Annotated in this window: 48 protein-coding genes, 1 tRNA gene and 1 riboswitch (2 of these 50 running past the window's edge); of the genes, 14 read left to right on the forward strand and 35 right to left on the reverse strand. The window is 70.5% G+C overall.

Annotation, left to right across the window (positions count from 1 at the left end; translation table 11 throughout):
- The 11 genes from ACT3T5_RS08010 to ACT3T5_RS08060 form a co-directional block, all read right to left on the reverse strand.
- On the reverse strand, positions 1–1238 hold the 5' portion of the coding sequence (locus ACT3T5_RS08010) for a resuscitation-promoting factor (protein ID WP_444578049.1). Its footprint begins 25 nt before the window's first position; 1238 of the gene's 1263 nt are visible here — the first part of the coding sequence; it begins with the start codon at positions 1236–1238; the stop codon falls past the left edge of the window.
- Between the two features lie 523 nt (positions 1239–1761).
- Positions 1762–5646, reverse strand: coding sequence for a DNA-directed RNA polymerase subunit beta' (locus tag ACT3T5_RS08015; RefSeq protein WP_444594101.1), 3885 nt, complete (start codon positions 5644–5646; stop codon positions 1762–1764).
- Between the two features lie 114 nt (positions 5647–5760).
- Positions 5761–9249: a DNA-directed RNA polymerase subunit beta gene (rpoB, locus tag ACT3T5_RS08020; protein ID WP_444578047.1), complete on the reverse strand. Its 3489-nt coding sequence runs from the start codon at positions 9247–9249 to the stop codon at positions 5761–5763.
- Positions 9250–9995: 746 nt separating this feature from the next.
- On the reverse strand, positions 9996–10382 hold the full coding sequence (gene rplL / locus ACT3T5_RS08025; RefSeq protein WP_444578046.1) for a 50S ribosomal protein L7/L12: 387 nt from the start codon (positions 10380–10382) through the stop codon (positions 9996–9998).
- A gap of 143 nt (positions 10383–10525) precedes the next feature.
- Positions 10526–11041 (reverse strand): 50S ribosomal protein L10, encoded by a 516-nt coding sequence (gene rplJ / locus ACT3T5_RS08030; protein WP_444578045.1) that lies wholly within the window; start codon positions 11039–11041, stop codon positions 10526–10528.
- Positions 11042–11365: 324 nt separating this feature from the next.
- On the reverse strand, positions 11366–12226 hold the full coding sequence (locus ACT3T5_RS08035) for a hypothetical protein (RefSeq protein WP_444594102.1): 861 nt from the start codon (positions 12224–12226) through the stop codon (positions 11366–11368).
- A gap of 111 nt (positions 12227–12337) precedes the next feature.
- Complete coding sequence (rplA, locus tag ACT3T5_RS08040; RefSeq protein WP_444578043.1) at positions 12338–13057, reverse strand: 50S ribosomal protein L1; 720 nt, start codon at positions 13055–13057, stop codon at positions 12338–12340.
- Positions 13058–13061: 4 nt separating this feature from the next.
- Positions 13062–13493, reverse strand: coding sequence for a 50S ribosomal protein L11 (rplK, locus tag ACT3T5_RS08045; RefSeq protein WP_444578042.1), 432 nt, complete (start codon positions 13491–13493; stop codon positions 13062–13064).
- A gap of 197 nt (positions 13494–13690) precedes the next feature.
- A complete protein-coding gene (gene nusG, locus ACT3T5_RS08050) occupies positions 13691–14638 on the reverse strand; it encodes a transcription termination/antitermination protein NusG (RefSeq protein ID WP_444578041.1) in 948 nt (315 codons plus the stop codon).
- 73 nt (positions 14639–14711) lie between these two features.
- Positions 14712–14984, reverse strand: coding sequence for a preprotein translocase subunit SecE (gene secE, locus ACT3T5_RS08055; RefSeq protein WP_444578040.1), 273 nt, complete (start codon positions 14982–14984; stop codon positions 14712–14714).
- A gap of 63 nt (positions 14985–15047) precedes the next feature.
- Positions 15048–15120, reverse strand: a tRNA-Trp gene (locus tag ACT3T5_RS08060).
- Positions 15121–15501: 381 nt separating this feature from the next.
- On the opposite strand from ACT3T5_RS08060, the gene ACT3T5_RS08065 reads away from it, so the two are divergent.
- Positions 15502–16746, forward strand: coding sequence for a pyridoxal phosphate-dependent aminotransferase (locus ACT3T5_RS08065; RefSeq protein ID WP_444578039.1), 1245 nt, complete (start codon positions 15502–15504; stop codon positions 16744–16746).
- 39 nt (positions 16747–16785) lie between these two features.
- On the forward strand, positions 16786–17910 hold the full coding sequence (locus ACT3T5_RS08070) for an adenosine deaminase (protein WP_444594103.1): 1125 nt from the start codon (positions 16786–16788) through the stop codon (positions 17908–17910).
- Here the strand turns inward: ACT3T5_RS08070 and galK are convergent.
- The 4 genes from galK to ACT3T5_RS08090 all read right to left on the reverse strand — a co-directional run bounded on the left by galK (position 17852) and on the right by ACT3T5_RS08090 (position 22381).
- Entirely contained in the window at positions 17852–19123 is a 1272-nt protein-coding gene (galK, locus tag ACT3T5_RS08075; RefSeq protein ID WP_444594104.1) for a galactokinase, read from the reverse strand. The genes ACT3T5_RS08070 and galK overlap by 59 nt on opposite strands.
- A gap of 253 nt (positions 19124–19376) precedes the next feature.
- Positions 19377–20459 (reverse strand): lactonase family protein, encoded by a 1083-nt coding sequence (locus tag ACT3T5_RS08080; RefSeq protein WP_444594105.1) that lies wholly within the window; start codon positions 20457–20459, stop codon positions 19377–19379.
- 30 nt (positions 20460–20489) lie between these two features.
- Positions 20490–21935 (reverse strand): threonine/serine ThrE exporter family protein, encoded by a 1446-nt coding sequence (locus ACT3T5_RS08085; protein WP_444578035.1) that lies wholly within the window; start codon positions 21933–21935, stop codon positions 20490–20492.
- 155 nt (positions 21936–22090) lie between these two features.
- On the reverse strand, positions 22091–22381 hold the full coding sequence (locus ACT3T5_RS08090; RefSeq protein ID WP_444594106.1) for a DUF3017 domain-containing protein: 291 nt from the start codon (positions 22379–22381) through the stop codon (positions 22091–22093).
- Positions 22382–22469: 88 nt separating this feature from the next.
- Here ACT3T5_RS08090 and ACT3T5_RS08095 point away from each other — a divergent pair, with 88 nt between their 5' ends.
- Complete coding sequence (locus ACT3T5_RS08095; RefSeq protein ID WP_444578033.1) at positions 22470–23984, forward strand: aspartate ammonia-lyase; 1515 nt, start codon at positions 22470–22472, stop codon at positions 23982–23984.
- Positions 23985–24309: 325 nt separating this feature from the next.
- Here the strand turns inward: ACT3T5_RS08095 and ppk2 are convergent, their stop codons facing one another.
- The 3 genes from ppk2 to purN form a co-directional block, all read right to left on the reverse strand.
- A complete protein-coding gene (gene ppk2, locus ACT3T5_RS08100) occupies positions 24310–25215 on the reverse strand; it encodes a polyphosphate kinase 2 (RefSeq protein WP_444594107.1) in 906 nt (301 codons plus the stop codon).
- Positions 25216–25653: 438 nt separating this feature from the next.
- Entirely contained in the window at positions 25654–27327 is a 1674-nt protein-coding gene (gene purH / locus ACT3T5_RS08105; protein ID WP_444578031.1) for a bifunctional phosphoribosylaminoimidazolecarboxamide formyltransferase/IMP cyclohydrolase, read from the reverse strand.
- A 32-nt stretch (positions 27328–27359) separates the two neighbouring features.
- Positions 27360–27436, reverse strand: a riboswitch (ZMP/ZTP riboswitch).
- A 122-nt stretch (positions 27437–27558) separates the two neighbouring features.
- Complete coding sequence (gene purN, locus ACT3T5_RS08110; protein ID WP_444594108.1) at positions 27559–28155, reverse strand: phosphoribosylglycinamide formyltransferase; 597 nt, start codon at positions 28153–28155, stop codon at positions 27559–27561.
- Between the two features lie 73 nt (positions 28156–28228).
- Here purN and ACT3T5_RS08115 point away from each other — a divergent pair, with 73 nt between their 5' ends.
- A complete protein-coding gene (locus ACT3T5_RS08115; RefSeq protein ID WP_444594109.1) occupies positions 28229–28660 on the forward strand; it encodes a hypothetical protein in 432 nt (143 codons plus the stop codon).
- Between the two features lie 90 nt (positions 28661–28750).
- Here ACT3T5_RS08115 and ACT3T5_RS08120 read toward each other — a convergent pair whose 3' ends face one another.
- Positions 28751–30217 carry a cell division protein PerM gene (locus tag ACT3T5_RS08120; protein ID WP_444594110.1) on the reverse strand — a complete coding sequence of 489 codons (1467 nt, stop codon included), beginning with the start codon at positions 30215–30217 and terminating at the stop codon, positions 28751–28753.
- Between the two features lie 171 nt (positions 30218–30388).
- On the opposite strand from ACT3T5_RS08120, the gene ACT3T5_RS08125 reads away from it, so the two are divergent.
- Positions 30389–31816, forward strand: coding sequence for an isochorismate synthase (locus tag ACT3T5_RS08125; protein WP_444594111.1), 1428 nt, complete (start codon positions 30389–30391; stop codon positions 31814–31816).
- A gap of 51 nt (positions 31817–31867) precedes the next feature.
- Here the strand turns inward: ACT3T5_RS08125 and ACT3T5_RS08130 are convergent, their stop codons facing one another.
- The 3 genes from ACT3T5_RS08130 to ACT3T5_RS08140 all read right to left on the reverse strand — a co-directional run bounded on the left by ACT3T5_RS08130 (position 31868) and on the right by ACT3T5_RS08140 (position 36256).
- On the reverse strand, positions 31868–33331 hold the full coding sequence (locus ACT3T5_RS08130) for a S1C family serine protease (protein ID WP_444594112.1): 1464 nt from the start codon (positions 33329–33331) through the stop codon (positions 31868–31870).
- Positions 33319–35205 carry a 2-succinyl-5-enolpyruvyl-6-hydroxy-3-cyclohexene-1-carboxylic-acid synthase gene (gene menD / locus ACT3T5_RS08135; protein WP_444594113.1) on the reverse strand — a complete coding sequence of 629 codons (1887 nt, stop codon included), beginning with the start codon at positions 35203–35205 and terminating at the stop codon, positions 33319–33321. The genes ACT3T5_RS08130 and menD overlap by 13 nt, the downstream gene beginning before the upstream one ends.
- A 73-nt stretch (positions 35206–35278) precedes the next feature.
- Complete coding sequence (locus ACT3T5_RS08140) at positions 35279–36256, reverse strand: o-succinylbenzoate synthase (RefSeq protein ID WP_444578024.1); 978 nt, start codon at positions 36254–36256, stop codon at positions 35279–35281.
- Positions 36257–36333: 77 nt separating this feature from the next.
- Between ACT3T5_RS08140 and ACT3T5_RS08145 the strand changes: the two genes are divergently transcribed.
- From ACT3T5_RS08145 to ACT3T5_RS08160, 4 genes are all read left to right on the forward strand, one after another.
- Positions 36334–36912 (forward strand): GNAT family N-acetyltransferase, encoded by a 579-nt coding sequence (locus ACT3T5_RS08145; RefSeq protein WP_444594114.1) that lies wholly within the window; start codon positions 36334–36336, stop codon positions 36910–36912.
- A 52-nt stretch (positions 36913–36964) separates the two neighbouring features.
- Positions 36965–37960: a 1,4-dihydroxy-2-naphthoyl-CoA synthase gene (locus ACT3T5_RS08150; protein ID WP_444578022.1), complete on the forward strand. Its 996-nt coding sequence runs from the start codon at positions 36965–36967 to the stop codon at positions 37958–37960.
- Positions 37961–37963: 3 nt separating this feature from the next.
- Positions 37964–39253 carry an AMP-binding protein gene (locus ACT3T5_RS08155; protein WP_444594115.1) on the forward strand — a complete coding sequence of 430 codons (1290 nt, stop codon included), beginning with the start codon at positions 37964–37966 and terminating at the stop codon, positions 39251–39253.
- A gap of 129 nt (positions 39254–39382) precedes the next feature.
- The gene (locus ACT3T5_RS08160; RefSeq protein WP_444594116.1) at positions 39383–40279 is read left to right on the forward strand and encodes a 1,4-dihydroxy-2-naphthoate polyprenyltransferase; all 897 of its coding nucleotides are present in this window, start codon (positions 39383–39385) and stop codon (positions 40277–40279) included.
- Between the two features lie 128 nt (positions 40280–40407).
- On the opposite strand, the gene ACT3T5_RS08165 is transcribed toward ACT3T5_RS08160, so the two are convergent.
- A complete protein-coding gene (locus ACT3T5_RS08165) occupies positions 40408–40809 on the reverse strand; it encodes a DUF4229 domain-containing protein (RefSeq protein WP_444594117.1) in 402 nt (133 codons plus the stop codon).
- A 151-nt stretch (positions 40810–40960) separates the two neighbouring features.
- Between ACT3T5_RS08165 and ACT3T5_RS08170 the strand changes: the two genes are divergently transcribed.
- Positions 40961–41305, forward strand: a complete 345-nt coding sequence (locus ACT3T5_RS08170; protein ID WP_444578018.1) for a PLD nuclease N-terminal domain-containing protein — start codon at positions 40961–40963, stop codon at positions 41303–41305.
- 133 nt (positions 41306–41438) lie between these two features.
- Here the strand turns inward: ACT3T5_RS08170 and ccsB are convergent, their stop codons facing one another.
- From ccsB to ACT3T5_RS08200, 6 genes are all read right to left on the reverse strand, one after another.
- Positions 41439–42527, reverse strand: a complete 1089-nt coding sequence (gene ccsB, locus ACT3T5_RS08175) for a c-type cytochrome biogenesis protein CcsB (RefSeq protein WP_444578017.1) — start codon at positions 42525–42527, stop codon at positions 41439–41441.
- Positions 42524–44407 (reverse strand): cytochrome c biogenesis protein ResB, encoded by a 1884-nt coding sequence (gene resB, locus ACT3T5_RS08180; protein ID WP_444594118.1) that lies wholly within the window; start codon positions 44405–44407, stop codon positions 42524–42526. The genes ccsB and resB overlap by 4 nt, the downstream gene beginning before the upstream one ends.
- Complete coding sequence (locus ACT3T5_RS08185) at positions 44407–45225, reverse strand: cytochrome c biogenesis CcdA family protein (RefSeq protein WP_444578015.1); 819 nt, start codon at positions 45223–45225, stop codon at positions 44407–44409. The genes resB and ACT3T5_RS08185 overlap by 1 nt, the downstream gene beginning before the upstream one ends.
- Positions 45226–45236: 11 nt before the next feature.
- Complete coding sequence (locus tag ACT3T5_RS08190; protein ID WP_444594119.1) at positions 45237–45833, reverse strand: TlpA family protein disulfide reductase; 597 nt, start codon at positions 45831–45833, stop codon at positions 45237–45239.
- Positions 45830–46477, reverse strand: a complete 648-nt coding sequence (locus tag ACT3T5_RS08195; protein WP_444578013.1) for a histidine phosphatase family protein — start codon at positions 46475–46477, stop codon at positions 45830–45832. Before ACT3T5_RS08195 ends, ACT3T5_RS08190 begins: the two co-directional genes overlap by 4 nt.
- A gap of 102 nt (positions 46478–46579) precedes the next feature.
- Positions 46580–47053: a MarR family winged helix-turn-helix transcriptional regulator gene (locus tag ACT3T5_RS08200; RefSeq protein ID WP_444578175.1), complete on the reverse strand. Its 474-nt coding sequence runs from the start codon at positions 47051–47053 to the stop codon at positions 46580–46582.
- Between the two features lie 309 nt (positions 47054–47362).
- Here ACT3T5_RS08200 and ACT3T5_RS08205 point away from each other — a divergent pair, with 309 nt between their 5' ends.
- Together ACT3T5_RS08205 and ACT3T5_RS08210 are read left to right on the forward strand one after the other, a co-directional pair.
- Entirely contained in the window at positions 47363–47893 is a 531-nt protein-coding gene (locus ACT3T5_RS08205) for a YceI family protein (protein ID WP_444578012.1), read from the forward strand.
- Between the two features lie 177 nt (positions 47894–48070).
- Entirely contained in the window at positions 48071–48376 is a 306-nt protein-coding gene (locus ACT3T5_RS08210; protein WP_444578011.1) for a glutaredoxin family protein, read from the forward strand.
- A 67-nt stretch (positions 48377–48443) separates the two neighbouring features.
- Here ACT3T5_RS08210 and ACT3T5_RS08215 read toward each other — a convergent pair whose 3' ends face one another.
- The 4 genes from ACT3T5_RS08215 to ACT3T5_RS08230 all read right to left on the reverse strand — a co-directional run bounded on the left by ACT3T5_RS08215 (position 48444) and on the right by ACT3T5_RS08230 (position 53523).
- Positions 48444–48542 (reverse strand): 30S ribosomal protein bS22, encoded by a 99-nt coding sequence (locus tag ACT3T5_RS08215; RefSeq protein ID WP_074712200.1) that lies wholly within the window; start codon positions 48540–48542, stop codon positions 48444–48446.
- A gap of 153 nt (positions 48543–48695) precedes the next feature.
- Positions 48696–50396, reverse strand: coding sequence for a dynamin family protein (locus tag ACT3T5_RS08220; protein ID WP_444594120.1), 1701 nt, complete (start codon positions 50394–50396; stop codon positions 48696–48698).
- Positions 50393–52147, reverse strand: a complete 1755-nt coding sequence (locus tag ACT3T5_RS08225; RefSeq protein WP_444594121.1) for a dynamin family protein — start codon at positions 52145–52147, stop codon at positions 50393–50395. The genes ACT3T5_RS08220 and ACT3T5_RS08225 overlap by 4 nt, the downstream gene beginning before the upstream one ends.
- A gap of 107 nt (positions 52148–52254) precedes the next feature.
- Positions 52255–53523, reverse strand: coding sequence for an acetoin utilization protein AcuC (locus ACT3T5_RS08230; RefSeq protein ID WP_444578008.1), 1269 nt, complete (start codon positions 53521–53523; stop codon positions 52255–52257).
- A gap of 198 nt (positions 53524–53721) precedes the next feature.
- Between ACT3T5_RS08230 and ACT3T5_RS08235 the strand changes: the two genes are divergently transcribed.
- Together ACT3T5_RS08235 and ACT3T5_RS08240 are read left to right on the forward strand one after the other, a co-directional pair.
- Positions 53722–55089: a TrkH family potassium uptake protein gene (locus ACT3T5_RS08235; protein ID WP_444594227.1), complete on the forward strand. Its 1368-nt coding sequence runs from the start codon at positions 53722–53724 to the stop codon at positions 55087–55089.
- Between the two features lie 90 nt (positions 55090–55179).
- Complete coding sequence (locus tag ACT3T5_RS08240; RefSeq protein ID WP_444578007.1) at positions 55180–55845, forward strand: potassium channel family protein; 666 nt, start codon at positions 55180–55182, stop codon at positions 55843–55845.
- A gap of 98 nt (positions 55846–55943) precedes the next feature.
- Here ACT3T5_RS08240 and proC read toward each other — a convergent pair whose 3' ends face one another.
- Together proC and ACT3T5_RS08250 are read right to left on the reverse strand one after the other, a co-directional pair.
- Positions 55944–56846 (reverse strand): pyrroline-5-carboxylate reductase, encoded by a 903-nt coding sequence (proC, locus tag ACT3T5_RS08245; RefSeq protein ID WP_444594122.1) that lies wholly within the window; start codon positions 56844–56846, stop codon positions 55944–55946.
- A gap of 55 nt (positions 56847–56901) precedes the next feature.
- A protein-coding gene (locus ACT3T5_RS08250; RefSeq protein WP_343925829.1) for a DUF368 domain-containing protein crosses the window boundary here: on the reverse strand, positions 56902–57671 show its 3' portion. 259 nt of this gene lie beyond the right edge of the window; the window shows 770 of its 1029 coding nt (coding positions 260–1029); the start codon falls outside the window, past its right edge; its stop codon occupies positions 56902–56904.

Below are 57671 nucleotides of genomic sequence, written 5' to 3' on the forward strand. Positions count from 1 at the left end.
CAGGACGGCCAGGCGCCCCAGCCCTGCCCGGCCTGGACCTTCTTGCCGATCGAGATCTGCTGCTCGCGGGTGGCCTGATGCGCCACCGGAGCATACTGGCCGCCGCCGAAGGCGAGCCAGGTCGACTTCGTGAACTGCAGACCGCCGGAGAATCCGTTGCCGGTGTTGATGGACCAGTTGCCACCGGCCTCGCACTGGGCGAGACGATCCCAGACGGAGCCGTCGGAGACCGACGGGGCACTGGCTGCGGGCTTCTTCTCCGGGGTGGAGTCACGCTCGGAGCTGCGCGAGCTGCTCTCCTTCTGCGTGCTCTTCTTCTCGGTCTTCTTCTCGGTCCGCTGCGAGGGAGCCTGCTCGGAGGACGAGGACTCGGACGTGGGCTCCGGTGCGGGCTCGGGCTTCGGGGCCGGCTTGGTGCCCTTGGTGATGACCTCGGTGACCGGCTTCTCGGCGACCTTCTCCGAGACCAGCTCGGACTCGGTGACCTTGCCGTCGACGGTCTTGTCCGTGAAGACCTTCTCCGTCGTGCCCTTCTTGCCCTCGGTGGTGGTCTTCGTGGTGCCCTCGAGCAGCTCGTCGTCCTTGACGGTCTTCGTCTCGAACGGCACGTCGACGGTCTCCGTGCGCTCGGCCTCGCGGATGCGCTGGACGGTGATGGTCGCGCCGTCCTCGAGGATCGAGTCGCGGTCGACGGAGGCCTTGTCGGTGTCCTCGATATCGCCGAGCACCTTCGTCATCGCGTCGTCGACGGTCAGCGCGGCGACCTCGAAGGTGTCCTGACCGTTCTGCCCGATGAAGGTGACGGTCTTGCGGGTGACCACGTCGATCTGCGCATCCTTCGCGCTGAGCTCGGTATCGGGGGCCGGAGACACGCTGGCGCCCTCGGCCTTGTAGTCGACGTCCTCCAGTGCGTCGGCGACCGTGTCACCGGTGGTGAGGACGCTCTGGTCCTCGCCGTCGACGGTGACCGTCACCGGGGTGCGGTGGATGATCTGGATGTCGAGACCGTCGGTGACCTGCGCCGCGAGGTCGGGGACGACGAGGTCCGTGTCCTTGAGCTCGACGCCCTGGGCCTCGAGCAGCTCGGCGACGGTGGGCTGCGAGAAGGTGCGGACCATCGTCTGCTGGCCGTACACGGTCAGGGCCGCCTCATTGGACATGGCGAAGGCGGTGCCACCGCCTCCTACACCGACGACGCACACTGCAGCTGCCGCGATGATCCACGGGGTCTTCTTCACTGTTCCACCTGTTCTTCTGCCGGCTTCCGGCAGGGCCATCCATCTCTGAGCACGAGTGCCCCGGAGACGGGGCCCGGCGTCCCGGTGCGAGCGCGCCTCCGGAACGGAGCGCAGCAGGGAAGGCCGCACAGGAATGCCAGATGCCATCGTTTCGCAGGGAGCGCCCGAGGTGAAGGGCAACGACGAGACCTTTGGGGCATACCCGAGAGGTCTTTACCCTCCCGTGAACATCCGGGTCGGTCAGGTCACTCCGGAGAGCGCGTAGAGCCCCGATCGTGGCGGTCGCCACGGGCGTGCATCACGGAGACAGGTCACAGGTCCGGGAGCGGGGCGGGGTCCTGCTCGCGCAGCCGGTTCGCCGTCGGCCGTCCTCCGCTGATCCGTCCAGCAGGCGCTCCGACGGTGGCCGTCCGCACTCCCCCACCCCATGCGATGAGGGGCGGCCCCACCGAAGTGGGACCGCCCCTCATGGCGTTCACGTCGCGCCGACGCTCAGTGCGCGGGCGACGGGACGCTCAGCGACTCAGCGGAAATCCGTGCGGAACGGATCGGCGTAGTCGATGTCGTCCAGGTTGACCGCACCGGTCTGACCGAAGCCGGAGAAGTCCAGCTCGTCGTACCCGGGCACCTGGTACATCTGCGCCTTGGCCTCGTCGGTGGGCTCGACCGCGATGCGACGGAAACGGGACAGGCCCGTACCGGCCGGGATGAGCTTGCCGATGATGACGTTCTCCTTGAGCCCCATGAGCTGATCGCTCTTGCGGTTCAGGGCGGCTTCGGTGAGCACGCGGGTGGTCTCCTGGAAGGAGGCCGCCGACAGCCACGACTCGGTCGCGAGGGACGCCTTCGTGATGCCCATCAGCTCGGGACGACCCGAGGCCGGCTGGCCACCCTCGGAGAGGACCCGACGGTTCTCCCGCTCGAAGGACACGCGCTCGGCGAAGTCGCCGGGCAGCAGGTCGGTGTCACCGGACTCGATGATCGTCACGCGACGCAGCATCTGCCGCACGATGACCTCGATGTGCTTGGCGTGGATGTCCACACCCTGGCTGATGTACACCTTCTGCACCTCGTCCACCAGGTGCTGCTGCACCTTGCGGGGACCGAGGATCCGCAGGACCTGCTTCGGATCCACCGAGCCCTGGGTCAGCTGCTGGCCGACCTCGATGTGCTCGCCGGCCGAGACCAGCAGGGTCACGCGCTTGGACACCGTGTAGACGACCGGCTCGGAGCCGTCGTCGGGGGTGACCGTGAGGCGACGCTGCTTGTCGTTCTCCTCGATCTCCACGCGACCGGCGAACTCCGAGATCGGCGCGAAGCCGGCCGGGGTACGAGCCTCGAAGAGCTCCTGGATACGGGGCAGACCGTGGGTGATGTCGCCGTCCGCGCTCGCCACACCACCGGAGTGGAAGGTACGCATGGTCAGCTGGGTACCGGGCTCACCGATCGACTGGGCCGCGACGATGCCGACGGCCTCGCCGATGTCCACCAGCTGGCCGGTCGCGAGCGAACGGCCGTAGCAGTGGACACAGGTGCCGACTGCGGAGTCGCAGGTCAGCACGGAGCGGATCTTCACCTCGCGCACGCCGGCCTCGACGAGCTGCTCGAGGAGCACATCGCCCAGCTCCGAACCGGCCGGGGCCGCCTCGGTGCCGTCGGCGCCGACCGCCGCGGTGGCCAGGACACGCCCGTACACCGTGGACTCCGCGTGCTCGTGGGGACGCAGCACGCCGCCCTCCTCGACCGCGATCGGAAGGACCAGGCCCTTCGTCGTGCCGCAGTTCTCCTCGCGGACGATGACGTCCTGCGAGACGTCGACCAGACGACGGGTCAGGTAGCCCGACTGAGCGGTCTTCAGCGCGGTGTCCGCCAGCCCCTTGCGGGAGCCGTGCGACGCGATGAAGTACTCCAGGACCGAGAGCCCCTCCTTGTAGTTGGAGAGGATCGGGCGCGGGATGATCTCGCCCTTCGGGTTGGTCACCAGACCACGCATACCGGCGATCTGACGGACCTGCATCCAGTTGCCTCGCGCACCGGAGTCGACCATCCGGAAGATGGTGTTGGTCGAGTCGAAGTTCGCCCGCATGGCCTGATCGACCTCGTTGGTCGCCTCGGTCCAGATGTCGATGAGCTCGACATTTCGCTCGGTCTCGGAGATGAGACCGAGGTCGCGGTTCTCCTGAACCTGGGCGGCCCGGTTCTCGAAGCGCGCGATGATCTCCGGCTTGTTCGGAGGGGTCACGACGTCGGACAGCGCGAAGGACGCACCCGACCGGGTGGACCACGAGAAGCCGTACGCCTTCAGAGCGTCCAGCGACGCGGCCACCTGGCCCTTGTCGTAACGCTCTGCGAGCGTGTTGACGATGCCGCCCAGGCGCTTCTTGCCGACCTGGCCCTTCACGTAGGGGAAGTCCGGCGGCAGCGTCTCGTTGAAGTAGACGGTGCCCAGGGTGGTGGTGAGGTTGATCGGGTCACCCTCGGTCCAGCCCTCCGGGGCCTCCCAGTCGCTCGGCGGAACGATGTCCGTGAAGCGGATGCTCACCTCGGCGTTCAGATGCAGCTCACCACGGTCGTGGGCCATGATCGCCTCTGCCTCGGAGGCGAAGGTGCGACCCTTGCCGGCGACGTCCTCGCGGACCGTCGTGAGGTGGTACAGACCGATGATCATGTCCTGTGCGGGCATGGTCACGGGGCGACCGTCGGACGGCTTGAGGATGTTGTTGCTGGACAGCATCAGGATGCGCGCCTCGGCCTGGGCCTCTGCCGAGAGCGGCAGGTGCACAGCCATCTGGTCGCCGTCGAAGTCCGCGTTGAACGCGGCGCAGACGAGCGGGTGCAGGTGGATGGCCTTGCCCTCGACGAGCTGCGGCTCGAACGCCTGGATGCCCAGACGGTGCAGGGTGGGCGCACGGTTCAGCAGCACGGGGTGCTCGGTGATGACCTCTTCGAGGACGTCCCACACCTCGGGACGTGCACGCTCGACCATCCGCTTGGCGGCCTTGACGTTCTGGGCGTGGCTGAGCTCGACGAGACGCTTCATGACGAAGGGCTTGAACAGCTCCAGCGCCATGCCCTTGGGCAGGCCGCACTGGTGCAGACGCAGCTGCGGGCCGTTGACGATCACGGAACGCGCGGAGTAGTCCACGCGCTTGCCGAGCAGGTTCTGACGGAAACGCCCCTGCTTGCCCTTGAGCATGTCGGACAGCGACTTCAGCGGGCGGTTGCCCGGTCCGGTGACCGGACGACCCCGTCGGCCGTTGTCGAACAGCGAGTCGACCGACTCCTGCAGCATGCGCTTCTCGTTGTTCACGATGATCTCGGGCGCGCCGAGATCGAGCAGCCGCTTGAGACGGTTGTTGCGGTTGATCACACGGCGGTACAGGTCGTTGAGATCGGAGGTCGCGAAGCGGCCACCGTCCAGCTGCACCATCGGGCGCAGATCCGGCGGGATGACCGGGACGCAGTCCAGGACCATGCCGGCCGGCGAGTTCGTGGTGGACCGGAAGGCCGAGACGACCTTGAGGCGCTTGAGGGCTCGGGCCTTCTTCTGGCCCTTGCCGGTCGCGATGATCTCGCGCAGCGTGACGGCCTCGGCGTCGAGATCGAAGTCCAGCAGACGACGCTGGAGCGCCTCGGCGCCCATGCCGCCCTCGAAGTACGTGCCGTAGCGGAGCTTCATCGCGCGGTAGAGCTGCTCATCGCCCTCGAGGTCCGCGACCTTGAGCGACTTGAAGCGATCCCACACACGGGTGACGCGCTCGATCTCGGCGTCGTACTTCTTGCGGATCTGGGCCTGCTCGCGCTCGGAGGAGTCGCGGACCTTGCGCTTCGCGTCGGCCTTGGCACCCTCCTCCTCGAGCTGGGCGAGGTCCTTCTCGGCGGAGATCGCCCGCTGGTTCAGCGCGGCGTCCCGCTCGCTGGCGAGCTCCTTGGTCTCCAGGTCGAAACGCGCCTGGAGATCAGGCATGTCCTCGTGACGAGCCTGCTCGTCCACCGAGGTGATCATGTACGCGGCGAAGTAGATGATCTTCTCGAGATCCTTCGGCGCGAGGTCCAACAGGTAGCCGCGGCGGCTCGGCACGCCCTTGAAGTACCAGATGTGCGTGACGGGAGCGGCGAGCTCCACGTGGCCCATGCGCTCACGACGCACGGAGGACTTGGTGACCTCCACGCCGCAGCGCTCGCAGATGATGCCCTTGAAGCGCACGCGCTTGTACTTGCCGCAGTAGCACTCCCAGTCCCGGGTGGGGCCGAAGATGCGCTCGCAGAAGAGGCCGTCCATCTCGGGCTTCAGGGTGCGGTAGTTGATGGTCTCCGGCTTCTTGACCTCGCCGTGGGACCAGCCGCGGATGTCGTCGGCGGTGGCGAGGCCGATGCGCAGCTCGTCGAAGGTGTTGACGTCGATCACAGGTGTCCTTCTCTCGCTCGGAAGAGTGGTGTCTGAGGGAACGGGGGTCGAGGGCGGGGCTCAGTGCGAGGGGAACAGGGTCTGGCTGCTCCCCTCGCCCCGAGCCCGCGTCCCTCAGACCTCTTCGATGGAGCCGACGCCCTCGTGGGGTCGGCGGGACAGGTCGATGCCGAGCTCCTCCGCAGCGCGGAAGACCTCCTCATCGCCTTCCTGAACTTCCTGGGCCGTGCCGTCGGAGGAGAGGACCTCGACGTTCAGGCACAGGGACTGCATCTCCTTGAGGAGCACACGGAAGGATTCCGGGATGCCGGGCTCGGGGATGTTCTCGCCCTTGACGATGGCCTCGTAGACCTTCACGCGTCCGGCGATGTCGTCGGACTTGATCGTCAGGAGCTCCTGCAGGGCGTACGCGGCGCCGTAGGCCTCGAGGGCCCACACCTCCATCTCGCCGAAACGCTGGCCGCCGAACTGGGCCTTACCGCCCAGGGGCTGCTGCGTGATCATCGAGTAGGGGCCGGTCGAGCGCGCGTGCAGCTTGTCGTCCACCAGGTGGTGGAGCTTCAGGATGTACATGTAGCCCACGGAGATCGGCTCGGGCAGCGGCTCGCCGGAGCGGCCGTCGAACAGCTGCGCCTTGCCGTCCTCCTTGACCATCCGCACACCGTCCCGGTTGGGGCGGTGGTTGGCGATCAGACCGGTGACCTCCTCGGCCGAGAGGCCGTCGAAGACCGGGACGCCCACCGGGGTGCCGGGCTCGCCGTGCAGAGCGCCCTCAGGGAGCTCGGCGGCGTTCGGGTCGGTCGGATCGAGATCCCAGCCGGCCTTGGCGACCCACCCGAGGTGGGTCTCCATGACCTGGCCGATGTTCATACGACCGGGCACACCCATGGGGTTGAGGATGATGTCGACCGGGGTGCCGTCCTCGAGGAACGGCATGTCCTCGACCGGCAGGATCTTCGCGATGACGCCCTTGTTGCCGTGACGGCCGGCGAGCTTGTCACCATCGGTGATCTTGCGCTTCTGGGCCACGTAGACGCGGACCATGTCGTTGACACCGGTGGGGAGGATGTCGCCATCCTCCTCGTCGTTGAAGACCTGGACACCGATGACGGTGCCGGTCTCGCCGTGGGGGACTCGCAGCGAGGTGTCGCGCACCTCGCGGGCCTTCTCGCCGAAGATCGCGCGCAGCAGGCGCTCCTCCGGGGTCAGCTCGGTCTCGCCCTTGGGGGTGACCTTGCCGACCAGAATGTCGCCGGGGTTGACCTCGGCGCCGATGCGGATGATGCCGCGCTCGTCGAGATCGGCCAGCACGTCGTCGCCGACGTTCGGGATGTCCCGGGTGATCTCCTCGCGGCCCAGCTTGGTGTCGCGGGCGTCGACCTCGTGCTCCTCGATGTGGATCGAGGTGAGGACATCGTCCTGGACCAGGCGCGAGGACAGGATGATGCCGTCCTCGTAGTTGTGGCCTTCCCACGACATGAACGCGACCAGCAGGTTCTTGCCCATGGAGAGCTCGCCCTGGTCGGTCGACGGACCGTCGGCCAGGATGGACCCGACCTCGACGCGGTCGCCCTCGTCGAACAGCACGCGCTGGTTGTAGGAGTTGCCGGCGTTGGAGCGCTGGAACTTCCCGATCGGGTACGTCTGACGGGTGCCGTCGTCGGCCATCACCACGATGAGGTCGGCGGACAGCTCCTCGATGACGCCGGCCTTCGCCGAGACGACCACGTCGCCGGCGTCGACTGCTGCGCGGCGCTCCATGCCGGTGCCGACGAGCGGCATCTCGGCCTTGAGCAGCGGCACGGCCTGGCGCTGCATGTTCGAGCCCATCAGCGCACGGTTGGCGTCGTCGTGCTCGAGGAAGGGGATCATCGCGGTGGCGACGGAGACCATCTGACGTGCGGAGACGTCCATGTAGTCGACGTCGGCCGCATCGACCAGGTCCGGCTCGCCGCCGGTGAGGCGCACGAGCACCTGCTCCTCGACGAACCGGCCGTCCTCACCGATCTTGGCGTTGGCCTGAGCGATGACGTGGCGATCCTCGTCGTCCGCGGTGAGGTAGACGATCTCGTCGGTGACGAGGCCCTTGTCGACCTTGCGGTACGGCGTCTCGATGAAGCCGAAGGGGTTGATGCGGGCGAAAGTCGCCAGCGAACCGATCAGGCCGATGTTCGGACCCTCAGGGGTCTCGATCGGGCACATGCGGCCGTAGTGCGACGGGTGGACGTCACGGACCTCCATGCCGGCACGGTCGCGGGAGAGGCCGCCCGGGCCCAGCGCCGAGAGGCGACGCTTGTGCGTCAGGCCCGACAGCGGGTTGTTCTGGTCCATGAACTGCGACAGCTGGGAGGTTCCGAAGAACTCCTTGATCGCGGCGGTGACCGGTCGGATGTTGATCAGCGTCAGCGGGGTGATCGCCTCGACGTCCTGCGTGGTCATGCGCTCGCGGACGACGCGCTCCATGCGGGACAGGCCGGTGCGGACCTGGTTCTGGATCAGCTCGCCCACCGCGCGGATGCGACGGTTGCCGAAGTGGTCGATGTCGTCCGTCTCGACGCGGACGACCTTGCCGTCCTTGCTCGTGTACTCCGAGACGCCGTCATGCAGCGCGACGATGTACTTGATCGAGGCGACGATGTCCTCGAGGCGGAGGGTCGACTCGGACAGGCTACCCTCGAGACCGAGCTTCTTGCCGATCTTGTAGCGGCCGACCTTCGCGAGGTCGTAGCGCTTGGCGTTGAAGTAGAGGTTGTTCAGCATGGCCTCGCCCGCATCGCGCGTGGGCGGCTCGCCCGGACGCTGCTTGCGGTAGATGTCCATGAGGGCCTCGTCCTGCGAGGAGACGCGGTCCTTCTCGAGCGTGGAACGCATCGATTCGAACTCGCCGAACTCCTCGAGGATGTCCGAGTGGGACAGGCCCAGGGCCTGCAGCAGGGTCGTGACCGACTGCTTGCGCTTGCGATCGATGCGCACACCGACCTGATCGCGCTTGTCGACCTCGAACTCGAGCCACGCACCGCGCGAAGGGATCACCTTCGTGCTGAAGATGCGCTTGTCGCTGGTCTTGTCGATGCTCTCCTCGAAGTACACGCCCGGGGAGCGGACCAGCTGGGAGACCACGACACGCTCGGTGCCGTTGATGATGAACGTGCCCTTGTCGGTCATGAGCGGGAATTCGCCCATGAAGACCGTCTGGGTCTTGATCTCACCGGTCTCGTTGTTCATGAACTCGGCGATGACGTACATCGGAGCCGAGTAGGTGAGGTCCTTCTCCTTGCACTCCTCGACCGTGTACTTCGGGTCGTCGAAGGTGTGATCCCGGAAGGACAGCGACATGTTGCCGGCGAAGTCCTCGATCGGGGAGATCTCCTCGAGGATGTCTGCGAGACCGGAGGTCTGCGGGACATCCTCGCGCCCGTCGGAAGCGGCCTCCTCGGCACGCTCCTTCCAGCGCGAGTTGCCCAGCAACCAGTCGAACGAAGTGGTCTGCAGACTCAGCAGATCCGGTACGTCGATAGGGTCGCCGAGCTTCGCGAAGGTGACGCGAGGAGAGGCGGTACGAAGTGCGATGTCGGTGGTGCGATCGGTGCTCGAGGCAGCCAAGGGGGGTCCTTCCACAGGCCGATGACGGAATCCCAGGCGCGGCGAACACCCGTCAAGGGTTGTGGAGCAGGCAAAAATACTGTCAGGACAGCAGAACCCACGGGCGACGCACAGCGCAAGGACCGAGCATACACAAATACGCGGATGGACACAACAGTCGCGATGCGACGAGTCCATCCACGTCGGCCGATATATGCCTGGCGTAGAAGTCTTGCCGGTGCTTCCTGCCCGTCTGGCTCGACCGGTCCTCGCGAGCTCGGCTCAGCGGGACACATGCGGCAGGAACAGCTCCGTACGCCGAACAGGATGGCCGGTAATTCTTCCGGAGTCAAGCACTGGGGGGTCGCCCCGGGGTGTCACGGCACGTCGCAGCGCTGCTGACGCCCCTTCTCTCCACTGCTCGTGGAGTTTCCGCGGGCCACTCGACCTCGTCCTCGAGATCCTCGATCGGCGGCGCCGTCGGCCTCGGCGCCGCCGAACCGCTCCCCCGGATTCGGCGGAGCAGCCGACCTCGCGGATCGGAGCATCCGCTCCTGTCTTGCCCGGAACGTCGACGTGCACAGCTTGCGGCATAGGACACACCCTTCTGCAGCGCGCCGGGCCGTGCCGCGCGTCACGGCGGGGACTGCCCGGCCGCGGATGGGCGCCGGGGACAGCAGAAGGGCCGTCCCGCAGATGCGGGACGGCCCTTCAGGAGCAGTGCGACTGCCATCAGGTGAGGCGCTCACCGGGGCGAGCGCCGGAGATCACTTGACGGTGACGGTCGCGCCGGCCTCCTCGAGCTTCGCCTTGGCAGCCTCGGCGTCGTCCTTCTTGACAGCCTCGAGGACAGCCTTGGGGGCCTCGTCGACGAGCGCCTTGGCCTCCTTCAGACCGAGGGAGGTGAGGCCGCGCACCTCCTTGATGACAGCGATCTTCGCGGAGCCGGCGGACTCGAGAATGACGTCGAACTCGTCCTTCTCCTCCTCCTCGGCAGCCTCGCCACCGGCAGCGCCACCGGCAGCGGCGACGGCCACGGGGGCAGCAGCGGTGACGTCGAAGACGTCCTCGAACTGCTTCACGAACTCGGAGAGCTCGATGAGGGACATTTCCTTGAAAGCTTCGATGAGCTCGTCGTTGCTGAGCTTAGCCATGGTGGCGTTCCTTCCTATGGTCGGGACCTGAGTCCCTGCGGTATCGGCGGCGCACACGCGCCGGGTCTTGCAATCCGGTCGCCCACGTGGGGTCCCGGGGGACAGCGCTGAGGCCGTGAGGAGTGAGGCGGAGCCTCAGAACCTCAGGCTTCCTGCTTGGCCCGCAGCGCGTCCACGGTGCGTGCTGCCTTCGACAGCGGCGCCGCGAACGTGGCGGCGGCCTTGGACATCGATGCCTTCATGGCACCGGCGGCCTTGGCCAGCAGGACCTCGCGGGACTCGAGGTCCGCAAGCTTCTGGACGTCCTCCTTCGAGAGCGCGACGCCCTCGAAGTAACCGGACTTGAGCACGAGCTGCTCGTGGGTCTTGGCGAAGTCACGCAGGGCCTTGGCGGGCCCCACCGGCTCACCCTTGATGAACGCGATAGCGGTCGGACCGCTGAGCGTGCCATCGAAGGCGGTGATGCCGGCCTCGCGGGCGGCGATCTCCGTGAGCGTGTTCTTCACCACGGCGTAAGTGGTCTCGGAACCCAACGAGCGGCGAAGCTCCTTGAGATCCCCCACGCTGAGCCCGCGATACTCGGTGATGACAGCGGCGTCGGACTCGCGGAACAGGTCCGCGATCTCCGAGACGGCATCAACCTTTTCGGGGTTAGCCATGGCCCTCCTTCCAGAGGTCTCTCGCCACCGGGTGAAGAAGTCCTGGGCACAGGAAAGGCCTCGACACGCAAGTGTCGAGGCCTCGATCGCACGAGATCCCCATACCCCGGAGGGCACCGGCCGGGGCCGGACTGGGGCGACCGTGCAACAGTCGCTTCTTCACCTGCGCAGGCCATCCCTGACGGGATCTCTTCGGTCGCTCTCGGGGTCGAGCGCGACAACCGGCGGTCTTCGGTACGTCCAGAGTAGCCCAGGGCCGAGGTCCGGCGCCACGGCAGGAGCGGCGGTCTGCGTCACATCTCGCCGCTCGAGCACGGGGACGCCTCACCCGGAGGAGAGACGGGCCGCACTCCACGCCGCGGCGAGCTCTCCGACCGTGCCGAACCGCTCCGAACGCGCCGGTCGGGTCGCCCGGGCGATCACGTCGGCCGCATCCTCTCCCCCGCAGAACTGGGAGAGATCCTCCGTGAGCCCGGTCCCGAAGTGGTGCACCAGTCGCCCGAGGGTGAACACGGTGGTGCGTGCGTCCAGCGGAGCGCCCAGCTCGAACTCCTCGGGAGCCATGAAGCGGCTCGCTCCGAACATGCGCCCCATGTCGTTGGTGGAAGCGCCACAGCGGTAGGTGTCGAGGTCGATGAGGGTGAGCCGGCCAGAGGCGAGGTCCACCATGAGGCAGCCGTCGTAGAGGTCGCCGGCCACCCACCCGGCCGATTCCAGCGCGACGTGTGCGTCGAGCAGCTGGTCCAGGACCGCCAGCCGCAGCTCGGCGGACGCCGTGGCGAAGCGTCGGTACGGCGATGTCGGGTCCCCGCGCTGTACGGAGGGGACGCCGATCAGCTCGCCCGGCGCCCGGTCGTAGACGAGCGCAGGTCCGTCCGCCGTCTCGATCACCGTGCGCAGGCGGGCGAGGGCCGGATGGTCGACGCTGCGCGCGAGCTCCACGGCGGAGCGCAGCAGCCCGACGCGACCGGCGTGGTCGAGATACGGGACGGCGCCGCCCGGCGGTGGCGGTGCGTCGGTGCCCGCGGTCTTGACGAACAGATCACCCTGCTGGGTCCTGACCAGCCAGGAGACGTTGCCGGAGTCCTGGGTGAGGTGGTCGTACCGCGCGAGGATCTCCCCCGCCGACAGCACGAGGTCCTCGGCGGTCCGGTCGGTGCGTGTCAGCGAGAGCAGATCGGTCACCGGCCTACCGTAACCGGCGGTGGCGTGCCCTCCCCGCCGGACACGACGACGCCCCGCCCACCGTGAGGTGGACGGGGCGTCGGATGCACCGCCGGAGGCGACCGCCGAGGATCAGGCCTCGTCGGTGTCCTCGAGGAGGTTGCGCGTGCGGTTCACGTCGACCGGGATGCCCGGGCCCATGGTGGTGGACACGGTGATCTTCTCGATGTAGCGGCCCTTCGAGGAGGACGGCTTCAGACGGAGGATCTCGTCGAGCGCGGCGACGTAGTTCTCGGCCAGCTGCTGGTCGGAGAACGACACCTTGCCGACGAGGTAGTGCAGGTTGGCTGCACGGTCGGTGCGGAACTCGATCTTGCCGCCCTTGATGTCGGAGACAGCCTTGGCCGTGTCCATCGTGACGGTGCCGGTCTTCGGGTTCGGCATGAGGCCACGGGGGCCGAGCACGCGGCCGAGCTTGCCGACCTTGCCCATCAGGTTCGGCGTGGCCACTGCCGCGTCGAAGTCGGTCCAGCCGCCGGCGACCTTCTCGATGAGCTCGTCGTCGCCGACCTCGTCGGCGCCTGCCTCGAGAGCGGCCTCGGCCTGTGCACCCGTCGCGAAGACGATCACGCGGGCCGTCTTGCCGGTGCCGTTGGGCAGGTTGACGGTGCCGCGCACCATCTGATCCGCCTTGCGGGGATCGACGCCCAGGCTCATCGCGACCTCGACGGACGCGTCGAACTTCGCGGGAGAGGTCTTCTGCGCCAGTCGGAGAGCGTCCAGCGGCGAGTACGCGCGGCCCTCTTCGATCTTGGCAGCGCTGTCCTTGTAACCCTTGCTACGGAAACCCATATCGTCAGTCCTCCACCGTGATGCCCATGGAACGAGCGGTGCCGGCGACGATCTTCGACGCGGCCTCCATGTCGTTCGCGTTCAGATCAGGCATCTTCGTCTCCGCGATCTCGCGGACCTGAGCCTGGGTGACCTTGCCGACCTTGTCGGTGTGCGGCGTTGCGGAGCCCTTCTGAAGGCCGGCGGCCTTCTTGATGAGCTCTGCAGCCGGCGGGGTCTTCGTGATGAAGGTGAACGAGCGATCCTCGTAGACCGTGATCTCGACCGGGACGATGTTGCCACGCTGATCGGCGGTGCGATCGTTGTAGGCCTTCACGAACTCCATCATGTTCACGCCGGCAGCGCCGAGCGCGGGACCCACGGGCGGCGCAGGTGTGGCCTGGCCGGCCTGGATCTGGAGCTTGATGACGCTCGCGATCTTCTTCTTGGGAGCCATTGCTCTTCCTCATTCTGTCGTGGTTCGGGCGGAACTCATCATGCGTTCCTCCCACTGCAGGATCTCTTCCGCTCGGTGGCGGAAGGAGATCTGATGCGACGCTACCTGCACCTCGCGTCGGCGTCGACCGGGATCAGGGGTGATCCTGGTCGTATTCCCGCGGCCCGGAGGCCGTGGCGCCGATCAGTTCTGGGGGATCAGATCTTGGCGACCTGGTCGAAGGCGAGCTCGACGGGAGTCTCGCGGCCGAAGATCGACACGAGGACCTGCAGCTTCTGCGACTCCGTGTGGATCTCGGAGATCGAGGCGGGCATCGTCTCGAAGGGGCCGTCCATGACCGTGACGGATTCGCCGACCTGGAAGTCGGGCATCTTCTGCGCGGTCGACTTCGCCGGGGTGCCACCGGTGGAGCGCTTCTTCTCGGGCAGTCCGACCGACGGCTCCAGCATCGAGTAGATCTCGTCGAAGTTGAGCGGGGTGGGCTCGGTGGCGTTGCCGACGAACCCGGTCACACCCGGGGTGTCGCGCACGACGCGCCAGGACTCCGTGGTCAGATCCATGCGCACCAGCACGTAGCCGGGGATGCGCACGCGGCGGACGATCTTCTTCTGGCCGTTCTTGACCTCGGTCGCGTCCTCCATCGGGACCTGGACCTCGAAGATGAAGTCCTCCATGTCCTGAGTCTCGGTACGCGTCGCGAGCTGCGTCTTCACGCGGTTCTCGTGACCGGAGTAGGAGTGGATGACATACCACTCGCCGAGCGCGGAGCGCAGGTGCATCTTGAGCTGGAGGAGCGGGTCCTCCTCCTCGGACTCCTCGGAGTCGTCGGACTCCTCGGAATCAGCAGACTCCTCGGAATCTGCAGGCTCTTCGGAGTCGTCGGCCTCGACGGCGGCGGAATCGCCAGCCTCCGTGGTGGAGGGCTCCACGTCGTCAGCCTGCTCTGCGTCGTCGGCCTGCTCGACATCGTCCGTCTGCTCGACGTCATCGGCGCCCTCGAGGGAGCTGCCCTCGGCGCTCTGCGACTCGAGGTCGGACTCGGCACCCTCGGGTGCCGCGGTCTCGGCCTGGGGCGACGACGAGAACGACAGCGTGTCGTCGACGTCCTGGTAGGGCTCTTCGGGGGATGAGGTCTGATCGCTCATCAGCGGGAACCTGCCTTCCTGGCGGCTGTGGGACTGATCGGGCACGGTGCGGCGTACGACGGCACGGCCGGACTCAGAGTCCCGCGCCGGGATCCGTGAAGGCGATCCGGGACAGCCAGCTGAATCCGGCGTCGAGGCCGAAGATCAGCAGGATCATCACGATGACGAACGCGAGGACGATGGCCGAGTACGAGACCAGTTCCTTGCGGGTCGGGACGACGACCTTCCTGAGCTCCGCGATGACCTGGCGGACGAACAGACCGATGGCCAGGAACGGGTTTCGGGACCCGGTGCCCGGCGCGTCGCCGCTGGTGGGCGTCGACGGGGCGTTCTGGCTGGAGTTCACGTCTGAGCTGTCCGATCTCGTCGAGGTCAACCGCATCCGACCGGGCGAACCCGATCGGACCGGCAGGGCAGACAGGGCTCGAACCTGCAACCTGCGGTTTTGGAGACCGCTGCGCTACCAATTGCGCCACTGCCCTTCACGAGGGAGAACCCTCGAGAGGTTGATCTGCGGTGCCGTTGCCGACATCCGCGCTTCTGACCAGCGACCAGCATACAAGCCGTGGGGATCTGGTGCGAATCCGCTGGCGGCAGATCACATCGAATCCTTCACGGCCCCGGGACGCGCCCGATGCCGACCGGAGTCGAGGGTACCCCCTGCGGAACCATCCGGCGTCCGCACCGGACTCCCGCGAGACGCCGCGGGCCCCACCCAGCCCACCTGACCTCACGAGGTCCCACAAGGTCTCCCGAGTGAGCACGAGCTCTCCCGAGGTCGCACGAGGGGCCGATCGCTGCGCACGGGCGTCCGCTGGCGGGTCGTTCTGGCAGAGAGACGAGACCTCTGCCACGATAGGCGGGTGACCACCGACGACGCATCCCCCGCCACCAGCACCTCTCAGCCCGCCGCGCGCGCCCGCATCTCGGGCCGGATCGGCTCGATCGCGCCCTCCGCGACCCTCGCAGTCGACGCCACCGCGAAGGCTCTCAAGGCGGCCGGCCGTCCCGTGATCGGGTTCGGCGCCGGAGAGCCCGACTTCCCGACGCCGCAGCACATCGTCGACGCGGCGATCGAGGCCGCGTCCGTCCCGGCGAACCACCGCTACTCCGCCACCGGTGGTCTGCCGGAACTGCGACTGGCCCTCGCCGAGATGATCTCGGGCTCGACGGGGCTCACGATCGAGCCGACGCACGTGCTGGTCACCAACGGCGGCAAGCAGGCTGTCTACCAGACCTTCGCGACGCTGCTGGACCCGGGCGACGAGGTCTTGCTGCCGGCCCCGTACTGGACCACCTATCCCGAGGCGATCCGCCTGGCGGGGGCCACCGAGGTACCGGTCCTGGCCGGCGTCGATCAGGGCTATGTCCCCACGATCGAGCAGCTCGAGGCGGCGCGCACCGAACGCACCCGAGCGATCGTGATCTGCTCCCCCTCGAATCCGACCGGCGTCGTGCTCACGGCGGAGCAGCTGCGCGAGGTGGGCCGCTGGGCCCACGAGCACGGGATCTGGGTGGTCACCGACGAGATCTACCAGCACCTCACCTACGACGGAGTGCCGTTCACCTCGATCCTCGCCGAGGTCCCCGAGCTCGCGGAGACCACGGTGCTGCTGGGCGGCGTCGCGAAGTCCTTCGCCATGACCGGCTGGCGCGTGGGCTGGATGGTGGGCCCCAAGGACGTCATCGCCGCGGCGAGCAACCTCCAGTCCCACCTGACCTCGCACGTGAACAACATCGCTCAGCGCGCCGCGATCGCCGCGGTGACCGGGCCGATGGAGCCGGTCGACGCCATGCGCGAGGCGTTCGACCGCCGTCGTCGCACCATCGTCGAGAAGCTCTCCGCGGTCCCGGGCTTCACCGTTCCCACGCCCACGGGCGCGTTCTACGCCTTCCCGGACGTCTCCGGTGTGCTGGGTCGCGAGATCCGGGGCACGACGGTCTCCACCTCGGCCGAGCTGGCCGCGGTGATCCTGCAGGAGGCCGAGGTCGCGGCCGTCCCGGGCGAGGCTTTCGGCGCTCCCGGGCACCTGCGGTTCTCCTACGCCCTGAACGATGACGAGCTCGCCGAGGGCATCGACCGTGTGGCGGCCCTGCTCTCCGAGTGAGACGGTGCGCCGCGTGGGACTGCACGAGGTGACGCCGCGATGAGCTCCACCTCACCGGCGCTCCCCGGGCGAGGCCCCGCCGCGCTCCCGGGGCGGGACCCCGCGGTGCTGCCCGGGCGAGACCTCGCGGCGCTGCCCAAGGCGCACCTCCACCTGCACTTCACCGGGTCGATGCGCCCGTCCACGCTGCGTCACCTCGCCGACGAGCGCGGCATCCGGCTGCCGCAGTCCCTGACCGACGACGTCGCCCTGCAGGTGGAGCCGACGCGGCGCGGCTGGTTCCGGTTCCAGCGGCAGTACGACGCGGCGCGGGCGGTCGTCGACTCCGAGTCGGCGATGCGGCGCATCGTCCACGAAGCGGCGCTCGACGATGCCGCGGAGGGCTCCGGACGTCTCGAGCTGCAGGTCGACCCGACCAGCTATGCGCCCTTCGTCGGCGGGCTCACCCCTGCCCTCGAGATCGTGGTGGACCAGGCGGCGCGCTCCGAGGAGGAGACCGGTGTGAGCATCGGCCTCATCGTCGCCGCCTCCCGCACCCGGCATCCGCTCGATGCCCGGACCCTCGCCCGTCTCGCGGCCCGGCATGCGGGCCGCGTCATCGGCTTCGGGCTGTCCAACGACGAGCGCCGCGGCGTGACCGCCGAGTACGGGCCGGCTTTCGCGATCGCCCGCCGTGCCGGTCTGCTGTCGGTCCCGCACGGGGGCGAGCTGCTGGGCCCGACCCACGTCGAGGACGTCGTGGACCATCTGGCACCGAACCGGCTCGGGCACGGGGTGCGTGCGGCCGACGACCCGGAGCTGCTGGAGCGGATCGTGGCGGCCGGCATCGGGCTCGAGGTGTGCCCCGCCTCCAATGCGTCGCTCGGCGTGGTCTCCGACCCCGCCGACGTCCCGCTGCGGCAGCTGGTCGACGCGGGCGCCCGGATCGCGCTCGGCGCCGACGACCCGCTCCTGTTCGGATCACGCCTGGTGGACCAGTACGAGACCGCACGGGCCATCGGCTTCAGCGATGCCGAGCTCGCCGACCTCGCCGCCTCCTCGATCCGGATCTCGGCCGCCGACGACGCGACGAAGCGACGTCTCCTGGCCGGGGTGGCGGACTGGCTCAGCGGTCCTGTCCAGCACCCTCCGACGGCAGGGCGAGGAAGAACTCCGGCGCCGTGAACCCGCGCTCGGAGAAGGCAGCCGCGATGGCCGTGGCGACCTGCTCCGCCTGGTCTGCCTCGATCAGCGCGATGGTGGAGCCGCCGAAACCGCCACCGGTCATGCGGGCGCCGTGGGCACCCGCCGCGCGGGCGGCGTCGACCGCCGTATCGAGCTGGGCGACGGTCACCTCGTAGTCGTCGCGCAGCGAATCGTGCGAGGCGTCCAGGAGGTCCCCGAGCTCACGGACGTTCTCCCGCACGGTGCCCGCGGCGAGCAGCGCGTCGAAGTCCTTCACCCGCTGGATCTCGGTGATCGCATGCCGGGCGCGACGGCGCACGACCTCGTCGTCCAGGCGTGCCAGGAGGTCGTCGAGCTGCGTGACGTCGGCGTCGCGGAGCGTCGGCACGCCCAGGGCGGCGGCGGCGCGCTCGCTGTCCGACCGCCTGGCCGTGTACTCGCCGTCGACGTGGGAGTGCTCGGCGCGGGTGTCCGTGATCAGCAGCGCCAGTCCCTGGGAGGCGAGGTCCCAGGGCACCGCTCGGGTCGAGAAGTCGCGGCAGTCCAGGAACAGTGCGTGCCCGGCGCGGGAGAGCACCGAGGCGGACTGGTCCAGTCCTCCGGTGGAGGCGCCCGCGAAGTCGGTCTCGGCGGTGATCGCGGCGTGCACCCGCTGGAGGGGCGTGGTGCCCAGCGACAGCAGAGCCTCGATCGCTTCCGCTGCGGCGCACTCGAGGGCTGCGGAGCTGGAGAGCCCGGCGCCGAGCGGGACCTGTCCGTCGATCATGATGTCCATGCCCTGGGTGGTGGCACCGGAGATGTGCGACCGCAGCGCCCACAGCACACCGGCCACGTACGCGGGCCAGCCCTCGACGGCACCGGGCTCGAGAGCCCCGGCATGGATCTCCAGGACCTGGTCGTCCTGGGCGGATCGCAGGCGGACGAGATCGGTGGGCGTGCGCGCGGCGGCCGCGAAGCACCGGTGGGAGATCGCCATCGGCAGGCACAGGCCGTCCTGGTAGTCGACGTGCTCACCGATGATGTTCACGCGCCCCGGGGCGGACCACACACCGTCGGGCGCATAGCCGAAAGACTCCGCGAACAGCGACTCGACCCGCTCGGCGGCCTCACGGCGGTCCGGCGCCGAGGACAGCGTCACGGCAGGGGTCGCGGCGACCGGGGCGCCGGAGCGTCCGGCGTCAGCGGCGGCGCCGGTGTCTGCGGCAGTGGTCATGGTGTTCCTCCCGAGCGGTCGAGGGCCGGAGCACGGGGCAGAGCCCTGTGGCAACATCCGGCACGGCGTCCGCGAGTCTAACCGTCAGCACGACAAGAGTGCTGCACGGTCTCTCCGGGCGTGCATCGGGACCGCGTCGGGCCCCGCTGCTACTCAGGGCCGCACTGCGAGGCGCGGCTCAGGGGCGCTCTGCGAGGCGCGGCTCAGGGGCGCTCTGCGAGGCGCGGCTCAGGGGCGCACTGCGGGGCGCGCTTCAGGGGCGCACTGCGAGGCAGGACACCGACGGGGCGGGGATCGGATCCGCAGCGACCGAGAGGGTCTCCCCCACCCGACGCAGCACATCGATGCGATCGCCCTCCTGGGCCGCCACGAGGACCAGATCGCCGAGCTGTGTGAAGTGCCGAGGGTGGGCGCCCACCTCGATCTCGGCGACGATCTGCGGCCGCATCATCGTCAGCGACAGCAGGGAGATCGTGTCCGGCCCGCGGTTGGCGACCAGCAGCATCCCGTCGACGTCGGCGAGCTCGATGTGCGACAGCGCGTTGTCCCCGTCCCGGCCGCTCGCCGGGATCATGGAGCGCACGCTCCAGCTCAGCGCGGTGCCGTTCAGCGCCGTCGGCGCGGAGCGGGTGGTCTCCACGGGTCGTCGCGCCGCAGTGGCGACCATCCCGGAGAGCTCGCAGGAGATGTGCAGCTGATCGGACTCGTGGTCCGGCGCGATGTGCCGCGGCCCGCTCCCCCGGCTCAGGGGGATCTCGCCGGTCAGCCCCATCTGGCCGGTCGAGTCCTGCCGGTAGAGGAACACGCGGTCCAGCCCGAGATCCGGCACGGCCAGCGCCTCGGTACCGGGCAGAGCGACCACCTGATGCGGGTGAGGGTCCCGGCCCTCGCTGCGATCATGATGGTCGTCGACGTCGATGACCTCGACCGGCACCCCGTCGTCGTCCAGGCGCACGGTCTCCACGGTTCCCGAGCCGTAGTCGGCGATCAGCAGGGTCCCCGGGCTGCGTCCCGGAGCCAGATGGCAGCCGCCGGACCCGTCCAGGACCAGATCACCGATGAGCTCCGCGGACGCCCCGTCGTCGTCGACCCGGACCGCGACGACGCGCGTCGGCGTCGTCTCCAGCACCGCGTACAGCAGGGATCCGTCGGCGCTCCAGAGCACGAAGGAGGGGTCCGGCAGGTCGAGTGCGGCGAGTCGCTCGACGGAGGGTGCGGCGCCCGCGGAGCTTCCCGCATCGTGACCGGTCGTGAGCCGCAGCAGCTCGATCCCCGGACCGCGGCCGCTGCCGCTGCGCGAGTAGCCGCCGACGGCGATCAGTGCGGAAGTGCTCATGGGGTCTCCTCGGGATCGGTTCGCGCTCCCTTAGCCGTCCGACGGAGGATCGAGGTCCTCGAGCTCGTCGAAGAGTGCGGGCGACAGCGCTGTCATCTCGCCCGTCATCGTAGACGGCTCGACGACCGGAGCGCCGGTGCGACGCCGGAAGCTGCGCGATCCCATCGTGAGCCGGCGACGGCGAAGAGTGGTGAACGGCAGGGAGATGCTCGGGGTGTAGGCGATGCCGCTGCGGCGGAAGTACGGCAGGATGCGGGAGGCCAGCAGCTGGCCGAGCACGGCTCCGGCGGCGATGCCCACCGCGATCTCGCCGGCGCCGAACAGCTCGCTGGCTCCGGAGCTGACGTCCTCCCCCAGTCCCAGCAGTCCGCGGTAGATGAGGCTGCCCGGCACCAGCGGGATGATCCCGCCCATGACGAAGAGCAGGGTCGGCACCCGCAGGCGATCGCCGAGCACCACCGCGATCAGCCCGGTGAAGAGCCCGGCGAGCGTCACCGCGTACAGACGCTCCAGGAACAGCCCGGTGACGACGTGGGAGATCAGCGCCGAGATCAGCGCGACCAGGGCCATCCAGGGCAGGACCTTCCACGGCACCTGGGTGCCGACGCCGAAGCCGATCCCCATCCCGATCCCGGAGACCACCACCCACACCACGGTGATCAGCGAGATCGGGATCGACGCGCTCACGGAGATGTCCGCGCCGATCGCGTCGGCCAGCAGGATCCCGCCCCGCACCCCGGCGACGAGGCCCACGGTGAGCATGAGGGTCTCCAGGATGCGGCCGGCGGCGGTCACGTACCAGCCGGTCACGGCATCCTGCACCGCCGCGATCGAGGAGAGTCCGCACAGCTGCACGATGATGCAGGAGACCACGACGATCGAGGAGTTCAGGGCGGGGTTGATGAGGTGCACGGCCAGGGCGGCCCCCACGGCGAGGAAGCCGCCGATCGCCTGTCCGTAGAAGGGCGGGATGTGCTTGCGCGCGAGGAACTCCCCGGAGGCGATCAGCAGCCCTGCCGCGACCGTCGCGGCGATCACCACGAGGGATCCCGCCCCGAAGCTCAGCGCCGCCGAGCCGCCCATCACCGCGAAGCCGAGGACCACCAGCGGCAGCTTGTACAACGGGGGCGTCTGGGCGACGGCACCCGCCATCCGTCGGGCCTCCTCGAGCGGGAACTCGCCGGAGATGTAGCCGTGCGTGATGTCCTCGAAGGCCGCCAGGCGGGCGAAGTCCTGGACGCGTGCCGCGGCGGAGCGCACCCGGGTGAACGGGGTGGCCCCCTCGTCCTCGAGGTACGAGATGACGACTTCGTCGAAGGTCACCTGCACGGAGACGTTGCGCAGGCCCGAGGAGCTGGTGATCCGCAGAACGGTCGCCGTCACCTCGGAGGCGGCCGCCCCGTTCGTGAGCAGGCCTTCTCCGATCCTCATGGCGAGGTCGAACACGGCATGGAGCCGGATGGAATCGGTGGGCACGGGATGATCGTGCCACACGGGGGATCACGGAAAACAGCACGCGGCGACCTGGTACTCGTCACACTCCTCGGTGTACGGCCGAGGGGGCGGCCGGCGAGGTCGCACGAGGGATGCCCGGGAGGCGAGGAGGGGCGGCTCCGGGGTGTGCGGAGGTCTCAGAGGTTGGGCGAGACAGACAGCACACCGAGGCCTATCGCGAGCAGTGCGAGCACCCCGGCGTCGACGCCCCGCGAGCGGACCGCGAGGGCTCCGACGGCGCGGACCGGCAGCACGGCGCGGACCAGCGCGAGCAGGCCCAGCAGCACCGCGAACAGGAGCCCGGCCAGCGGCGCGCCGACCACGGTCCCCGTAATGATGATGCCCGCGACGGCGGGCAGCGTCAGGACCAGGACGACCTGACGTCGGCAGGCCGCACCCAGAGAGAAGGGCGATCGTTCAACAGGCACAGGGGCCATGCTACGGGTCGCTCCCGGCTACGCTTGCCGTGGTCGGCAACGACGTCGACCATCAGAGCGACCTGGAGGACTCCTTCACATGACCAGCCCCGGTTCGACGCCCGGCACCGCGACCCGTTCCGAGCATGATCTGCTCGGCGACCGCGACGTCCCCGCCGACGCCTATTACGGCATCCAGACCCTGCGAGCGCAGGAGAACTTCCACATCACGGACGTGCCGCTGAGTCACTTCCCGCGACTGATCGAGGCACTCGCCCAGGTCAAGCGGGCCACGGCCCGCGCGAATCACGGACTCGGTGCGCTCGACGACGAGCGGGCTGCGGCCATCGAGCAGGCCTGCACGGAGATCGTCGACGGCGAGCTCCACGAGCACTTCGTCGTGGACATGATCCAGGGTGGTGCCGGGACCAGCACCAACATGAACGCCAACGAGGTGATCGCCAACCGCGGGCTGGAGATCATGGGCCGGGAGAAGGGCGAGTACGAGCATCTCCACCCCAACAACCACGTCAACCTCGCCCAGTCCACGAACGACGTGTACCCCACCTCCTTGCGTCTGGGGATCCTGCTGACCTTCCCCGCGCTGGTGGAGTCGATGGACCACCTGATCACCACCCTCCGCGCCAAGGGTGCGGAGTACTCCCGGGTGCTGAAGATGGGCCGCACGCAGATGCAGGATGCGGTTCCGATGACCGTGGGCCAGGAGTTCAACGCCTGGGCCACCACCATCGAGGAGGACGTCGTGCGCCTCACCCGCACCGCGGCCGCGTTCCAGGAGATCAACCTCGGAGCGACTGCGATCGGCACGGGCATCACCACCGACCCCCGGTACGCGCAGCTCGCCACCCAGGAGCTCGCCGGCCTCACCGGGATCGATTTCGTGCTGTCCGCCGATCTGGTCGAGGCCACGAGCGACACCGGTGCCTTCGTGACCTTCTCGGGGATCCTGCGCCGCATCGCGGTGAAGATCTCGAAGATCTGCAACGACCTCCGTCTGCTCTCCTCCGGTCCCCGGGCCGGCTTCCACGAGATCAACCTGCCCGCGGTGCAGCCGGGCAGTTCGATCATGCCGGGCAAGGTGAACCCGGTGATCCCCGAGGTCGTCAACCAGGTCGCCTTCGAGGTGATCGGCAACGACCTCACGGTGGCCTTCGCCGCCGAGGGCGGGCAGCTGCAGCTGAACGCCTTCGAGCCGGTGATCGCCTTCAACATCCTCGAGTCCACCCGCATCATGACGCGGGCGATGAACACCCTGGCCGATCGCTGCATCGCCGGGATCACCCTGAACGAGGACACCCTCGAGGACAACCTGCGCCGCTCGATCGGCGTGGTCACGGCGCTGGTGCCGGTGATCGGCTACGCCGCTGCCACCGATGTCGCCTCGACGGCCCTGGAGACAGGCCGCCCGGTCGCCGATCTGGTGCTCGAGCGGGGCCTGCTGGACGAGAACCGGCTCAAGTCGCTGCTCTCCCCCGAGTCGATGACCAGCCCGCATCGCGCGACCCCGACCGGGACGATGCCGGATCTGTCGAACGAATGGCTGGACTCCGGAGAGATCACGCGGCTCCCCCTCGAGTCCGACAGCGAAGGCTGAGCGCAGCCCCCATGGCTGAGCGCGGCCGCGAGGTCCGGCCCCAGCGCCACGACCTCGCGGCCGGCACCCGAGCTCGGGCGTCCCAGGGCGCTCGGACACGGCAACGACGGCTCGAGTCCCCAGAAACGTCCCACTGACGGGACGAATCAAGGGACTCGGCGGGAGCTCGGGTAACAACGGACCCAGCGGGAGCTCGGGTAACAACGGACCCGGCGGGAGCTCGGCGAACGAGCGACCCGGCGGGAGCTCGGCGAACGAGCGACTCGGCGGCGGATCCCCTCAGTGGTGCTGGGGTGTCCGCGGCCGGGCGCCCTTCAGCGTCAGCTCACTCGTCGGCCTCTTCCATCTTGCCGCGCATGACGAGCTTCGGATCGGGGACGCCGACCACCTCGTGGTCCTTGCCCTCGTATTCGAACTGGGACAGGAAGTAGCGCATCGCGTTCAGCCGCGCCCGCTTCTTGTCGTTGGAGCGGATGATCGTCCACGGCGCGTACTTCTTATCCGTGCGGCGGAACATCTCCTCCTTGGCCTGCGTGTACGCCTCCCAACGGTCGAGGGACTCGAGGTCCATCGGGGAGAGCTTCCAGCGTCGCACCGGGTCCAGCTGACGGATCGCGAAGCGCGTGCGCTGCTCCTTCTGGGACACCGAGAACCAGAACTTGGTGACGAAGATGCCGGAGTCCACGAGCATGCGCTCGAAGTAGGGCACCTGGTTCATGAAGGTCTCGTACTCCTCCGGGGAGGCGAAGCCCATGACCCGCTCGACCCCGGCGCGGTTGTACCAGGAGCGGTCGAAGAGCACCATCTCGCCCTCGGTGGGCAGATGCTGGATATAGCGCTGGAAGTACCACTGGCCCCGCTCGCGATCGCTGGGCTTGTTCAGCGCGACGACCCGGGCGGTGCGCGGGTTCAGATGCTCCGTGAAGCGTTTGATGGTGCCGCCCTTGCCGGCCGCATCGCGTCCCTCGAAGATGATGATCGACTTCTGATCGTTGTCCTCGAGCCAGTACTGGTACTTCAGCAGCTCGACCTGGAGCTTGTACTTCTCGCGCTCGTACTCGTCACGTTCCATGCGCGTCTCGTACGGGTACCCCTCCTGCCAGGTGTAGACGGGGTTGCCCTGAGGGTCGATCAGATCCGGGTCCGGGGTATGCCCGTCCTTGACCGAGTAGCCCTCCTCGCGCAGATGCTCGATGTACTCGCGCAGGCTCTGGTTGTCGGGGATTCTCACGGCCACTCCTTCGGGCGTCACGCTGGTGTATGGCCCCAACTCTAGGGGTCCGGGGTGTCGAGCCGGTGAACGCCGGCTCGATTGTGTCGTGCTGTGGGTACCTCTCGGCCGACGGTACGGCGACCGCCCCGCGCCTGACGGGGCGACGGGGCGATCGACCGAGGTCTGTTCCCACCTGGCGCCGGGGATGCCCGCCGACCGGATGATCCGTCGGCAGGGTGATCCTCCGGCAGAGCGGCCCGCCGACGGAGAGCTCCTCCGGCAGAGCGGCCCGCCGACGGGGCGCTCCGCCGGCAGAGCCACCCGACGACGGGACGATCCGATGGACGTGCGGCCCGGCGGCTGAGCTTCCCGGGCACCGTCGAACGGCGGTCCAGGTCGCCCAGCGCGCCCAGCGCGCTCCGTGCGCTCCGTGCGCTCAGTGCCGCGCGGTGCGGCTCAGTGCGCGAAGTGGCGGGTCCCGGTGAGGTAGAGGGTCGCACCGGCGGCGCGGCACGCCTCGATGACCTCGTCGTCGCGGATGGAGCCGCCTGGCTGCACGATCGCCCGCACCCCGGCGTCGAGCAGGATCTGTGCACCGTCGGCGAAGGGGAAGAAGGCGTCCGACGCGGCGACCGCGCCGCGAGCGCGCTCGGGGGCGGTCTCGCCCTCGGCGTGCTCGCCCAGCGAGTTCGCACGGGAGACGGCCAGACGACAGGAGTCCAGGCGGTTGACCTGACCCATCCCGAGGCCCACGGCGGCACCGTCCTTGGCGAGCAGGATCGCGTTGGACTTCACCGCACGCACGGAGCGCCAGGCGAAGGCGAGGTCCGCCAGGGTCGCTTCGTCGGCCGCGTCCCCGGAGGCCAGGGTCCAGTTCGCGGGGTCGTCGCCCTCGGCGTCGACGGCGTCGGTGTCCTGGACGAGCATGCCGCCCCAGATCTCGCGCATCTCGACCTCGCGGGAGTACTCGCCCTCCAGGAGCAGGATCCGCAGGTTCTTCTTGGTGCGCAGCAGCTCGAGCGCCTCGTCCTCGTAGGCCGGCGCCAGGATGACCTCGGTGAAGATCGGCTTGACCTGCTGGGCCATGGCGAGCGTGACGGGACGGTTGGTGGCGATGACGCCGCCGTACGCGGACAGCGGGTCGGTGCCGTGGGCACGCAGGTGGGCGACGGCGATGTCCTCACCCTCGGCCGCCACGGCGATCCCGCAGGGGTTGTTGTGCTTGACCACCGCGACGCAGGGGCGCTCGTGGTCGAAGGCGGCGCGCACGGCGGCGTCGGCGTCCACGTAGTTGTTGTAGCTCATCGCCTTGCCGCCCAGCTGCTCGGCACCGGCGATGCCGGGCACCTCGGGATCGGTCACGGCCAGGCGGGCGCGCTGGTGGGGGTTCTCGCCGTAGCGGAGCGTGGCGGTGAAGCCGAGCTGGGCGGCGTCCTCGTCGTCGAGATCGAGGATGCTCCGGGGTGCATCCGCATTCTGGGCGTCGTCATCCTGTGCGATGTCGTCCGCCGCCTCGTCGTCCTCGACCTCGGGGAGCTGGTCGAGCATCCAGTCGCTGATCGCGTCGTCGTACTCGGCGGTGCGGGTGAAGGCGATGGTGGCGAGCTCCTGGCGCTCGGCGAGGGTGAAGCCGCCGGCCTCCGCGGCCTCGGCGGCCGTCGGGTAGACCTCGGGATCCACGACCACGGCGACGGAGGCGAAGTTCTTCGCGGCGCCGCGCACCATGGAGGGGCCACCGATGTCGATCTTCTCGATGATCTCGTCGAAGCTGCCGCCGGCCGCGACGGTCTCGCGGAACGGGTAGAGGTTCACCACGACCAGGTCGAAGGGCTCGATGCCGTGCTCGGCGAGCTGTGCACGGTGGGAGTCGAGGCGCTGATCGGCCAGCAGGCCGCCGTGCACGCGAGGGTGGAGGGTCTTGACGCGGCCGTCGAGCATCTCGGGGAAGCCGGTCACGGAGGCGACGTCGGTGACGTCGATGCCGGCGTCGCGGATGGTCGAGCCGGTGGAACCGGTCGAGACGATCTCGACGCCGTTCTCGGAGAGGGTGCGGGCGAGGTCGACGATCCCCGTCTTGTCGAAGACGGAGATGAGGGCGCGGCGGATCGGGCGGCGCTGAGTGGTGGTCACGAGGCGTGCTCCTGTTCGGATCGGGTCCTTGCGACGAGCACCCAGGCGGTCGATGCTCGTAGTGTCACTCCCCGGTGGTCGCCCACCTTCGCCAGTCGTGTGGGGCCATTCTAGCCAGCACCCCCTGACAGCGGGAGCCTGCTCCGCCCAGTGATCAGCGCGCGACCGCGGGGCGGCCCGCCGGCGAACAGGACATCGCACGGAACCACGACCGTCCCACCGGTGAACGGCTCAGAGAGTGGCCGCAGGCCCGTCCTGCCGTCCAGCGGTCAGACCGCGGACCACCTCGACGAGCAGGGGCTGCTCCGCGGCCTTGATCCGCTCATGGAGGTCGTGCTCGGTGTCCTCGGCCCGGACCTCGACGGGTACCTGGGCGAGGATGCGCCCGGTGTCGACGCCCGCATCGACCTCGATGACGGTGGCGCCGCTGACCTTCACCCCGTGGGCGAGGGCGTCGCGCACTCCGTGGGCGCCGGGGAAGGAGGGCAGCAGGGCGGGGTGCGTGTTGACGATGCGCCCGCCGAAGGCGTCCAGCAGCGGCGGACCCACGAGCTTCATGAACCCGGCGAGCACGACCAGCTGAGGTTCCAGGCGGGTCACCGAGGCGGCGAGCGCCCGGTCCCAGGCGGCGCGGTCCGCATGGTCTGCGAGACGGATCACCTCGGTGGGGATACCGGCGGAGCGGGCATGCTCGAGGCCGGAGGCGTCACGGTCGGCGATCACCCCGACCACGACGAAGGGGCACGAGGGTTCCGCGCTCGCACGCAGGAGTGCGGCGAGGTTCGAACCGGTACCGGAGATGAGGACGGCGATGGGGGTGCGGGTCACCGTGCCAGCGTAGTCGGAGCGCCGTGGGCGTCGAGCGGCACGACGTCCAGGCGGACCAGGCACACTAGGAACAATGAGCAGCGACCGTGACACCGAAGGGACCGAGGCGACCGCCTCCGGATCCGATGCAGCCTCCCGCCACCGGCGACTGGTGCGCGCCCTGCTCCTGACGATGCTCGCCTCCTGGCTGCTGCTCCTGACCCCGCTGCCGTTCTCCCTGGCCGCCGGGGTCGGCGCCCTCGTGGCCCTGGTGCTGCTGGTGCTGCTCGCGGTGCAGTCGTTCCGTCAGGGCCGTCCGGGCATCGCCGTGATCTCGCTGGTCATCGGGGTGCCGGCCACGCTGCTGATCACCGCCGGCTCCCTGCTGAGCCTGCTGTTCTACGGCCCGATGTCAGAGATCGAGGAATGCCGTGCCACGGCGCTCACCGAGCAGGCGCGCGTGGCGTGCGACGCAGAGGCCCAGGACTCGATGGCGACCTGGATCAGCGACCTGCTGGGCGGCTGACGCCCCCGTCGACCTGTCGTACCGGTCTGTCCCGTCGGTGCAGTCTGTCCCGTCGGAGCTGTCAGAGCTGTCAGAGCTGCCTGCCCCGTCCTACCTGTCTGTCCCGTCGGAGCCGCGTGGCTCGGCGTCGACAGCGCCATCGACATCGACGTCGACATCGGCGTCGGCGTCGGCGTCGGCATCGTGATCGTCGCCATCGTCGTCGGACCCCGGCGCGCCTCCCGTGCCGGACCGGCCCGAGATCCCGGACCCTTCTGATCTCTCCGAGCTCTCCGAGATCCCCGACTTCTCCGAGTTCTCTGCGCTCTCGACCTTCGCCCGCAGTGCAGCGATCTGTCCGCGCACCCAGGGCACCGCCGGAGTGGCGAGCACCATGATCACCAGGCCGGTGCTGACCACGACCATCCCCAGCAGCGGGAGGATGAGGGATCCCATCTGCGGGCCGAGGTGCACCAGTCGCCCCTCCCCGATGCCTCCGGTCGCCAGTCCTGCGAGCAGCAGCACGCCCACCGTCACCGCCACGGGATAGGCGATCCCGGCAGTGATGCGGTCGCGCGGCTCGAGGTCCTCGACATCCCGGACCAGGCGCAGCGCGCCGACGACGACCGGCACCGCCGGCACCACCAGGAGCAGCCAGAACCACCCGGAGAAGTCTCCGGGACCGGGGAAGGCGCCCAGCAGCGGGAGCGCGGGCATCACACCCGTCGCGGAGCCGTCGAGCGAGATCGACGCGGACGACCCCACCCCGACCGTGCCGCCGAGGAGGATCACGAGCGCCCAGACCGCGAGCAGCGGCAGCAGCGCCAGCTGGACGAGCGTGAGGACGATCGCGCCGATGATCCCGGGGTCGAGCGCGTCGAACAGGGAGGACTGCTCGCGCACGGAGACGACCATCATCACGACGCTCAGGAGCATCCCCACCCCCAGCAGGCCGATCAGCGCGATGAGCGCAGAGCGGGCCACGTCGCCGAAGGGTGCGGGGAGCAGCTCGAGCACGCGCACTCCGGGGATCGTGGAGGTCGCCTCACGGCGCAGGGACCACAGGATCCCCAGCACCCCGCCGAGAACCGCCACCATCGCCCCGGACACGATCGCCGAGGTCACCACCGGGCTGGTGTCGGCGCTGCGGCCGATCCCGGCGAGCACCGCCAAGCCGACCGCGTAGACCGCTGCGTAGGCGCCGAGCGCACCGCCGGCGTCGCGGAGCGCCCGCACCCGCAGCACGCCGTCGTCCCGGACGAGCTGCAGCGCCCGCCCCACACGACGCATGCCGAGGGTGGAGATGAGCAGCAGCAGCCCCAGCAGACCGAACGGGGTGAGGGTGACGGCACCGTCGATGACCCCGGTGCTCAGCACGATGCCGCCGCCGTGGCCGAGGACCAGGACGTTGAGCGCGATGATGATCGCGTCCAGGGCGGTCGCGGTCGACCGCGTTCCGGCGACCTGGGCGGCCAGCGCGGGCACGACCACCAGAGCGACCGCGGTGCCCAGCGAGATCACCGCGGCGATCGTGCCGCGGACCAGAGGCGTCGCGATGCTGTCGCCGGTGCTGTTCACGAACTGCTCCTTGAGCGGGTCACTGCGGGGAAGCGGGCCCGGAATCCGGCCCGGCGCTCCCACGGATGGGGGCGCCGGTCCATGGTCGCACCTCAGCGGCGTCTGCTCGTGCATCCCGGGAGGGGACGCGGGTCACGGCGCGAGCCGCTCCGGTGTCGCATAATGACACGGATGTCCGACCCGATCCTGCCCCCTGAGACTGCCGAGCCCGCTGAGCCTGCAGTGACTGCTGAGCCCGCTGAGCCTGCCGAGCCCGCAGTGGCTGCCGAGACCCCGAGCTCCGCCGGGACTGCCGCTGCCGTGCCGTCGCTGATCGTGCGCACGCTGCGCCTCGAGGAGACCGTCGACCTGCTGGGCCATATCCCGCTCGACGTGAGCGGTGCCTGGCTGCGCCACGGCCAGGGCATGGTCGCGCTCGGGACCGCCTGGAGCGTGCAGACGTCGGGCCCCCATCGCTTCGCGGCGGCGAGCGCCGCCTTCCAGGCCATCGCCGCGGCCGCCCGGATCGACGACGAGGTGCGCACCCGCACCAGCGGCCTGATCGCATTGGGCAGCTTCTCCTACGCCGACACCTCGCAGCGTGCCTCCCGCCTGATGGTGCCCAGCGCCCTGCTCGGCGTCCATGACGGCGAGTCGTTCCTGACCGTCGTGGGGGTGGACGAGGAGCCGGTGATCCCGTCGTCCTGGCGCGATCTGTTCCCGTCCACGCCCGTCCCGCCCGTCCGGTCGGACGAGCTGGAGGTCGAGGCGGACCACACGCCCGACGAGTACCAGGCCCTGGTCCAGGAGGCCGTGATGGAAATCTGCGCGGGCCGCGCCGAGAAGGTGGTCCTCTCCGAGCGCACCACGGTCACCGCCGAGCACCCCATCGAGCCGGCGGTGCTGCTGGCGAATCTGGCCCGTGACTACCCGAGCACCTGGGTCTACCACCTCGACGACGTGATCGGGGCGAGCCCCGAGATGCTCGCCCAGACCGAGACCGGCCGGGTGTTCTCCCGGGTGCTGGCCGGCACACGACCGGTGGCCGACGACGGCGAGCTGGACGAGGTCGATCGACGCGCCTTCCGCTCCGACGCGAAGGAGCTCTCCGAGCATGCCTTCGCCGTGGAGTCCGTCGTCGAGCGCCTCGGGGGCCTGGCCGAGGACATCGACGTCTCCCGCGAACCCTTCGTGCTGCGCCTGCCGGGACTGGAGCATCTCGCCTCGGATGTGTCCGCACGCCTGCGCCCGGGGACCACGAGCGTGGACGTCGCCTCCCGCCTGCACCCGTCCGCTGCCGTCTCCGGGACACCTCGGGAGGCCGCCGACGAGATCATCGCGCGCCTCGAGCCCCATGACCGCGGCGGGTACGCCTCCCCCGTGGGCTGGATGGACGCCGCCGGGGACGGGCAGTGGGCGATCGCCCTGCGGATGGCGCATCTGAGTGCTGAGAAGGCCGTCACGCTGCAGGCCGGCGGCGGCCTGGTCTCCGCCTCCGATCCCGTCTCCGAGCATGCCGAGGTCCTCGCGAAGTGCCGTCCGATGCTGCGTGCCCTGCGGGGTGCGCCCGCCGCGAGCGAGATCGAGGAGACCCCTCCCGAGCCGACCCTCGGCACCTGACCCCGAGTCGGCGGAGACTGAGGCCGAGGGGACTCGGACGTCGGCTGGCGCTCAGGCGGGCTGGCTGCCCAGGGTGATGTCGATGCTCTGCACCGACTGGTCCCGGACCACGGTGAGCGTGTGGTCGGACCCGACAGGGAGCCCTCGCACCACGCCGGTCAGCGCGGCCGCGCTGCCGACGGGCGTGTCGTCGATCTTCGTGATCAGGTCGCCCTCTCGCAGCCCTGCGGCGGAGGCGGGACTGTCGGGCTCGATGCCGACCACGTCGGCGCCGTGATAGGCGACGTCTCCGACGGACTGTGCCCCGTCCCTGCTGGTCACCCCGAGGAATGAGTGGTCCGCTGTGCCGTCGGCCTGCAGCTGGTCCGCGATGAGGGTCGCGGTGTTCGACGGGATCGCGAAGCCGAGCCCGATGCTGCCGGCCTGTCCCGAGCCGCCCGGGATCCCCGCGATGGAGGAGTTGATCCCGATCACCTGCCCGGCGGCGTCCACGAGCGGACCGCCGGAGTTGCCGGGATTGATCGCGGCGTCGGTCTGGATCGCGGAGGTGTAGGTCGTGTCCGAGCCGGCGGGGTCCTCGCCGGTGGCGGTCACGGGCCGGTCCACCGCCGAGACGATCCCCGTGGTGACCGTGTTCTCGAGTCCCAGCGGCGTGCCCAGCGCCATCACCGGCTGACCCACGGCGATGGAGGACGAGTCGGCGAAGGTGGCCGGCTTCAGATCCTCCGGAGGGGAGTTCAGGCGCAGCACGGCGAGGTCCGTGGTCGGATCGGCACCGATGACCGTCCCTTCATAGCCGAGTCCGTCGCTGGTGGTGACCTGGACGGCCTTCGCGCCGTCGATGACGTGGTTGTTGGTGAGGATCGTGCCCTTGTCGTCGAGGACGACCCCGGTGCCCAGACTCGTCCCGGACCCGGTGTCCACCTGGATCGCGACGGCGCTGGGTGCGACCTGGTCGGCGACCGTCGCCCAGTCGGGATCATCGACGGTGGACACCGATGCGGGATGGGCGGAGGCCTCGGGAGCGGCCTGCGTCGTGCTCGTCGCCGCCGGTGCCGGCGCCAGGAACTGGTCATAGGCGACGACTCCGCCCAGGGTCAGACCGCTGGAGACCAGCATGCCCAGGGCGACCAGGCCCGTGACGCCGCCCCATCCTGGTCCGTGGCCTCGGGCCGCCGTGCCCGCGGCGACCGGAGCCGTCGTGCCCGCGGCGACCGGTGCCGTCGTGCTCGCGGCGGTGCTCGCGGCCGTGCTCGTCGAGGGGCTCTGGCCGTACGGGGACGGGTAGGCGGAGGGGCCGGAGAAGGCCGACGTCGGCGCCGACGACGAGGACGAGGACGTCGGAGATGAGTAGGCCGCAGGCGAGTAGGCCGGGTACTCGTGCGTCGTCCCGTCCGAGGCGCTGCTCGCCCGCGCCTGCGAGGTTTCCTGCTCCCCCGCGGCGCCCCAGGGCCCGGTGGGCTGCTCGGGCCGGCCGTTCTGGGTCGGGTCGTACGCATCGTTCATGTCGTGCATGGGTCCACCTCCGCCTGCTGCTCCAGCGACAGTGCGCTGATCTCCTGGTGAACAATGAACACCCGCAATCCGGAGCCACGCTGTGCGAGAGCTGTGCCCAGCCTGGTGCCGGTGACGGTCCGGGCCTCTGCCCCCAGCGCCCTCGCAGCCGCTTCGAGGTCCGTGCCGTGCGGGGTGGTGAAGAAGCGCCGCAGCAGGTCAGGCGGCGCTTGGGCGTGCTCGAGGCCGGAGAAGATCCGGCCGCCGCCGTCGTCGACGATCACGATGTCGAGATCCGGGACCTGTTCTAGAGGGCCGATGACCAGCCCGGTGAGATCGTGCAGCGCAGTGAGGTCTCCCACCAGGAGACGCACCCGCCCTGCTGTGTGCTCGGGTTCCCGCCCTGCTGCCTGCTCTGCCGACTGTCCCGCTCCCGGGCCCGTCGCCTGGTGGGCGAGGGCGATCCCGCCGGCGAGGGACGTGGTGCCGTCGATCCCGGCGAGCCCTCTGTTCGCGATCACCCGGCCCGCCGTGGGCCCGGCATGCTGTTCGAGGTCCCGCACGAGGCTGGAGGAGCCGAGCACCAGGAGGTCGTCCTCCCCTGTCGCCTCCCAGACGGCGAGCGCGGCCTGCTGCTGCCAGGTAGACGGCAGCCCGGCCACGACCTGGGAGGCTGCCGCGCGCCAGGCGTCCACGTGCTGCCGACGACGCTCGAGCTCCGCCTCGTCGGCGACGTCCTCCCCCCGGGCGGCGGGCAGCACGAGCCGTGCCCGACGGGCCGCATCGGCGAAGTCCAGCTGCGGGTCCACCACGACCACGTCCACGTCCTGTGCTCCCAGCAGGTGCCCGATCACCGGTCGCGAGAGCGTCGGATGCCCCAGCACGATCGCGCGGTCCGGGCGCAGCGGATGCTGGGGATCGGCCATGATCTGCGCGAGGAGGGCCGGATAGCCGGGCACGAGGGAGGGGCCGGAATGCGCCCCGGAGCTCGGCTCGGCGAGCAACGGCAGGGCGTGACGCTCGGCGAGCTCACGGGCCGCCGCTCCCGCCCCGTCCCCCGCGACCACCACGGTGCGCGCGGAGATCGGGACGGGGTGGGGCTGCGGGGGCAGCGGGCGCGACCGCCGGGTGAGCACGATCTGCGGGCGCTCCGCTGCAGATCCTGCCTCCGTGGCCGGCGCGGCCTGCGAGGCCAGCGAGCTCGGCGTGCTCAGCGTGCTCAGCGTGCTCAGCGTGCTCAGCGTGCTCAGCGAGGCCTGCATAGCCTGCCCGTCGGTATCCGGTCGCGGGACGAGCGGGTCCCGGAAGGAGAGGTTCACGTGCACGGGGCCGGGGTGCTCGCCGGTCGCCGCGGCGACGGCCCGAGCGAGGGTGGAGACCGCGGTGCGCAGCTCGGTGGCGGTGGCGGCCTCGGCGGTCGGGGCAGGGAGGTCCGCGTCCAGGCGCACCAGGGAACGGAACATCCCCGCCTGCCGTGTGGTCTGGTTCGCTCCGACGTCCCGTAGCTCGGCCGGACGGTCCGCGGTGAGCACGATCAGCGGGATCCGTGAATGGTGGGCCTCCATCACCGCGGCGTGCAGGTGGGCGGTCGCCGTGCCGGAGGTCGTCACCACCACTGCGGGGTGCTCGGGGTCGAACCGGGACAGACCCAGAGCGGTGAAGGCGGCGGCGCGCTCGTCGATCCGCACGTGCGCCCGGACCGCGCCCTCGAGCTGCGGGCCGGCGAGTGCGTAGACCAGCGGAGCGCTGCGGGAGCCCGGCGCGAGCACCGTATCGGTCACCCCGAGCTCGGCGAGCGCGCGCCAGATCGCGATCGCCTGGTCGACCGCCCCGGACCCTGTCGGAGCGGGGACGGGGATCCCGCGGGCGGGGGCGGCGGTTGCGTTCTCAGGCATGCCGCCAGGGTAGTGCGCTCGACGGGGCCCGGCCCCCGCACCGGTCATGGCGACCCCGGAGTGCCGAGGCAGCTCACAGCGCGTCGAGGCAGGCGGTCAGGCGCTCCTCCCAGCGGGCGGCGAGCGGGGCGGGGGCGGCGTGGCGATCGGTGAGCTGCTCGAGCGGCTCGGGGCGCGCCACCGGCAGCGTGCCGGCTCGGGCATGCAGGGCATCGGGCACGAGGTCCCCGGTGAGCAGTGAGGCCGTCGCCAGTCCGCAGGCGTAGGGCAGGTCCGGGAGCGCGGCGGCGAGCGCGAGGCCGGCGCTGAGGCCCACGCTGGATTCGAGGGCGGAGGACACCACCACGGGCAGGCCGGCCTGGTCGGCGAGCTCCAGGCACCGCTGCACGCCGCCGAGGGGCTGCACCTTCATGACCAGGACGTCGGCCGCGCCGGCCCGGGCCACGCGCAGCGGATCCTCGGCGCGGCGCACGGACTCGTCGGCCGCGATCGGGATGTCGACGGCGCGGCGCAGCGCCGCAAGGTCCTCGATCGAGGCGCAGGGCTGCTCGGCGTACTCGAGGCCGCCGGCGGCGCGGTCCAGGAGCGGCAGGGCCTCCTTCGCCTGGTCGAGGGTCCAGGCGGCATTGGCGTCGATGCGGATCCTGCCGGTCGGGCCCAGCGCGTCTCGCACCGCCTCGATCCGTTCGGTGTCCTCGGCGAGCGAGGAGGTGGGGTCGGCGACCTTGATCTTGGCCGTCCGGGCACCGCCGACGGTCGCGATGCGGTGGGCGAGCACCGCGGGAACCACCGGAATGGTGGCGTTGACCGGAATCTCCTCGCGTCGCGGCGCGGGGCGGTCCGCGGTCGCGTCGGCGAGCGCCGCCCGCAGCCAGGACGCGGACTCCGCGGCGTCGTAGTCCCAGAACGGGGAGAACTCCGCCCATCCGGCGGGGCCGTGCAGGAGCAGGCCGTCACGCTCGGTGATGCCGCGGAAACGTGTGGTCATGGGGATGGCCCACGCGAGCACGCGGTCGATGCCGCGCTCGCGCAGTGCGGAAGGGATGAGCATCCTTCGAGGCTAGCGGGCGCACCGGCCGAGGAGGAATTCGCGCGACGCCTCCGGCGGGCCTCGCTATCGTGACCGTGATGAGCGCCCCACCCCACCGACTCCGCCCCGTCCGGCCGGGCGATGCCCCCGCCGTGCTGGCCGCCTTCGCGTCCTCCCCGGACATGGTGCGCCAGGGCGACGTCACCTCGCTCCCGCAGGCTCAGGAGATGATCGGCTGGCTCGAGGGGCCCTCACGTCGCGGCATCGCGATCGTGCACGACGGAGCGACGGAAGCGGGCAGGGGTGGACCTGGCGGAGGCGAGCTGGTCGGGCTCGTCGGCGTGAGCATCGAGGAGCCACACCGTCTGGGATGGTTCTTCTACTGGCTGCACGCCAGCTTCCGCGGTCAGGGTGTGACCTCGCAGGCCGCGGCGGCCGTGGCGAACCGCGCGCTGCGCCCTGTGGCCGACGGCGGCTGGGGACTGGAGCGGCTCGAGCTCGGCCACCGGGTGAACAATCCGGCGTCCGGGGCCGTGGCCCGCGCCGCCGGCTTCGTGCACGAGGGCACCGAACGCCAGAAGTTCCTCCTCGACGGCGAGCGCCACGACGTGCTCACCTACGGGCGCCTGCGCAGCGACCCGGTGCCGTCGACCTCCGAGCTGCCCTGGAGTCGCTGACCTCACCCCAGGGTGCCTCTCCCCCGGCGCGGCCGGGACTACCCTGAGCATCATGACGTCCGCTCCTGATCCGCTGCCCCACCAGGTCTCCGAGACCTTCGATCCTCGCCGCTGGCGTGAGGTCCCCGCCACCGAGCACGGCGGAGAGCCCTTCTCCGACATCACGTACCACCGTGCCGTCGAGCGCATCGAGTCCCCCGACGGCGAGCGGACCGGCCACGACCTGCCGACGGTCCGCATCGCCTTCGACCGCCCCGAGGTGCGCAACGCCTTCCGCCCGCACACGGTGGACGAGCTGTACCGGGCGCTGGACCATGCCCGCCTCGACACCGGCGTGGGCGTCATCCTGCTCACCGGCAACGGCCCCTCCCCCAAGGACGGCGGCCACTCGTTCTGCTCCGGCGGCGACCAGCGCATCCGGGGCCGCGCCGGCTACGAGTACTCGGAGCAGGAGGACCTCGGCGAGACCACCCAGGTGCGCACCGCCTCCAGCGGCCGCCTGCACATCCTCGAGGTGCAGCGCCTGATCCGCACGATGGGCAAGGTCGTGATCGCCGTGGTGAACGGCTGGGCGGCCGGCGGCGGCCACTCCCTGCACGTCGTCGCGGACCTGTCGATCGCCTCGCGCGAGCACGCGCGGTTCAAGCAGACCGACGCGAACGTCGGCTCCTTCGACGGCGGCTACGGCTCCGCCTATCTCGCCAAGCAGGTGGGACAGAAGCGGGCCCGGGAGATCTTCTTCCTCGCCGAGGAGTACTCCGCCCAGGACGCCTACGACTGGGGCGCCGTGAACCGCGTCGTGGACCATGCGGACCTCGAGACCGAGGCGCTCGCGATGGCCGCGACGATCGCCACCAAGTCCCCGCAGGCGATCCGCATGCTGAAATTCGCCTTCAACCTGGCCGACGACGGGCTCATGGGCCAGCAGGTCTTCGCCGGGGAGGCGACGCGCCTGGCGTACATGACCGACGAGGCCGTCGAGGGGCGCGACGCCTTCCTCGGCAAGCGCGAGCCCGACTGGTCGCAGTACCCGCATCCGCAGGGCTGAGCCGTGAACTCCTCCCTGCCCTGGCTGGTGCCGCCCGCCCACGACTCCTCCGCCGCCTCGCTCGAGGCGCACTCCCGAGCGATCGGCCAGCTCATGGCGGGCACCGGGCGGCTCTGGCTGGGCCCGTTCCCGGCACCGTCGACGCTGCCCGAGGGCTTCGACGACACCGCCTTGGTGGTGCCCACCTCCGGGTCCACGGGCGTGGCGAAGGCGGTCGCGCTGTCCCGCTCGGCCCTGCTCGCCTCCCAGGACGCGACCGCCGCGCTGTTCGCGGCCGACGGGACCGCCCCGGACACCCGCGGCCACGGCTTCTGGCTGCCCCTGCTGCCGCCCACCCACATCGCCGGGGTGCAGGTCCTCGCCCGGGCCCATCGCACCGCCCAGGTGCTGGGGCTGCCCGTGCCGGCCCTCCCGGAGGTGCTGCCCGATCTGCGCGGGCACTTCGACGCCGCGGCGTTCGTGGCGCTCGCCGAGCCCGCGCTCGCGCAGGCCGAGGCCGCAGGGCTGCCGGTGTTCACCTCCCTGGTGCCCACCCAGCTCACCCGCATCATCACCGGGGCCACCGGTGCCGACGCCCGCGCCCGCGGGGTGCTCCGGCGCTTCGCCGCCGTGCTCGTGGGCGGCGCCGCGACCCGTCCCGAGGTGCTCGCGAAGGCCCGCGCCCAGCGCATCGCGGTGCGCACCACCTACGGCTCCTCCGAGACCGCCGGCGGCTGCGTCTACGACCGAGCGGCGCTGCCCGGGGTGCAGCTGCGACTCGAGGCTCCCGACGCCGCCGGAGCCGGTCGTCTGGTGATCACGTCACCGACCCTCGCCCTGGGCTACCTCACGGCCGATGGCGGCACCGACACGACCCCCTTCGCCCCGGCCGCCGCTCCGGGCGCGGCACCGCGCTCCTTCGTCACCTCCGACCTCGCCGAGCTGGGCGAGGACGGTGCGCTGAGCGTGCTGGGCCGTGCCGACGACGTCATCAACACCGGCGGCCGCAAGGTGCTCCCGCAGGATGTCGAACGGGCCATCGACCGCTCCCTCATGCTGCAGGGCCTGGTCCGTACGAGCGTGGTGGTGGGGGTCCAGGACCCCGACTGGGGTCAGCGCGTCGAAGCCCTGGTCACGCTCGAGCAGGGCACCGATCCGACCGAGGCAGCGGCCCTGGTCCGCTCGGCGCTGCGCACCAGCGAGGTCCCCGCGCACATGATCCCCAAGCTGGTCCATGTGGTCCGCGAGCTCCCGATGCTGGGGATCGGCAAGGTGGACCGGGCCGCCGCCCGCCGCCTCGCCGCCGAGGGCTGAGCCTCCACTCCGGTCCACGGTGTGCGGTCCGCCACGGGGCGGGAACGCCCCTGCACCGAAACGCCCCCGGACCACGGCGTATCCTCGACGGGGCCGTGATCCGTCGGCCACGACCCGTCGAGGAGCACCATGGCCAGCCTGTCGCAGTGGGTGCAGGGCGCCCGACCCCGCACCCTGCCCGCAGCTTTCGCCCCGGTCGCCGCCGGCACCGGCGTCGCGATCTGGCAGCTGGCCCAGCAGCCCGGCGGCGTGGACTGGGCGCTGGTCGTCCCTCGAGCACTGCTCGCCCTCGCCGTGGCCCTGTGCCTGCAGATCGGCGTGAACTACGCCAACGACTACTCCGACGGCATCCGCGGCACCGACGACGACCGGGTGGGGCCTTTCCGCCTCACCGGCTCCCGGGCCGCCGCCCCGCAGACCGTCAAGGCCGCCGCGATCGGCGCCCTCGCGGCCGGAGCCCTGTTCGGCGTGGTCCTCATCATCCTCGCCCAGATCTGGCTGACGCTCCTCCTCGGGGCGGCCGCTGTCGCCGCCGCCTGGTTCTACACGGGAGGCAGGAGGCCCTATGGGTATCTGGGCCTCGGCGAGCTGTTCGTGTTCATCTTCTTCGGCCTGGTCGCCGTCAACCTCACCGCCTACGCGATCACGCCCAACCCGAACTGGGTCGCCCTGCTCGCCTCGATCGCGATCGGCCTGCTGGCCGTCGCGATCATGCTGACCAACAACCTGCGCGACATCCCCACCGACACGATCGCCGGCAAGCGCACCCTCGCGGTGCGGCTCGGCGATCGCCGGACCCGTGCCCTGTTCGCGGTGACCCAGCTGGCGCCGTTCGTGCTGATGGTGCCGGTGATGGTCGTGCAGTGGCCGGTGATCGTGGTGCTGCTCGCCCTGCCGCTGGCGATCACCCCGCTGCGCATCGTGCTGCGGGGCGCAGGTGGGCGCGAGCTGATCCCGGTCCTCGGCGCCTCCGGGCGGCTCGAACTGGTGTTCTCGCTGCTGCTGCTCCTCGGCCTGTGCCTGTGAGGCCGCAGGCCCCGGGGATGGTCGTCGCCGGGGCCTGACCGCCCGGATTCCCCGACCGGCACGATCAACGGCCGACGGTCTCAGCGACCGTCAGGATCGGAAACCCTCGGACTCAGCGGCCGCCAGGATCAGCGGCCGTCGGCCGACGTGTTCTCCGGGTCCTCGGCCGGAAGCTCCGGCAGCTCACCGGGACCGGAGTGCGACGCATCCGTCGCACGGGAAGTTCCGGTCACCTCGACGCCATGGGTGCCGTCCGCCGCGGCGGCCTCGGCATCCAGGAACGAATCCTCCGCCTCGGCATCCTCATCGACGTCATCGGGGTGACGCTCCCGGCGCTTGTCGTCGGCGGCCTTCCAGCGCATCGCGGCGGCGTCGCGCACCCGGTTGAGGAAGAGGATCGAGATCAGCATCGCGATCAGCGCGGCGAGCACACCGGCGAGCATCACCCCGATGTCGAACAGGGTGAGCACCCACCAGATCCCGGCCCACAGGACCAGTCGGATGACGGCGAACAAGGCCATTTCTCGCATGCCCCCAGAGTAGTTCGCCCGCCTGTGTGCTCACCCGTTCTTCGGGGTGCGGCTGGTCTCCCCGGCCGTGCATCGCGCCCTCCCCGCCGAACGTCGGGGCGTCGCCCGCTCTCTGCCGCTGGGGTTCAGGTGCGTTCACTACACTTCGAGCATGCTCAAGGGGTTCATCGCCGTTCTCTCCATCGCCCTCACCGTCTTCGCGCTCGCCGATTGTGTGCAGACGGAGGACGACAAGATCCGAGGCATCCCCAAGTGGGCCTGGATCGTGCTGATCGTGCTCCTGCCCTGGGTGGGACCGATCACCTGGCTGGTCGTCGGGAGGGACCGCACCATCGGCCCTGCCCCGAAGCGCCCACAGCGCCATGGACCCTCCGCCCCGGACGAGGACCCCGACTTCCTGCGCAAGCTCGACGAGGACATCCGCCGGGAGCGCCGGGAGCGCGGCCAGAACGACTCGGGCGACGAGCCGGCCGGCCCCGATACGCCGCGCAGCTGACCCTGCCTCCCTGACCCTGCATCCCTGACTTCGTACGACGCACGACGCACACGGCCCCGCGTGGACTCTCGTCCGCCCGGGGCCGTGTGCTATTGGTGCTCTGTGCTGTCGGTGCTGCGTGCTGTGGCGCTGCTCAGAGCCCCGAGTACGAGTGCAGGCCGTTGATGATGGTGTTGACGATCGTGTAGTTGAAGACCACGGCCAGGAAGCCCACCAGCGCGAGGCCGGCTGCGCGGCTGCCGCGGAATCCACCGGTGGCGCGCGCGTGGAGGTAGGCCGCATAGACCACCCAGATGATGAAGGTCCAGACCTCCTTGGGGTCCCATCCCCAGTAGCGGCCCCAGGCCTCGCGGCCCCAGATCGCCCCGAAGATCAGGGTGAACGTCCAGCCGACGAAGGCCACCGAGTGGATCCGGAAGCTCAGCGCCTCCAGCACCGTGGAGCTGGGCAGCCGGTCCAGCACATGGCCGAAACGGCCCCAGTGCTCGGGGAACTGGTCATCGTCGGACACCCGCTCGACCAGCGCCCGTTCGTGGCGGGCCTGGAGGAGCTGCAGGGAGGCGACGACGGCACCGAGGATCGACAGGGCCGTCGACATGATCGCCACGGAGATGTGGATGTAGAGCCAGTGCGAGTTCTGCAGGCTCGGGGTCAGCTCTGAGGCCGGGACGATCCAGAGCGTCTGGGCGAGCAGCAGGACCAGCAGCACCGGGCCGATGACGAAGGTGCCCAGGATCCGCAGCTCGGCACGCTTGATCGAGAAGATCAGGAAAGCCGCCATCACCACGGCCGTGCTCGTGGTCGCGAACTCGTACATGTTCGTCCAGGGCACCCGCTGGGTGGCCGCCGCGCGCGTCGCCACGCCGATGATGTGCAGCACCGTGGCCGCGAAGGCCAGGATGAACGCGAAGGTCTGCGCCGTCATCGAACTCGATGCCGAGGATCCGGCGCCGTGCGTCCCGGTGACCTCGCCGACGCTTGTCGGGGCGCCGCCACCGGCCGTTGCCAGGGAGTCGGTGGGTGCGGACCCGGCCGCGCCGGCGGTCACGGTCTGCTTCGCGTGGACGCCCTCGTGTGCCTCACGGGCGGCCAGGCGCTCGTCGCTCCGCTTCTGCGACGTGGAGGCGAGATCGGCCGAGAACCCGATCAGCGCCAGCACATACAGCACGATCGTTACCACGATGGCGAGATTCGAGATCTCCGCCAGCTGCTGGTCAATCACTGTGCACTTCCTTCATGGTGGTCATCGGTGGTGTCGTCAATCTGATCGACGGGCTGACCGTCGGTCTCGTCGGTCCCATCCTGCGCACCGGAGAGCTTCGAGGCGAGTGCTCTGACGTCATCGGGAAGCGCCGGGTCGTCGCTGCGGGAGAGTCCGGCGACCTCGAGCACGACGGTGCCGTCGGGGCCGGAACGGTCCCCGACCCGCACCCACAGGCGCCGGCGGGGCACGAACAGCGACAGGATGAGGCCTCCCACGGCAGTCAGGGCGCTTACGAGCACCCAGCGCTCGAAGGGGTCATGGGCGACGTCGAAGGCGGCGTAGCGCTTGATGCCGTCGAAGCTGATGGTGGTGCCGTCGGGCAGCTCGAAGATCTGCCCGGGGGCGAGGCTGATCAGCACGGGCGTGCCGTCGTCCCCGGTGACGGGCGTCAGCGTGGAGACATCGACCTCGTAGGCGTTCTGCGGGATGCCGGAGTCGAGGCCGAGATCGCCCTTGTGGACGGTGAGCGCGAGCTGCGGGTCCGCGAGATCGGGGTAGATCGAGTGCGGGCCCTTCTCGTCGATGACGCCGGTGGGGAGGAAGAAGCCGACGACGGCGAGCTGATCGGGCCGCGCATCGGGCGCCTTGATCACGAGCTGGGAGGTGTACCCGACATCGCCCATCGGCACCGTGATGACCGGGCCCTGGGCCACGACGTTGCCCGTCGGGTCCGTCACGGTGACGTCGGGCGCGTAGCCGTTGCCCAACAGGTACATGGAGGTGCCGTCGACATGCAGGGGCTTGTTGACCTGCAGCGTGCGCTTCTCCTGCTTCTTTCCCGGGGTGGTGACGTCCACGTCGGCCTCGAAGGACAGCGGCTGGCCCACCCTGCTCTCATCGGCGCCCTCAAGTACGTACTTCGCCCGGAACTCGTCCAGCGTGAACTGGAAGGGGGTGAGCTCGGAGGTGTCGAACCACGCCCCGGAGTCGAAGGAGTCGTACTGGGTCAGCGAGTTGGAGAACCCCTGCCCCTCGATCACCGTGATCTGGCCGCGGTAGCTGGTCAGCTGGCCGCCGGCGACGCAGACCAGAACGCCCACCAGCGCGATGTGGAACAGCAGGTTCCCGCTCTCGCGCAGCAGCCCGCGCTCGGCGCTGACAGATCGCGAGCCCGTCTCCTCGCGGACATCGGTGCGATAGCGCGAGCGGCGCAGGGACTTGCGCGCGGTCTCCAGCAGAGCGTCGGCGTCGGCCCCCGGGAGCTCGACGCGGGTGTAGCCGGTGAAGCGGGTCAGGCGCGACGGTGTGCGCGGGGGCTTAGCGCGCACCTGGCGCAGGTGCACGCCCACCCGCGGGATGATGCAGCCGATCAGGGAGATGAACAGCAGCAGGTAGATGGCCGAGAACCACGGCGAGGAGAACACGTTGAAGAATCCGAGCGTGTCCAGGAACTTCCCCCACCGGCCGTTCTCCTGGAGGAACTGATCGGTCAGGCCCGGGTTCACGCTGCGCTGCGGGTACAGCGACCCGGGGACGGCGGCGATCGCGAGCAGCATCAGCAGGATCAGCGCGGTCTGCATGCTGGTCAGCTGGCGCCACAGGAACAGGAGCATCCCCCGGAAGCCGAGGGCAGGGGCGTTCCGCCCTCGCGATGCGCGCCCGGGGCCGTCCTTGTCGCGCTTGCTGCTCCACGTGTCGACGCCTTCACCCGGCGCGGGGTCCGGTGCGCCTGCAGAGGTCGGTGCGTCCTCGGAGGTCGGTGCGCCCTCGGAGGTCGGTGCGCCCTGGGAGGTCGGTGCGCCCTCGGCGTGCGGCGCGCTGTCGGAGTTCGGTGTCCTGCTCAGGGTCTCGTCCGTCTCATCGGAGGGGTGCGTGGGGTCAGTCTCGTCGTGGGTCATCACACGACCGGTTCGTAGGTGGCGATGAGGCCCTGCAGCTGGCTCATCCACGTCGACCAGACGCCGGTCATGAGCAGCACCCCGATCGCGATGAGCAGGGCGCCCGAGAGCAGCCCGATCGTGCGGCGGTGCGCAGCGAGCTTCTTGGACAGCCCCAGGGCACGGTCGAAGAGGAGGGCGAACAGCACGAACGGGATGCCCAGGCCGAGCGAGTAGGCGAGGGCCAGGATGCCTCCGCGCAGCGCGGCGCCGGAGCCGCCGCCGTCGAGGGACAGGGCCACGATCGCGGCGTAGGTGGGGCCGATGCAGGGCGTCCAGCTGAGCCCGAAGATGAGGCCCATCAGCGGTGCGCCCAGCAGGCCGGCATCGGGGCGCTTGCTGGTCACGGGACGATTGGCGCCCAGGCCCGGGAAGACGCCCATGAAGACGAGCCCCATCAGCAGCACGATCGCGCCGGCCACCCGGTTGATCCAGACGGCGTACTCCTGCAGGAGGTAGCCCATCGCTCCGGCGAAGCCGCCGAGCACCATGAACACCACCGCGAAGCCGGCCACGAACAGCAGGCTGCCCGCGAGCATGCGGCCCATCCCGGGCCGCTTGGCGCTGGCGCGCACGCCCGATCTGGCGCCGACGCCGGCGGTCACGGCGCTCTGGCCGGCCAGCCCGGAGACGTATCCGAGGTAGCCGGGGACCACCGGGAGCACGCACGGGGACAGGAACGCCACGAGGCCGGCGGCGGCGGCGACGGCGACGGCGAGCAGGAGCGACCCGGACAGCGCGGTCGCCTGGAACGCGGCTCCCATGTCGGCGGTGATCATGTCGGCAGCACTCATTCGGCCAGCACCCGGTCGATCATGGCGCGCAGGGTGGAGGGGTCGGCGCCGCCCGAGATGCGGGCGGCGACACGGCCCTCGCGGTCCAGCACGAGCGTGGAGGGCACGGCGTTCGGGGCGACCTGCCCGCGCAGCGCGTACATGATCTGCGCATCGGTGTCCGGCAGGGAGGGGTAGGTGATCCCGTAGTTCTCCTCGAACGTCTTCGCGGGGCCGGCGGAGTCGCGCACGTTGACACCGACGAACGAGACGCCCTGGTCGGCGTAGTCCTCGTGGATCGACTGCAGGTCCGGGGCCTCTTTGCGGCACGGCGGGCAGGAGGCGTACCAGACGTTGACCACGAGCAGATCGCCGCGCAGGTCGACGGAGGAGAACTCCTCGTCCTCGAAGGTGGCGCCGGTGATCTCGAGCGGGTCGGTGCGGTCCGCGGCCGGGATCTCGGTGGTCACGCCGTCCCCCGAGACGTATCCGGAGTCGTAGCGGGAGCTGGTGTCGGATCCGCACGCGGCCACCAGCAGCGTCACCGGCAGGGCTCCGCCCAGGCCGAGCAGGCGACGGCGGGAGAGCCGCGCCGGAGTGTTCCTCGTGTTCACGTCAGCCTGCCTCCGGTGGCATCGACCGCCCCGGCGTAGAGCTCCGCGGCGGGTTCGGCGTAGCCGACGTCGGCCAGGTGGGGGCCGACGAACCGCAGGCTGGTCACCGAGCACAGTCCGCACTGCCGGCGACGGGGGTCATGGAACAGGGGCTTGCCCTCGGCGCTGCGTCGTGTCACCCAGATCGGCAGCTGGTGGAGCACGAGCACGGCCTCGTGGCCGTCGGCCGCAGCGCGGGCGTCGTGGACAGCGGCGATGACCCGGGCCACCTGCTCCCGGTAGGGCTCTCCCCAGGAGGGGCGCAGGGGGTTGAGGAACCAGCGCCAGTTGCGCGGATCGCTGAGCTTCGCCTCGCCGTGACCCATCCGGTGACCCTCGAAGTGGTTCCCGGACTCGATGATCCGCGGGTCCGAGGTGACCTCGAGCCCGTGGGCGGCGGCGATGGGCGCTGCGGTCTGCTGCGCGCGCAGGAGGGGTGAGGAGCGCACCAGGGTGATGTCGGCGTCCGCCAGGTGGTCGGCGACACGGCCGGCCATCTGCTGGCCACGATCGCTCAGGCGGTAACCGGGCATGCGGCCGTACAGGATGCGATCGGGGTTGTGCACCTCGCCGTGGCGGACGAGGTGGACGGTGGTGGTGCTCACGAGTGCGCGGTCCTCCCTCAGGAGATCAGCAGGCTCGGCGGCGCCGAGGGGTTCTGCAGCCGATGGGGTCAGCCGCCACACGGTACCAACCCAACCTCCGGATCAGCTCTGAGGATCGGCCCCGACGTGAGGTGCCGGACTCCCGAGGCCGATCGGCGCATCCTCGGGCACCGCGCGACCCAGGATCCGACCCAGCTCGAGGAAGTCGTCATGGCCGACCACGTCCAGCAGCAGGTCGCGCACGGAGCGCACATGCGTGGGGGCCGCCTGCTCCAGCAGATCCCGACCGGCTACGGTCAGCTGCGCCTGCCGGCCACGACCGTCGTTCGAGCAGCGCACCCGCTCCACGAGACCGCGCTTCTCCATCCGGGAGATGGTGTGCGTGAGGCGCGACCGGGAGTGGACCACGCGGTCCGCGAGCTCGGACATGCGCAGGAACTGTTCCGATGCCTCGGACAGGCGCACGAGGATCTCGTACTCCCCCAGGGTCAGATCGATCTCCGGATCCGCCTGCAGCGCCTCGGAGAAGCGGTCGTTGAGCAACGTGGTGGCGTAGAGGAAGCTGCGCCACGCCATCTGCTCCGGCTGGCTCAGCCAGAGCCCCTCGGGCGTCGACACGGGATTCTCCGCGGCAGCTCCCGCTCCATCGGCAGCGCCCGCCCCATCGACAGCGCCGGCAGCGCCTGCCGCGTCGACAGCGCCGTGCGCGTCGGCTGCGTCGGCTGCGTCGGCGCCATCACTTGACTGTATGTCCTGCATCACGGTCTCCTTGTTCTCGGACGGAAGTCTCTTGCGTCGCTCCCGAGTGTAGTTTACATTTCAAGCAAGAGCGTGGTGGTCGATCCTCGATCACCGTCACATCGGACGACCCCAAGGAGACATCACATGAACGACCTCACCCCCGGCACCTGGACCCTCGACGCGAGCCACACCTCCGCGAGCTTCATCGTGCGTCACGCCGGCATCTCGAAGGTCCGCGGCCAGTTCACCGACGTCGACGGCTCCCTCGAGGTCGGCGAGGGCGGCGAGAACCTCTCCTTCCGCACCACGCTGAAGACCGCCTCGGTCAGCACCTCCAACACCGACCGCGACAACCACCTGCGCAGCGGCGACTTCTTCGACGCGGAGAACTTCCCCGAGATCACCTTCGTCTCCACCGAGGTCAAGGGCGACACGCTCATCGGCGACCTGACCATCCGCGACACCACGAAGCAGGTCGAGCTCGACTTCGCCTACGAGGGCTCCGCGACGGACCCCTTCGGCGTGTACCGCGCGGGCTTCACCGGCCAGACCAAGATCTCCCGCAAGGACTTCGGCCTGACCTGGAACGCGGCCCTCGAGGCCGGCGGCGTGCTGGTCGCCGACGACGTCAAGATCTCCATCGAGGCGGAGTTCACGGCGCCCACCGCCGCCTGAGCTCACCCACCACTCCCCCGAGCGCCTGCACCGCGCCCCCGGGCACCGACGAGCCGTCCGCCGAGCGCGGGCGGCTCGTCGTCGTTCCTGCGTCTGCGTCCGTGCTGCGTGCACGATGCCCCACTTCCGGATCTCCGCGCCCCTGCAGGGGACCGACGTCCTACTAAGGTGCCTTCCATGACCAGCCAGCGCATCCCCACTCCCACCGACCCGGATGCCCGGATCCTGTACCTGACCCGCGAAGGCTGCCATCTGTGCGACGACGCCCTCCCGGTGGTCCGGGCCGAAGCCGATCGTGTCGGCTCCACGGTCGAGGTGCGGGACATCGACGAGGACGAGACGCTGCGCGCGGACTGGGACTACGACGTCCCCGTGATCATCGTCGACGGCGCCGTCCACGCCAAGTATCGCGTGGACGCCGAGCAGCTGCGGACCGCTCTGGCGAAGCGCCCCTGGTGGCGCCGCCTCACCGGCCGCGCCTGAGCGATCCCCTCCCGAACGTGCAACGGCCCCCACCTCGCGGTGGGGGCCGTTGCACATCACACAGTGCTCACTTCTTGTTGCGGCGCTGGTGGCGGGTCTTGCGAAGCTGCTTGCGGTGCTTCTTCTTGGACATGCGCTTGCGTCGCTTCTTGACGACAGAACCCATAGGTTGCCTCTTGTTCTGCAGGCCAACGCCTGCGGGATGGTCCAACTGATCAGGAGTGCGCGGCCCGCGAGGACTGCTCAGAAGCAGCCCAACGATGCTCCGCGGGCCCGACGCCACGGTCGACCGATCATTCTACACAGGACTTCTGGATCCTCACCCGCGAGCGAATGCGATATCCCTCGCAACGGCGTCCGCACGGGAGAGCGTCTCCTCGACCTCGGCGACCACATGGGTCATCGCGACCTCCCGCACCCGGCTCCGCAGCACGCGTCGTGCCCGACGCCGGTACGAGGTCGCGGTGATCGCCGCGAGCGCCCCGCCCGCGAGGCCGATCAGGATCCCCGCGGCGATGCCGAGCACGAGCAGCGCCGTGGGCAGCGGGATCGGGATCCACAGGTCCTCGATCATCGGCATCGGCGGCGGCGGGATCTGGAAGAGCACCAGGACGACGTTCAGGGCCAGCCAGCCCAGCCCCACCACCCAGACGAGCATCGCGAGCCACTGGAGCACATCGAGCACCGGCCACCACCAGGAGGTGCTCCGGGCCCGCAGATCGGCGCCGGCGACCGCCTGGTCGAGGGCGTCGGGCAGATCCTCCTCCCGGGACCGTGCGGCGTCGCGCACTGCGGATCGCCAGGCGTCCCCACCGCCGTCGGAGGCGGCATCGGCGAAGCGTCGGACCCCGCCGGCGGCGCGGGCCCGGGTGGCGGCGTCCGGTTCCGGGAGCGAGGTGCGCTCCGTCGTCTCCCCGTCGCGTGCTCGGCCGATGCCGAGACGTCGCAGCGGGTCGGGGCGCACGGTCCGCAGCCAGCGCAGCGGGGGCCATCCCACGCGGCCCGCGGCCCGGTGGCGGTAGGAGGCGGCCACGGCCTCGGCGACCGGTTCCACCCGGGCGGCCGCGGCGAGGTCCTCGACCAGGGCGTCGATCTCCTCGTCCTCCGCCGCGGCGGGGAGCCCTGCGGGGTCCGCCGCGTGCTCGAGCAGCTCCGCACCGCCGCGCACGTCGGCGCGCTGGCGATCCGCGGCGGCCTCGCGCGTGTGGGCGAGGGAGATGAGGTGCCAGCGCAGCTCCTCGATCCCGTCCCCGGTGGTCGCGGAGGTCGCGAAGATCGGTGCCTGGTCCAGCCCGTCCGCCCGCGCGATGGATCCGAGCGACTCCAGCACCCCCGCCCGTTCGTCCTCCCGGATCCGATCGATCTGGTTGAGCACCAGCAGCGTGACGGCGTCGTGGCCGGCGAAGGGCTGGACGAACTCCTGGTGGAGCACCGCGTCGGCATACTTCTGCGGATCGGTGACCCACACGATCACGTCGACCATGCCGGTCATGCGCTCGGCGATCTCGCGGTTCGCCGACTCCACGGAGTCGAGATCCGGCAGGTCGAGCAGCACGATGCCGGGCGGGGCCGCCGGCTCCGTGCGCCGGGCGCGGCGGCCGCTCGCCGCCGGGGCGGCCGCGCTCTCGAGGGCCGCACCGGTGCCGTCGAGAGCGTGGCGGTCCTCCACCTCGAGCCAGTCCAGCAGGGCGTCGCTGCCGGTCTCTCCGAGCACGGCGGCGACCGGCCGAGAGGTGGTGGGCCGACGAACCGCCGCCGGGGTGATGTCGAGCCCGACCAGTGCGTTGACCAAGGAGGACTTCCCCGAGCCGGTGGCGCCGAAGAGACCGATCACCGTGTGCTCGGCAGAGAGCGCGCGGCGCCGGTCGATCCGCGCGAGCAGGTCGCGGACCTCGTCCACGGCGTCGCTCGGGGCGACGCCGTCGAGGCCGGCGGTGGCGCGATCCAGCGCATCGATCCGCTCGGCCAGCGGGGCCGCACCCGCAGCGGAGCGCTTCGAACGGTTCAGCAGCGGGCTCATGAGTCCTCCCGGATCTCTCGGGCGAGCTGGTCCAGCGCCTCGGCGTCCTCGACGAGGTCCTGGGAGTCCGTGCTCCCGCCGAGGGCGTCGAGCAGGTCGAGGAACGGTCTGGAGCGTTCGGTGACCAGGGCGTCCAGACGGGCGGTGAGGCGTTCGCGGGCGACCCGTGCCATCCGGCGCACCGCCTCGTCGCCGAATATCGTCTCCAGCAGCTTCTGGCCGACGACCGCGGTCGCCGCGCCCGCTCCGACCTCGAGGCCGGTGGGGACGAAGGCGGTGGAGGCGAAGACGACGACCATGAGCGCCACCCCGACGGCGTTCACCCCCAGGGAGAGCAGGCGGGCCTTGGTCCGACGGTCCGCGCCCTCCCGGCGCACGAGGTCGAGCACGTCCCCCTGCCAGGCGCGGATGGCGGCGGCGACCTCCTCGCGGTAGCCGTCGGGGATCCGGGAGAGGTCCTCGCCCTCGACGAGCACGCGCCCGGCGGGAGCGGCCCGCCAGGCGGCTTCGGCCCGTTCGGCGCCGCGTGCGGTCTCGTCGATCACGACGTGCACGAGTCCGGTGCCCAGCGCCTGCTCGGCGGCGACCGAGGGGGCGGGCTTGCCGCTGAGCGCGAGACCCACCCGGTCGCGGACCCTCGTGAACAGGCCCTCGACGCTGCGGAAGAACTCGCCCGTGCCGACCACGTCCTGCCAGCGGGCGAGCACCTCGCCGCGCAGCAGGGAGCCGTCGCCGAGGGCGTCGTCGATCCGTTCGCGGGAACCGGAGAACGCGGAGACCGCCTCGTCCCGCAGGCGCTGACGCTCGGCCTCCTGGCTCTGCGCGTGCTCGGCGATGCTGCGGGTGGAACCGGCCAGGCCGGAGACGGCACCGGCGAGGGTGCGGCGGGCGATCCGGCTGCGACCGTCGGCGTCCGCCGCGAGGTGGTCGAAATGCTCCTGGAGCTCGGAGATCGCGGCCGCCGGGAGCATCCCGGTCGCGTCGAGCTCCGTCTCGGCCACCAGGAACAACCTGGTGACCTCGATGCCGTTGCGCTCGAGCATGGCGCGCAGGTCGGCGGCGAGCTCCTCGGCGACACCCTCGCGATCGGGGATCCGGTTCATGACCACATCGACGGTGACGTCGCGCTCGGCGGCGGTGCGCAGCACCTCCCACGGCACGGCGTCGGCATAGCGGTTCGCGGTGGTCACGAACAGCCACAGGTCGGCGGCGCGCAGCAGCTGCCGGGCCAGTTCGCGGTTCCCCGTCGCCACCGAGTCGATGTCCGGGGCGTCGAGCAGGGCCAGACCTTGAGGGATGCGCTCCTCGGCGTGGAGCTCGAGGCTCGTCGCGGGGTCGATGTCCCCCGTGGTGTCCCCGGCGTGCGGCGCCTCGGCGTCGGGCGCGGCCCCGACGTGGACCCGGGCGAGCCCGGGCAGGATGCGGCTGCCGGCGAACCAGGCCTCGTCCGCGGGGTGGTGGAGCAGCACGGGCCGACGGGTCGTGGGCCGGATCGCGCCGGATCGGCTCACCACCTCTCCCACCAGGGCGTTGACCAGGGTGGACTTCCCAGCTCCGGTCGAGCCGCCGATGACCACGAGCAACGGGGCGTCGAGGGACTCGAGGCGCGGGACGACATGGTCCTCGAGCTGCGAGAGCGCCGCGCCCACCTCGTCACGGGCCTGCTGCGCACCGTCCACCGGGAGCGGCAGCTCCACCGAGCGCAGGTGCTCGGCGAAGGTGTCGAGCACCGCTGTCGACAGTGACGTCATGGTTCCCCCGAATGCTCTGGTGTTCTGCCGGACTTGTGCCGTACGGGCCACATTGTCTCAGGACCGGCCCGGGAGCGGCCCTGCATCCCCGTGCTCGCTCCCCGTTCTCAGTCGAGGAACGGGTCCAGGCCCCATTCGGGGAAGGCGACCCGGCGGGCGGCCTGGACAGCCCGGTCGAGGTCGTCCTCGGGATCGAACCCGTTCTCCCAGTCGCGCACGGCGAGCGGCCGGCCGTCGCCGTACGTGCGGATCGCGGGTTCGGGCGACAGCCCGTGCTCGGCGCGGGCGCGGGCCTCGGCCTCGCGGTAGGCCTTGGGCAGCGGGGTCTGCGGGTCGATCGCCTCGCCGGTGGCGACCGCGAGCAGCTGCGCCCAGGAGCGCGGCACCACGTCGATCACGGCGTAGCCACCCCCGCCGAGGGCCAGCCAGCGGCCGTCGCACACCTCGTCGGCCAGCTCGCGGAGCATGACCATCACCTCGCGGTGCGCCTCGAGGGAGACGGAGAAGTCGGCGAGCGGATCCACCCGATGCGTGTCCGCGCCGTGCTGGGTGACCAGCAGGGTCGGTTTCACGGCCCGCACCAGCGCGGGGACGACGGCGCGGAGTGCGCGCACCCAGCCGTCGGCCGTGGTGCGCGGCGGCAGCGGCACGTTGATCGCCGAGCCCTGTGCGCCCGCTCCCCCGGTGTCCTGCACGAAGCCGGTGCCTGGGAACAGCCGCTCGCCGGTCTCGTGCACGGACAGGGTGATCGCGCGGGGCTCGTCCCACAGCGCCAGCTCGACGCCGTCGCCGTGGTGGACATCCGTGTCGATGTACATGACGCGCTCCTCGCCCTGCGCGAGGGCGTGCCGGATCGCGACCGCGGCGTCGTTGTAGACGCAGAACCCCGAGGCGCTGGCCGGGCGGGCGTGGTGCATCCCGCCGGCGATGTTCACGGCCCGCCGCACCGTGCCCGCACGGATCGCGTCGACGGCGGCGAGGGAACCCCCGACGATGCGCGCGGAGGCCGTGTGCATGCCGGGGAACGGAGGGACGTCCTCGCCGCCGATCCCGAAGCGGATCAGGTGGTCCGGATGCCTGCCGTCCTGGGGCCCTGACGCCTGGCGCACCGCCTCGAGATAGTCCGCGTCGTGCACCGTGCCGAGCTGCTCGTCGGAGGCGACGAACGGGGCGATGGTGCGCACCCCGGGGCGGTCCAGGATCCCGGAGGCCCGTGCCAGCTCGCGGGTCAGGGTCAGGCGCACCGGAGACATCGGGTGGTACGGGCCGAAGTCGTACTCGCACAGGTCCTCGGACCAGACGATCCCGCACTCACCGGGGACGCCGGTCTCGTCGACCGCAGCGGCGGGAAGCAGGGTGGGAGAGTCGTCGGACATGGGTCGAAGCGTACCCAGAGCCACGCTGCACCGCTCGGGCCGCCACCCGGACGGTCGCCCGCGACCGTTCCTGGAACGCGCCCGAGGGCCCGGCAGTCGTAGACTTCCGCGGACGCGACCCGCTGGTCGCCACACGACGGAGGGGTGGGGATGATCGAACGCGAGGCGAAGGCCGGGGGGCGCCGAGCGCTGCCCCCGATGCGCCGCCCGGCGCCGCCGAGCTGGCGGCGGTACCTGGCGTCGCTGACCAAGATCACCCCGGCCCGCCTCACGCTCGGGGTGTTCAGCCTGATGATCGCCGTGTTCACGGCGCTGCTCTCGCTGCCGGCGGCGACCACCGCCGGCCAGCGCACCGATCTCGTCGATGCGCTGTTCACCGCCGTCTCGGCGATCTGCGTGACCGGTCTGGTGACGGTGGAGACCGCCACGCACTGGTCGACCTTCGGGCTGACGGTCATCATGATCGCGATGAAGATGGGCGGACTGGGCCTGCTCACCCTCGCCTCCCTGCTGAGCATGTCGGTGATGCACCGACTCGGGCTCGCCCAGCGCGTGATGACCGCCAACGAGACCCGGGCCGAGCGCCTCGCCGAGGTGGGCGGCGTGCTGCGGATCATCCTCATCACCTCGACCGCCTTCGAGGCGGCGACCTTCGTGGCCCTGACCCCGTACATGTTCTTCACCGAGCACAAGCTCGGGGAGTCGATCTTCCTGGGCCTGTTCTATGCGGTCAGCGCGTTCAACAACGCCGGTTTCGTGCCGGAGGTCCAGGGGATCGAGCAGTACCTCGGCGACCCGTTCTTCTCCATCCCGATCGCGCTCGCGGTGTTCGTGGGCTCGCTCGGCTTCCCCGTGATCCTCGTGGTGGTCAAGAAGCTGCGCACCCCGCGCCGCTGGAGCCTGCACGCCAAGCTCACCCTCACCACCACGGCGCTGCTGCTGGTGCTCGCCTGGATCGGGTACCTGGCCCTGGAGTGGACGAACGCCGCCACCCTCGGTGGCCAGCCCGTCCACACGAAGCTCCTGGCCGCCGGTTTCGCCGCCGTCATGCCCCGCTCGGGCGGCTTCGCCACGCTCGACGTGGGGCTGCTGACCCCCGAGACGCGCCTGCTGACCGACGTGCTGATGTTCATCGGCGGCGGCTCGGGGTCCACCAGCGGCGGCATCCGCGTGACCACCTTCGCCCTGCTCATGCTCTCGATCTGGGCGGAGATCCGCGGCAATCCCGACGTCGAGGTCTTCGGCCGACGGATCCCGCACGAGACCATCCGTCAGGCGATCGGCGTGCTGGTCATGAGTGCGACCGTGGTGCTGCTGGCGGTGTTCCTCCTGCTGCGGATGACCAGCTTCACGCTCGACCAGCTGGTGTTCGAGGTGCTCTCCGCCTTCGGCACCGTGGGCCTGTCCACCGGGATCACCGCGCATCTGCCCACGGACGGGAAATGGGTGATCGCCGCGTGCATGTACAGCGGCCGCCTGGGGCCGATGACCCTCGGGGCGGCTCTCGCCCTGCGCCACCGCACGCGCATGATCCAGCTCCCGCGCGAACGCCCCATCGTCGGCTGATCCGCGCTCCCCCCGGCTCGGCGCGACCGTAGACTGTGCGCGCCCGGCCTGCGGATCCCCGCGTGACCTGCCGGGGACGGAGGAGGAGACATGCCACGCGGTGCGCGCGACGACGGGGTGCTCGTCATCGGTCTGGGCCGGTTCGGGGCCTCGATCGCCCTGACGTTGGAGAAGCTGGGCACCCAGGTGCTCGCGATCGACACCAACGAGGAGCTGGTCCAGAAGTACTCCGGCCAGCTCACCCATGTGGTGCGGGCCGACGCGACCCAGCCCGAGGTGCTCGACCAGGTCGGCGCCGGCGACTTCTCCCTCGCCGTGGTGGGCGTGGGCACCTCCATCGAGGCCAGCGTGCTGATCGCCGCGAATCTCGTCGATTTCGGCAAGCCGGTGATCTGGGCGAAGGCCATCTCCGCCGCGCACGGGCGGATCCTGCAGCGCATCGGCTGCCATCACGTGGTCTATCCCGAGGCCGATGCCGGTAAGCGCGTCGCGCACCTGGTCAACGGCCGTTTGATGGACTTCATCGAGTTCGACGACGGCTTCGCGATCGTCAAGATGCGACCGCCGCGCGAGGTGCAGGGCAAGACGCTCGCCGAGTCCGACATCCGCGCGAAGTTCGGGGTCACCGTCGTGGGCGTGAAGTCACCGGGCAAGGACTTCACCTATGCCGTGCCGGAGACCATGGTCGCCGCGCACGATCTGGTGATCGTCTCGGGCCACACCCATCTGATCGAGAAGTTCTCCAACCGCCCCTGACGGCAACGGCGACGGCAACGGCTGATCGCGGAGGGCGACGTCAGCAGGCGACGACGACAGGCACGGGAGCGGCCGACGATGATCCGCCGGCCGGGCCCTCAGCCCTTGCTCATCTCCCGCGACGTCTCGGCGGCGGCGGCCATCGCGGCGGCGACGCCGGAGCGCACACCCTCCCGTTCGAGGGCCGCGAGGCCCTGCACCGTGGTGCCGCCCGGGCTGGAGACGCCGTTCTTCGCGACGGCCGCGTGCATCCCGCTCTCCAGCAGCATGGTCGCGGCGCCGCGCACGGTCTGCTGCACCAGGGAGTCGGCCAGATCCCGCTTCAGCCCCAGGCGCACGGCCTCATCGGTCATGGCCTCGATGATCGCGAACACGAACGCCGAGAGGGAGCCCGCGGCGCCGATGAAGGCGTGCACCTGCTCCTCGGTGATGTCGACGGCGACTCCCGCGCGGGAGAACAGGGCGCGGACGAGCTCGTGCTGCTGATCGGTCACGGCGCTGCCGCGCATCAGGCCCACGGCCCCCTCCCCCACGGAGATCGGGGTGTTGGGCATCGCACGGAAAACGGCGGCACCGTCCGGCAGCGCCGCCTCGATCCGGTCCAGGGTGGTGCCGGCGGCGAGTGAGATCACGAGGGCGCCCTCGGGCAGCTGGTCGCCGATCTCGGCCGCCAGGTCGAGGATCTGGTAGGGCTTCACCCCGAGCACGACCACGTCGGCCCCCTCGAGCGCCTCGGCGCGTGTCGCGGAGCTCGCTCCGAGCTCCTGGGCCGCGCGGTCGCTGCTGGCCGCGGTGGAGTTCGTGATCTGCAGATCCTCGCTGCGCACCCCGGCCGCGAGGAAGCTGCGGACCACGGGCCCGCCCATGTTGCCGGCCCCGATGACGGCGACGCGCACTCCGGCGACGTCGGGGGCAGAGGGACGTGCAGCGTCCTGCGCTGTGTCCTGCGCTGTGTCCTGCGCTGTGGCGGTGGAGGGGGTCTGCGGCGTGGAGTCGTTCATGCCGCCCAGCGTACGGCCCACCCGGTCGGGACGAGAGATGGGGCCCGGAGGCCGATCAGGCGGTCGTGGCCGGCCGGGCGATCTTTCGGCCCTCGACGAGGACCAGCAGCTGGACGGCGAGCACCCCGAGAACGGCGATGCCCAGCAGCAGCGGCCAGTCGCTCGCAGGGGCGCTCAGCGCGCCGGAGCTCTCCTGCCAGGGCCAGAGACTGCGCAGCGCGCCCACCATGACCCCGGCGAGCACCACCATGGTGCCGCGGTGGTGGCGGGTCAGCAGGCGGCGCATGAGCTTCACGATCACGACGAGACCCACGCAGGCCCACAGTCCGAACCAGGCGATGTAGCCGAGGTCGCGCTCGTCGACGGCCTGCAGGGTGGGCTGGTAGAGCCCGAGGCTGAGGAGGATGAAGGACCCGGACATCCCCGGCAGCACGAGGGCGCAGATCGCGATCGCCGCGGCCGGGGCGATGATCCACGGGCTCGGCTCGAGGGCCGAGGTGGGCAGGGAGGTGATCGCCAGCCCGGCGGCCGCGCCGAGGGCGAAGCGCCACAGCTCGGGGACGCGCCAGGACCCGTCGGACAGACGGATCGGGACGAGCACCGAGCCGAGCACGAGACCGAGGAACAGGGCGCGCATGGTCTGCGGATGGGTCTCGACCAGGCGGGCGACGGGGCCGGCGACGGTGAGCACCGCGGTGCCCATCCCGATCACCAGCGGAATCACGAGGATCCAGGGGATCGCGCCGAGGTGCTCACGCAGCCCCGCCCGACGATCCGGGCCCAGCAGAAGTCGTGCCATCGCGCGGGTGAGGTGGTGACCGGCGT

Source organism: Brachybacterium sp. AOP3-A1-3 (genome assembly GCF_052378285.1).
Taxonomy (GTDB): domain Bacteria; phylum Actinomycetota; class Actinomycetes; order Actinomycetales; family Dermabacteraceae; genus Brachybacterium.

Bases quoted from the DNA above. Each gene is read 5' to 3' on its own strand.
- rplL (WP_444578046.1), bottom strand. From the start codon at position 10,382: ATGGCTAAGCTCAGCAACGACGAGCTCATCGAAGCTTTCAAGGAAATG.
- ACT3T5_RS08130 (WP_444594112.1), bottom strand. From the start codon at position 33,331: ATGCACGACATGAACGATGCGTACGACCCGACCCAGAACGGCCGGCCC.
- ACT3T5_RS08240 (WP_444578007.1), top strand. From the start codon at position 55,180: ATGCCACGCGGTGCGCGCGACGACGGGGTGCTCGTCATCGGTCTGGGC.
- ACT3T5_RS08140 (WP_444578024.1), bottom strand. From the start codon at position 36,256: ATGCTCATCCCTTCCGCACTGCGCGAGCGCGGCATCGACCGCGTGCTC.
- rplK (WP_444578042.1), bottom strand. From the start codon at position 13,493: ATGGCTCCCAAGAAGAAGATCGCGAGCGTCATCAAGCTCCAGATCCAG.
- galK (WP_444594104.1), bottom strand. From the start codon at position 19,123: ATGACCACTGCCGCAGACACCGGCGCCGCCGCTGACGCCGGACGCTCC.
- ACT3T5_RS08150 (WP_444578022.1), top strand. From the start codon at position 36,965: ATGACGTCCGCTCCTGATCCGCTGCCCCACCAGGTCTCCGAGACCTTC.
- rplJ (WP_444578045.1), bottom strand. From the start codon at position 11,041: ATGGCTAACCCCGAAAAGGTTGATGCCGTCTCGGAGATCGCGGACCTG.
- ACT3T5_RS08205 (WP_444578012.1), top strand. From the start codon at position 47,363: ATGAACGACCTCACCCCCGGCACCTGGACCCTCGACGCGAGCCACACC.
- ACT3T5_RS08215 (WP_074712200.1), bottom strand. From the start codon at position 48,542: ATGGGTTCTGTCGTCAAGAAGCGACGCAAGCGCATGTCCAAGAAGAAG.
- ACT3T5_RS08115 (WP_444594109.1), top strand. From the start codon at position 28,229: ATGAGCAGCGACCGTGACACCGAAGGGACCGAGGCGACCGCCTCCGGA.
- proC (WP_444594122.1), bottom strand. From the start codon at position 56,846: ATGAACGACTCCACGCCGCAGACCCCCTCCACCGCCACAGCGCAGGAC.
- ACT3T5_RS08220 (WP_444594120.1), bottom strand. From the start codon at position 50,396: ATGAGCCCGCTGCTGAACCGTTCGAAGCGCTCCGCTGCGGGTGCGGCC.
- ACT3T5_RS08070 (WP_444594103.1), top strand. From the start codon at position 16,786: ATGAGCTCCACCTCACCGGCGCTCCCCGGGCGAGGCCCCGCCGCGCTC.
- ACT3T5_RS08200 (WP_444578175.1), bottom strand. From the start codon at position 47,053: ATGGCGTGGCGCAGCTTCCTCTACGCCACCACGTTGCTCAACGACCGC.
- ACT3T5_RS08145 (WP_444594114.1), top strand. From the start codon at position 36,334: ATGAGCGCCCCACCCCACCGACTCCGCCCCGTCCGGCCGGGCGATGCC.
- ACT3T5_RS08210 (WP_444578011.1), top strand. From the start codon at position 48,071: ATGACCAGCCAGCGCATCCCCACTCCCACCGACCCGGATGCCCGGATC.
- ACT3T5_RS08160 (WP_444594116.1), top strand. From the start codon at position 39,383: ATGGCCAGCCTGTCGCAGTGGGTGCAGGGCGCCCGACCCCGCACCCTG.
- ACT3T5_RS08235 (WP_444594227.1), top strand. From the start codon at position 53,722: ATGCGCCGCCCGGCGCCGCCGAGCTGGCGGCGGTACCTGGCGTCGCTG.
- ACT3T5_RS08185 (WP_444578015.1), bottom strand. From the start codon at position 45,225: ATGATCACCGCCGACATGGGAGCCGCGTTCCAGGCGACCGCGCTGTCC.
- ACT3T5_RS08125 (WP_444594111.1), top strand. From the start codon at position 30,389: ATGTCCGACCCGATCCTGCCCCCTGAGACTGCCGAGCCCGCTGAGCCT.
- nusG (WP_444578041.1), bottom strand. From the start codon at position 14,638: ATGAGCGATCAGACCTCATCCCCCGAAGAGCCCTACCAGGACGTCGAC.
- ACT3T5_RS08080 (WP_444594105.1), bottom strand. From the start codon at position 20,459: ATGAGCACTTCCGCACTGATCGCCGTCGGCGGCTACTCGCGCAGCGGC.
- rplA (WP_444578043.1), bottom strand. From the start codon at position 13,057: ATGGGTTTCCGTAGCAAGGGTTACAAGGACAGCGCTGCCAAGATCGAA.
- ACT3T5_RS08170 (WP_444578018.1), top strand. From the start codon at position 40,961: ATGCTCAAGGGGTTCATCGCCGTTCTCTCCATCGCCCTCACCGTCTTC.
- ACT3T5_RS08230 (WP_444578008.1), bottom strand. From the start codon at position 53,523: ATGTCCGACGACTCTCCCACCCTGCTTCCCGCCGCTGCGGTCGACGAG.
- ACT3T5_RS08165 (WP_444594117.1), bottom strand. From the start codon at position 40,809: ATGCGAGAAATGGCCTTGTTCGCCGTCATCCGACTGGTCCTGTGGGCC.
- menD (WP_444594113.1), bottom strand. From the start codon at position 35,205: ATGCCTGAGAACGCAACCGCCGCCCCCGCCCGCGGGATCCCCGTCCCC.
- resB (WP_444594118.1), bottom strand. From the start codon at position 44,407: ATGACCCACGACGAGACTGACCCCACGCACCCCTCCGATGAGACGGAC.
- ACT3T5_RS08225 (WP_444594121.1), bottom strand. From the start codon at position 52,147: ATGACGTCACTGTCGACAGCGGTGCTCGACACCTTCGCCGAGCACCTG.
- ACT3T5_RS08095 (WP_444578033.1), top strand. From the start codon at position 22,470: ATGACCAGCCCCGGTTCGACGCCCGGCACCGCGACCCGTTCCGAGCAT.